At 64.4% G+C, this 57,671-nt stretch carries 46 protein-coding genes, 2 pseudogenes and 1 riboswitch; of the genes and pseudogenes, 18 read left to right on the top strand and 30 right to left on the bottom strand.

Annotated elements, in window-relative coordinates; translation table 11 throughout:
• Window positions 1-69: 69 nt before the first annotated feature.
• Together P0D80_RS35225 and P0D80_RS35220 are read right to left on the bottom strand one after the other, a co-directional pair.
• The gene (locus P0D80_RS35225) at window positions 70-1,434 is read right to left on the bottom strand and encodes a sigma-54 dependent transcriptional regulator (RefSeq protein WP_408290729.1); all 1,365 of its coding nucleotides are present in this window, start codon (window positions 1,432-1,434) and stop codon (window positions 70-72) included.
• Between the two features lie 263 nt (window positions 1,435-1,697).
• Complete coding sequence (locus P0D80_RS35220) at window positions 1,698-2,861, bottom strand: epoxide hydrolase family protein (protein WP_408180946.1); 1,164 nt, start codon at window positions 2,859-2,861, stop codon at window positions 1,698-1,700.
• A 101-nt stretch (window positions 2,862-2,962) separates the two neighbouring features.
• Between P0D80_RS35220 and P0D80_RS35215 the strand changes: the two genes are divergently transcribed.
• Window positions 2,963-3,181, top strand: coding sequence for an LrgB family protein (locus P0D80_RS35215; RefSeq protein WP_408180947.1), 219 nt, complete (start codon window positions 2,963-2,965; stop codon window positions 3,179-3,181).
• On the opposite strand, the pseudogene P0D80_RS35210 reads toward P0D80_RS35215, so the two are convergent.
• A pseudogene (locus tag P0D80_RS35210) lies at window positions 3,091-3,730 on the bottom strand (porin); the annotation flags it as partial. The gene P0D80_RS35215 and the pseudogene P0D80_RS35210 sit on opposite strands and share 91 nt — an antisense overlap.
• Window positions 3,731-3,851: 121 nt before the next feature.
• On the opposite strand from P0D80_RS35210, the gene surE reads away from it, so the two are divergent.
• Complete coding sequence (gene surE, locus P0D80_RS35205) at window positions 3,852-4,631, top strand: 5'/3'-nucleotidase SurE (RefSeq protein ID WP_408290726.1); 780 nt, start codon at window positions 3,852-3,854, stop codon at window positions 4,629-4,631.
• A 40-nt stretch (window positions 4,632-4,671) separates the two neighbouring features.
• Here surE and P0D80_RS35200 read toward each other — a convergent pair whose 3' ends face one another.
• Window positions 4,672-5,640: a DUF4148 domain-containing protein gene (locus tag P0D80_RS35200; protein ID WP_408290724.1), complete on the bottom strand. Its 969-nt coding sequence runs from the start codon at window positions 5,638-5,640 to the stop codon at window positions 4,672-4,674.
• 222 nt (window positions 5,641-5,862) lie between these two features.
• Window positions 5,863-6,762, bottom strand: coding sequence for a DMT family transporter (locus P0D80_RS35195; RefSeq protein WP_408290722.1), 900 nt, complete (start codon window positions 6,760-6,762; stop codon window positions 5,863-5,865).
• Between the two features lie 347 nt (window positions 6,763-7,109).
• On the opposite strand from P0D80_RS35195, the gene P0D80_RS35190 reads away from it, so the two are divergent.
• The 3 genes from P0D80_RS35190 to P0D80_RS35180 all read left to right on the top strand — a co-directional run bounded on the left by P0D80_RS35190 (window position 7,110) and on the right by P0D80_RS35180 (window position 12,015).
• A complete protein-coding gene (locus tag P0D80_RS35190) occupies window positions 7,110-9,416 on the top strand; it encodes a PA14 domain-containing protein (protein WP_408290720.1) in 2,307 nt (768 codons plus the stop codon).
• 213 nt (window positions 9,417-9,629) lie between these two features.
• A complete protein-coding gene (treA, locus tag P0D80_RS35185) occupies window positions 9,630-11,303 on the top strand; it encodes an alpha,alpha-trehalase TreA (protein WP_408290718.1) in 1,674 nt (557 codons plus the stop codon).
• Window positions 11,304-11,427: 124 nt separating this feature from the next.
• A complete protein-coding gene (locus P0D80_RS35180; protein ID WP_408180953.1) occupies window positions 11,428-12,015 on the top strand; it encodes an alpha-ketoglutarate-dependent dioxygenase AlkB family protein in 588 nt (195 codons plus the stop codon).
• Between the two features lie 15 nt (window positions 12,016-12,030).
• On the opposite strand, the gene P0D80_RS35175 is transcribed toward P0D80_RS35180, so the two are convergent.
• The 5 genes from P0D80_RS35175 to P0D80_RS35155 form a co-directional block, all read right to left on the bottom strand.
• Window positions 12,031-12,750, bottom strand: a complete 720-nt coding sequence (locus P0D80_RS35175; RefSeq protein ID WP_408290716.1) for a carbonic anhydrase — start codon at window positions 12,748-12,750, stop codon at window positions 12,031-12,033.
• Between the two features lie 118 nt (window positions 12,751-12,868).
• Window positions 12,869-13,504: a carbonic anhydrase gene (locus tag P0D80_RS35170; protein WP_132377318.1), complete on the bottom strand. Its 636-nt coding sequence runs from the start codon at window positions 13,502-13,504 to the stop codon at window positions 12,869-12,871.
• 352 nt (window positions 13,505-13,856) lie between these two features.
• Window positions 13,857-14,165 (bottom strand): DUF4148 domain-containing protein, encoded by a 309-nt coding sequence (locus tag P0D80_RS35165; protein WP_408290713.1) that lies wholly within the window; start codon window positions 14,163-14,165, stop codon window positions 13,857-13,859.
• Window positions 14,166-14,309: 144 nt separating this feature from the next.
• On the bottom strand, window positions 14,310-15,461 hold the full coding sequence (locus tag P0D80_RS35160; RefSeq protein ID WP_408290711.1) for a porin: 1,152 nt from the start codon (window positions 15,459-15,461) through the stop codon (window positions 14,310-14,312).
• A 295-nt stretch (window positions 15,462-15,756) separates the two neighbouring features.
• A complete protein-coding gene (locus tag P0D80_RS35155; RefSeq protein WP_132377321.1) occupies window positions 15,757-16,023 on the bottom strand; it encodes a DUF1488 family protein in 267 nt (88 codons plus the stop codon).
• 215 nt (window positions 16,024-16,238) lie between these two features.
• On the opposite strand from P0D80_RS35155, the gene P0D80_RS35150 reads away from it, so the two are divergent.
• Window positions 16,239-17,732: an MDR family MFS transporter gene (locus tag P0D80_RS35150; RefSeq protein ID WP_408290708.1), complete on the top strand. Its 1,494-nt coding sequence runs from the start codon at window positions 16,239-16,241 to the stop codon at window positions 17,730-17,732.
• Window positions 17,733-17,807: 75 nt separating this feature from the next.
• On the opposite strand, the gene P0D80_RS35145 is transcribed toward P0D80_RS35150, so the two are convergent.
• Window positions 17,808-18,932: an alpha/beta hydrolase family protein gene (locus P0D80_RS35145; RefSeq protein WP_408290706.1), complete on the bottom strand. Its 1,125-nt coding sequence runs from the start codon at window positions 18,930-18,932 to the stop codon at window positions 17,808-17,810.
• 2 nt (window positions 18,933-18,934) lie between these two features.
• On the bottom strand, window positions 18,935-19,828 hold the full coding sequence (locus tag P0D80_RS35140) for an AraC family transcriptional regulator (protein ID WP_408290704.1): 894 nt from the start codon (window positions 19,826-19,828) through the stop codon (window positions 18,935-18,937).
• A 67-nt stretch (window positions 19,829-19,895) separates the two neighbouring features.
• Here P0D80_RS35140 and P0D80_RS35135 point away from each other — a divergent pair.
• Window positions 19,896-20,114, top strand: a pseudogene (locus tag P0D80_RS35135) (polyamine ABC transporter substrate-binding protein); the annotation flags it as partial.
• Between the two features lie 27 nt (window positions 20,115-20,141).
• Here the strand turns inward: P0D80_RS35135 and P0D80_RS35130 are convergent.
• Window positions 20,142-21,074, bottom strand: coding sequence for a LysR family transcriptional regulator (locus tag P0D80_RS35130; protein ID WP_408290702.1), 933 nt, complete (start codon window positions 21,072-21,074; stop codon window positions 20,142-20,144).
• A gap of 135 nt (window positions 21,075-21,209) precedes the next feature.
• Here P0D80_RS35130 and metE point away from each other — a divergent pair, with 135 nt between their 5' ends.
• Window positions 21,210-23,504 (top strand): 5-methyltetrahydropteroyltriglutamate--homocysteine S-methyltransferase, encoded by a 2,295-nt coding sequence (gene metE / locus P0D80_RS35125; RefSeq protein WP_408290700.1) that lies wholly within the window; start codon window positions 21,210-21,212, stop codon window positions 23,502-23,504.
• Between the two features lie 84 nt (window positions 23,505-23,588).
• Here the strand turns inward: metE and cobM are convergent, their stop codons facing one another.
• Genes cobM through cbiE form a run of 4 tightly spaced genes read right to left on the bottom strand, consistent with a single transcriptional unit; the run spans window position 23,589 to window position 27,601 of the window.
• A complete protein-coding gene (gene cobM, locus P0D80_RS35120; RefSeq protein WP_408290698.1) occupies window positions 23,589-24,314 on the bottom strand; it encodes a precorrin-4 C(11)-methyltransferase in 726 nt (241 codons plus the stop codon).
• Window positions 24,315-24,360: 46 nt separating this feature from the next.
• The gene (locus P0D80_RS35115; protein WP_408290696.1) at window positions 24,361-25,083 is read right to left on the bottom strand and encodes a cobalt-precorrin-6A reductase; all 723 of its coding nucleotides are present in this window, start codon (window positions 25,081-25,083) and stop codon (window positions 24,361-24,363) included.
• Window positions 25,080-26,177 (bottom strand): cobalt-precorrin-5B (C(1))-methyltransferase, encoded by a 1,098-nt coding sequence (locus P0D80_RS35110; RefSeq protein ID WP_132377329.1) that lies wholly within the window; start codon window positions 26,175-26,177, stop codon window positions 25,080-25,082. The genes P0D80_RS35115 and P0D80_RS35110 overlap by 4 nt, the downstream gene beginning before the upstream one ends.
• A complete protein-coding gene (gene cbiE / locus P0D80_RS35105) occupies window positions 26,177-27,601 on the bottom strand; it encodes a precorrin-6y C5,15-methyltransferase (decarboxylating) subunit CbiE (RefSeq protein ID WP_408290694.1) in 1,425 nt (474 codons plus the stop codon). Before cbiE ends, P0D80_RS35110 begins: the two co-directional genes overlap by 1 nt.
• 84 nt (window positions 27,602-27,685) lie before the next feature.
• A riboswitch (cobalamin riboswitch) is annotated at window positions 27,686-27,864 on the top strand.
• 84 nt (window positions 27,865-27,948) lie between these two features.
• Here cbiE and cobG point away from each other — a divergent pair.
• The 4 genes from cobG to cobJ are packed head-to-tail and all read left to right on the top strand — an operon-like array spanning window position 27,949 to window position 32,616.
• Window positions 27,949-29,565: a precorrin-3B synthase gene (gene cobG / locus P0D80_RS35100; protein ID WP_408290692.1), complete on the top strand. Its 1,617-nt coding sequence runs from the start codon at window positions 27,949-27,951 to the stop codon at window positions 29,563-29,565.
• A complete protein-coding gene (locus P0D80_RS35095) occupies window positions 29,558-30,184 on the top strand; it encodes a precorrin-8X methylmutase (protein ID WP_408180968.1) in 627 nt (208 codons plus the stop codon). Before cobG ends, P0D80_RS35095 begins: the two co-directional genes overlap by 8 nt.
• The gene (locus P0D80_RS35090) at window positions 30,185-30,916 is read left to right on the top strand and encodes a precorrin-2 C(20)-methyltransferase (protein ID WP_168790346.1); all 732 of its coding nucleotides are present in this window, start codon (window positions 30,185-30,187) and stop codon (window positions 30,914-30,916) included.
• Window positions 30,904-32,616 carry a precorrin-3B C(17)-methyltransferase gene (gene cobJ, locus P0D80_RS35085; RefSeq protein WP_408290689.1) on the top strand — a complete coding sequence of 571 codons (1,713 nt, stop codon included), beginning with the start codon at window positions 30,904-30,906 and terminating at the stop codon, window positions 32,614-32,616. Before P0D80_RS35090 ends, cobJ begins: the two co-directional genes overlap by 13 nt.
• 15 nt (window positions 32,617-32,631) lie before the next feature.
• Here cobJ and P0D80_RS35080 read toward each other — a convergent pair whose 3' ends face one another.
• The 5 genes from P0D80_RS35080 to P0D80_RS35060 all read right to left on the bottom strand — a co-directional run bounded on the left by P0D80_RS35080 (window position 32,632) and on the right by P0D80_RS35060 (window position 38,248).
• Window positions 32,632-33,243 carry a hypothetical protein gene (locus tag P0D80_RS35080; RefSeq protein WP_408180971.1) on the bottom strand — a complete coding sequence of 204 codons (612 nt, stop codon included), beginning with the start codon at window positions 33,241-33,243 and terminating at the stop codon, window positions 32,632-32,634.
• Window positions 33,240-33,722, bottom strand: a complete 483-nt coding sequence (locus P0D80_RS35075) for a DUF2778 domain-containing protein (RefSeq protein WP_408290687.1) — start codon at window positions 33,720-33,722, stop codon at window positions 33,240-33,242. The genes P0D80_RS35080 and P0D80_RS35075 overlap by 4 nt, the downstream gene beginning before the upstream one ends.
• A gap of 19 nt (window positions 33,723-33,741) precedes the next feature.
• Complete coding sequence (locus tag P0D80_RS35070; protein ID WP_408290685.1) at window positions 33,742-34,218, bottom strand: Hcp family type VI secretion system effector; 477 nt, start codon at window positions 34,216-34,218, stop codon at window positions 33,742-33,744.
• A gap of 266 nt (window positions 34,219-34,484) precedes the next feature.
• On the bottom strand, window positions 34,485-37,109 hold the full coding sequence (locus tag P0D80_RS35065; RefSeq protein WP_408290683.1) for an AAA family ATPase: 2,625 nt from the start codon (window positions 37,107-37,109) through the stop codon (window positions 34,485-34,487).
• Window positions 37,106-38,248: a metallophosphoesterase family protein gene (locus P0D80_RS35060; RefSeq protein ID WP_408290681.1), complete on the bottom strand. Its 1,143-nt coding sequence runs from the start codon at window positions 38,246-38,248 to the stop codon at window positions 37,106-37,108. The genes P0D80_RS35065 and P0D80_RS35060 overlap by 4 nt, the downstream gene beginning before the upstream one ends.
• Window positions 38,249-38,464: 216 nt before the next feature.
• Between P0D80_RS35060 and P0D80_RS35055 the strand changes: the two genes are divergently transcribed.
• The 4 genes from P0D80_RS35055 to P0D80_RS35040 all read left to right on the top strand — a co-directional run bounded on the left by P0D80_RS35055 (window position 38,465) and on the right by P0D80_RS35040 (window position 43,964).
• A complete protein-coding gene (locus P0D80_RS35055) occupies window positions 38,465-39,745 on the top strand; it encodes a DUF445 domain-containing protein (RefSeq protein ID WP_408290679.1) in 1,281 nt (426 codons plus the stop codon).
• A gap of 136 nt (window positions 39,746-39,881) precedes the next feature.
• Window positions 39,882-41,834 carry an AI-2E family transporter gene (locus P0D80_RS35050; protein WP_408180977.1) on the top strand — a complete coding sequence of 651 codons (1,953 nt, stop codon included), beginning with the start codon at window positions 39,882-39,884 and terminating at the stop codon, window positions 41,832-41,834.
• 161 nt (window positions 41,835-41,995) lie between these two features.
• Window positions 41,996-43,753, top strand: coding sequence for an FAD-dependent oxidoreductase (locus tag P0D80_RS35045; RefSeq protein WP_408290676.1), 1,758 nt, complete (start codon window positions 41,996-41,998; stop codon window positions 43,751-43,753).
• Between the two features lie 19 nt (window positions 43,754-43,772).
• Window positions 43,773-43,964, top strand: coding sequence for a hypothetical protein (locus P0D80_RS35040; protein WP_132377342.1), 192 nt, complete (start codon window positions 43,773-43,775; stop codon window positions 43,962-43,964).
• Between the two features lie 56 nt (window positions 43,965-44,020).
• Here the strand turns inward: P0D80_RS35040 and P0D80_RS35035 are convergent, their stop codons facing one another.
• The 3 genes from P0D80_RS35035 to P0D80_RS35025 all read right to left on the bottom strand — a co-directional run bounded on the left by P0D80_RS35035 (window position 44,021) and on the right by P0D80_RS35025 (window position 47,148).
• Window positions 44,021-45,004 (bottom strand): 2-dehydropantoate 2-reductase, encoded by a 984-nt coding sequence (locus P0D80_RS35035; protein WP_408290674.1) that lies wholly within the window; start codon window positions 45,002-45,004, stop codon window positions 44,021-44,023.
• Between the two features lie 4 nt (window positions 45,005-45,008).
• Entirely contained in the window at window positions 45,009-45,800 is a 792-nt protein-coding gene (locus P0D80_RS35030; protein ID WP_132377344.1) for a class II aldolase/adducin family protein, read from the bottom strand.
• A gap of 148 nt (window positions 45,801-45,948) precedes the next feature.
• On the bottom strand, window positions 45,949-47,148 hold the full coding sequence (locus tag P0D80_RS35025) for an amino acid aminotransferase (protein WP_408290671.1): 1,200 nt from the start codon (window positions 47,146-47,148) through the stop codon (window positions 45,949-45,951).
• Between the two features lie 282 nt (window positions 47,149-47,430).
• Between P0D80_RS35025 and P0D80_RS35020 the strand changes: the two genes are divergently transcribed.
• Window positions 47,431-48,372, top strand: coding sequence for a LysR family transcriptional regulator (locus tag P0D80_RS35020; protein WP_132377346.1), 942 nt, complete (start codon window positions 47,431-47,433; stop codon window positions 48,370-48,372).
• Between the two features lie 24 nt (window positions 48,373-48,396).
• Here the strand turns inward: P0D80_RS35020 and P0D80_RS35015 are convergent, their stop codons facing one another.
• The 5 genes from P0D80_RS35015 to P0D80_RS34995 form a co-directional block, all read right to left on the bottom strand.
• A complete protein-coding gene (locus P0D80_RS35015) occupies window positions 48,397-49,215 on the bottom strand; it encodes a helix-turn-helix transcriptional regulator (RefSeq protein ID WP_408290668.1) in 819 nt (272 codons plus the stop codon).
• 274 nt (window positions 49,216-49,489) lie between these two features.
• On the bottom strand, window positions 49,490-50,617 hold the full coding sequence (locus tag P0D80_RS35010; RefSeq protein WP_408290666.1) for a hybrid sensor histidine kinase/response regulator: 1,128 nt from the start codon (window positions 50,615-50,617) through the stop codon (window positions 49,490-49,492).
• A 9-nt stretch (window positions 50,618-50,626) separates the two neighbouring features.
• Window positions 50,627-51,253 carry a chemotaxis protein CheB gene (locus tag P0D80_RS35005; protein WP_408290664.1) on the bottom strand — a complete coding sequence of 209 codons (627 nt, stop codon included), beginning with the start codon at window positions 51,251-51,253 and terminating at the stop codon, window positions 50,627-50,629.
• A gap of 10 nt (window positions 51,254-51,263) precedes the next feature.
• On the bottom strand, window positions 51,264-52,109 hold the full coding sequence (locus tag P0D80_RS35000) for a CheR family methyltransferase (protein ID WP_408180985.1): 846 nt from the start codon (window positions 52,107-52,109) through the stop codon (window positions 51,264-51,266).
• An 18-nt stretch (window positions 52,110-52,127) separates the two neighbouring features.
• Window positions 52,128-55,703, bottom strand: coding sequence for a response regulator (locus P0D80_RS34995; RefSeq protein ID WP_408290662.1), 3,576 nt, complete (start codon window positions 55,701-55,703; stop codon window positions 52,128-52,130).
• Between the two features lie 263 nt (window positions 55,704-55,966).
• Here P0D80_RS34995 and treF point away from each other — a divergent pair.
• A partial coding sequence (gene treF, locus P0D80_RS34990; RefSeq protein ID WP_408290660.1) for an alpha,alpha-trehalase TreF occupies window positions 55,967-57,671 on the top strand: 1,705 nt, incomplete at its 3' end.

Raw genomic sequence — 57,671 nt, 5'->3', positions numbered from 1 at the left:
TGTGCTGACGATTGGCAGACACGTCATTTGCGTACCCGGGCGCTCGCAACTTTACGACAGACGACAGCGTTATTCCGCCGCATCCGGTTCATCTCCGTACCGCATGCCATGCGATGTGAGCAGACGGTAGAGCGTAGTGCGTGAGATGCTGAGTTCGCGCGCGGCATCGCCGGGGCGGCCGCGATGGCGCAGCAGTGCGAGTTCGATCGCCTGCCGCTCGGCGGTTTCGCGTGCCTGAGCGAGCGTCACGGGTACGGCCGTGGTATAGCTCGATAGTTCCAGGTCGTCCGCCGTAATGGTGCGTGCCTCCGACATCACGATGGCGCGCCGAACCCGGTTGATCAGTTCCCGCACGTTGCCAGGCCAGTCATAGCGATGCATCGCCGTGATCGCGTCCGGTGCAAAGCCGTAGACGCGGCGGGTCGCGTCCTTGCGGTAACGGTCGAGCGTGTATAGCGCGAGCAATTCGATGTCCTTGCCGCGCGCGCGTAGCGGCGGCTCGTCGATCCTCAGTACGCACAGGCGGTGGTACAGGTCCGCGCGAAAGCAGCCGTCTTCGATCGCCGCTTCCATATCCACATGAGTTGCGGAGATGATGCGTACGTCGACATCGATCGAGCCACTGCCGCCCAAACGATTGATGGTGCTCTCCTGCAGAAACCGCAGCAGGCTCGACTGACTCTCGAACGGCAGATCGCCGATTTCGTCGAGAAACAGCGTGCCGCCATTCGCCGCTTCGACGCGACCGACCCGGCGTTGATTCGCGCCGGTGAATGCGCCGCGCTCGTAGCCGAACAACTCGGACTGCAACAACTGCGCCGGAATCGCGCCGCAATTGATGGCGACGAACGGTGCGTCACGGCGCGGCGAACGCGCGTGGATCGCCGCCGCGGTCAGTTCCTTGCCGGTGCCGGATTCGCCGGAGATGAAAACCGGCGCGTTGTTGGTCGCAACTTTGCGGATCGAGCGGTACAACGCGAACATCGCGTCGCACGTGCCGATCATCTCGCCTTCAGCGGTGGACGTGTCGACAAAGGCCGGCTCGCCGAGCGAAATCATGCCGCAAGCGTGGCCCACGGTGTCGACGATCCGCTCATTCGCAGCGGGGAGCGTCACGTAGTCGAAACAGTAGTCGCGCACCAACCGGCGTGTGCTTGCGTCGTCGAGGTGTGGGGCGGCCGCCATCGCCACCCAGCCGATGTTCGGCATGGCGAGACACGCTTGCAGCGCGGCAAGCTGACGTGGTTCGAACACGCTCGACAGATCGACGAGACCGCCGGCCAGCGCGCCGTCATGCGCGATTTGCCGAACCTCGCGCACCGAGCCGATGACCTCGACGTCCCACTCGCGTTCCCGAAAGCTCGCCAGCAATCCTGGCACGGGATCGCGTGTGAGATAGATGACGCGCCGCGTAATGGCCTTCGTTTTCTGCATCGTCTTTTTTGCTTGTCCCTCAGCACCTGCCCTGAACCGTATGGCGAAGAGCGCGTCGCCGCTTGTTGTGCGGGTGATCCGTGCCACCGCCCAATCATACGTGCTGACACGAAGCTGAAAACACGGCCTGACCAAATTTAATGGTTGATCGAGATGACGAACAATGCAATGTCTTGTCTCATGGCGACACGCGGACTCGCGGACTCGCCGAGCTTCGCGCCGTCGACTAGATTCCCGACGCCAAACGTCGCGGCCGCGTTGAACTAGCGCCGCGGTTGCCGCAGCGGCCGAAAGAACTGGCGAATTTCGGCGGCGAGCAGATCGGGCTTTTCCATCGCGGCAAAATGTCCACCGGACGGCATGTCGGTCCATTGCAAGACATCAAAGGTTCTTTCGAGCCAACTGCGCGGCGGGTGATTGATCTCCTTCGGGAAGTGCGCGAAGCCGACGGGTGGCGCGACGCGTTGTCCTTCGGCAAAACGCATCGGTTGCAAGCGGTTTTCCCAGTACATCTGGATCGCTGGGCCAATGCACTGCGTGTACCAGTAGAGCGAAATGTTGGTGAGCAGTTCGTCTTTCGAAAACACACGCTCCACGTCGCCTTCGCAATCGCTCCACGCCCGAAATTTCTCGCCGATCCATGCAGCCAATCCCACCGGCGAATCGTTGAGCGACGCCGCGAGCGTCTGCGGCTTGGTGGTGTGCATGTGCGCATAACCGCCTTCGAGCGCGGCCCACTCGTTCTTCTCCCGCAGGAAATTTTCCTCGGCCGGCGTGAGCGGTTTCTGCGCCGCGCCGATGGCCGGCTCATACGAGCTCGGCAGGAAGTTGAGATGAATGCCGTCCACGGCTTGCGGATGCCGCGCGGCGAGCGCGATCGACACACCGGCGCCGAGGTCGCCGCCTTGCGCGCCGAAGCGCTCATAACCTAGGCCTTGCATCAGCGAGGCCCACAGATCCGCCACCTGAAACGCGGACATGCCGGGCTGCGCGGGCGCCTGCGAAAACGCGAAGCCAGGCAGCGACGGCACGACGACATCGAACGCATCGGCAGGATCGCCACCGGATGCGGCCGGGTCGCACAAGCGGTCCAGCAAAGCGTGGAACTCGAAGAACGATCCGGGCCAGCCATGCGTGATCACGAGCGGATAAGGCGCCGGGCCTACGCCACGCCGATGGACGAAATGCACGCGCTGCCCCTGTACATCGGCGAGAAATTGCGGCTGCTGATTCAAGCCGCGCTCGGCCGCGCGCCAGTCGAAATGTTCGGCCCAATACGACGCCAACTCGCGCAGCCACGCGGAATCGGCGCCCTGTTGCCAGGCCGGCGACGGCGTCGCCGGTGCCCAGCGGGTCGCGCGAATACGGCGGCGAAGATCATCGATATCGTGATCGGCAATTGCAATCTGAAACGGTTGTGTCTGCATGGCAACTTGTCCGGTACGGGGTGTTGGTTGACGTGCGCAGCTACCTCTAACAGCAAAGTCCACGCTCAGCTCAGGCAGCGAACAAGCACGAGGCAATCTGCATGGTACACAACGGCGCATTTTCTGTTCCGCGTTCTGAAGACCGCCATGCTTCAAGCGCTCGCTGCGCTGCCCGCTGCTGCGCATCGCATCAAACGATAGCGTCGCTCGCACCCAGATCGGCGACCACGCCGATCGCGATGGCGGTCGCTTCCGAGATCGGCGGCATTCCATCCTTGACCGCCGTGCTCGTCATTTCGACCGTGTATTCGGCGCCGTAGTTGACGCCCGCGCCATAGGTGCGTTGACGTGCCGCGTTGAAGGTGGAGTCGCCGCTCGCGACCGCGCCGCTGCTGTTGGTGCTCGAACCGCCGCCGTTCATCTGCAGGTAGCCTGCCGCGACCGCGACCTTCAGGCCGCCGAACACATACGATGCGCCGATGCTATACGCGCGACTGTCCGCGAAGCTGCCCGCCGCATTCGAGAAGCCATACAGCGCGCCGACCTTGAAGCCGCCGTAATCGACGCTCTGGAACTTGACGGCGTTGTTGATAAGCACCGAGTCGTTCAGGTTGTCGTTGTCGTACGGATGCGAGGCGAGCGTGCCGCCGTTTTGCGTGCCGTTCAGCGCGAGCGGGCCGAGATAGTCGACCACGCTGTCGTACTGGCGGCCGAGCGTGACCGCGCCGTACTGGTCGTTCGACAGGCCGACGAATGCCTAGCGGCCGAACTCGCGGCTGTTCTGGCCCAGCTTGCCAGTCGAGGTTGAAGCCGTTTTCGAGGACGAAGATCGCCTTCAGTCCGCTGCCCGGATCTTCCGAACCGCGCAGCGCGCAAAGCAAATTGATTCCGGTCGGAAAGGCGCTGTCCTGATTGCATCGAGGCAAGCGAGAGCCGATGACAGGATAATGAGGCCTCCCTTCCCTTACCCACCGAGAGGAGTTTGCCGCGATGTCTGCCTATGAATCCAAAGTGCCGCGCGTACTGTTGACGAACGACGACGGTATCGACGCGCCCGGCCTCGCCGTGCTCGAAGCCGTTGCCGCCGAGCTCGCGCACGAAGTCTGGGTGGTCGCGCCCGAGCACGATCAGAGCGGCACGTCGCATTCCATCAGCCTGCATTCGCCGCTGCGCGTGAGCCGCCAGGGCGAGCGGCGTTTCGGCGTGGCCGGCACGCCCGGCGATTGCGTCGTGATGGGCGTGCGCCACCTGATGCGCGACACGCCGCCCACGCTGATTCTTTCCGGCATCAATCGCGGCGGCAACCTCGGCGTGGAAACGATGTTTTCGGGCACCGTCGGCGCCGCCATGACGGGCCTGTTGCTCGGCTTGCCGTCGTTCGCGCTGAGCCAGACTTTCAGCAACCGCGACAACGTGCGCTGGGACACCGCGCGTGCGCTCGCGCCGGGCGTGATCCGCCAGTTGCTCGCCATCGAGCGTGCCGCGCCCACCTGTCTGAACATCAACTTTCCCAATGTCGATGCGGCGCTTGCCGGTCCGCTCACGCCGACCCGCCAGGGCGTTGGACTCGTCGAAGATATCGACGTGTTGCCGCAAGTCGATCCGCGCGGCATGGCCTATTACTGGTTGCGCTTTCAACGCGGCACACGCGCGAACGATCCCGATAGCGAAACAGCCGTGGTGGCTTCGGGGCGCGTGTCAGTCACGCCGCTCGCCTTCGATCGCACCGACGAACCTACCTTCGCGCGGCTCGCGGCTTCGCTGAGTTAAGCCTCTGGTCAGCCTTTGCCGATCGCCAGTTTGCGCAGCCTCACGGACGCGGCGCGCCGGTGAGGCTCGGCGCCCCGCCTGGCCCCGCGGGATCGGGATTGCCGAACGCGGGAAGGCCGCCGGTCTCCCGGGCGCGGGCGAGCTCCGCGCGCACCTGCGAGCGTGTCTTCGGGCCGTCGTCCGTTTTCACCCCCGTGGCGGCGGACGGCGTGGACTGAACCAACGGCGGTGACGGCAGCGTGGCTTGCGTGGTCAGGTCGGCTTGCGGCAGCGCTGGCACTATTGATACCGCTGGCGGTTTTTGCTCCCGCTGTTGGACCGGCGGTGCCGGCACGCCGACGGGCGCGCTGCTCGTGCTCTGCATCACCTTGAGCCCGGTCTGAATCGACGCCGGTTGACTTGCCATAGCAGGTCCACCGGTAGCTGGCGTTCTCACGTCCGGCACGCTATTGCTGTCGAGGCGTGCCACCAGCTTGTCCAACGCCGCCTGACTCTTTGCATAACTCGATGAACGGTTCGTATGCTCGCGGCCCGCAAGGCGGCCCTCACGCGACCGCGCATGTTTCGTCGAAGACATCCGTGCTGGCTTCGCGGCAGGTTGCGGCGTCTTCTCGACTTGCGCCGCGTTCACTGCACGCTGCTCGTTATCCGTGCGCGTCTGCACTTCCTTTTGCAGCGCGCGAACCTGATCGTCATCCTGATGGGCCGAATGGACCGCGTCCAATTGCGCCTGTGCGGCGGCAAGATCGTTGCCTTGCAGGCTATTGCGCGCCGCCTGCAGGCTGCCGGCCATCGCACTGCTCGAATCGCTGCGAGCGGTGACCGGACCGGATATGACCGCACCGCTGATGGTGTCGCCGCGCGTGCGGTAAGCCGGCGTGTCACCGCGCGCCGAGCCGAATTCGTCCGTCGACGTCCAGGGTTTGCTGGCGTGCGAAACATACGCGGCGATTGCAACAGCACTGACGACGAGGCCCGTGAGAACGATCTTCCTGGGTTCGCTATGCATGACGTCTCCCCCTTCCAGCCGTGGTACGTGCGCGTCTGCGGAATCAAGTCACGTACGATGTCGCACGCGAACTGGATGCGCCCATTTTCTATTTATATTCTTCAGGCGTCGAATCGTCCGATTGTGCCTGCCTCGTTGGCCGAAAAAGCCAGCTTCGAGGCACGCTTTCCGTTGGCGACTATTTGGAACTGCGAAGCAGTGCCGGGAGCGCAGCGCGCACGCCTAGACAAGCGGCCCCTCTTCCTGCTTCCCACGCATCGCAACGGCAATCGAACTGCCGACAATCAACGCAATGCCGAGCAGCGACATGGCGCCGATCGTCTCGCCCCATGCCACATAGCCGAACAGTGCCGCCCACACGATGCTCGTGTAGTTGTACGGCGCGAGCGCGCCGGCGTCGGCCTGGCGAAACGCCATGGTCATCAGCAATTGTCCGGCGGTGGCGAAGCCACCCAGCAACGCCATCACCGCGAGCGCCTGGAGCGAAGGCGTGCGCCATGCGAAAAACAGCGACGCGCCGGCGACGATCGTGCCGATCACCGTGAAATACAGCACCGTGGTGCCCGAATCGTCGGAAGCGCGAATGCGCTTGATCTGAATGATCGATAGCGCGCCGAAGAAGGCGCTCGACATCAGCAGGACGGGACCGAGCCAGCTCGAATGCGAGCCGTCGGGGCGCACCACGAACAGCACGCCGACAAAGCCGACTGCCGCGGCCACGGCGTCGCGCGGCTTCAGCGCCTCCTTCAGCAACAGCGGCGCGAGCACGATCACCAGCAAAGTTTCCGAGTAGACGATCGCCACCGCTTCGCTAAGCGGCATGTACGGCAAACCGGCGAAGAAGAGACCCGAGGCGCCGAGCAACGTCAGCGCGCGAATGGTCTGCCCGCGCACGTCCATATGCCTGATCCGCTCGACGATCGGCTTGCCGCGCAGGCACACCGCCACGGCGGGCAGCAGGCCAAACAGCATGCGGAAGAACGTCACCTCGTTAGCCGGATAAGCGAGCGCCACGGATTTGGCGAGCGCATCGACCAGCGCGAAACAGAACATCGACACGAGGATCAGCGCAACGCTGCGCAAGGGCGCGGCGCTCGTGCGGACAGCGGTGATGGGCGGCATGGAGTGTCCTGGGAGCGAGCAAAACGACGCTTCGCCCCGGTTTTGCGTGCCGGCTACGCGGCTCGCAATGTTGGAAAAACGGATTATGCCTGCGGCTCCGTGAAGGATCGACGGGCGCGCAAGACATTGACCCGGTCCGCCTCGCATTCGCCACCGGTCTCCACTTCGCCTAGCGCGATCTTTGCCGTTCAACAATTCGGGGTAAGTACGGATACAGGTCCGTCAAACTAATAATATTATTCATATCGATTTCCATATTCATAAGGCTACGACGCACTGTCTTTGGCCCTATGCAGAATTAATAATAATTATGACCATCAATTAAGCGGGGACATCAGGAGATACAGGTGCGCAATTACCTTGTGCTTGCGGCGCTCGCCATGCTGGGCGCTTGCGGTGGCAATGACGGTTCGCCGAACGCGTCAGCGTCGGCGGACAAGCAGGTGGCCGCAGTCGATTCCTCTGCCGCTTCGGCAGCTTTGGCGGCCTCGGCGGCCGACACGGCTAACGTCGAAAGCGAATTCAAGGCCGCGAAGGCCATTCCGGTCGGCATGAAGACGACGACCCCGCCGCTCGTGATCGCCGACCCCACGCTCAACCTTCCGCCCTACACACCGCCGGCGCCGCCCGCGCCGGTCTCCACTACCACCCTTTCGTTCGGCGACTTCACGAACTACCTCGCGCCGGGATCGACCCAGGGCTGGGCGCCGGGCGCCAACAATTCCACCATCACCATTCCCGCGCCGGCCACCAACGGCACCGGCGCGGGCGACAAAACAGTGGCGCTCGCCAGCACCTACGCGAGCGCGTCGTATGAAGCGGACGTGACGGTCAGCGCGCCGGTCGGCAGCGGCGCCGCGAACGCGGGCTTTATCGTGCGCGTCACAAACCCGACGGCCGGCGGCCCCGACAGCCTGACCGGCTACTTCATCGGCCTCGATACGGGTACGCATTCGTTGGTGGTCGGCCGTCAGAACAACAGTTGGACCAACTTCATCTCGTATCCGGTCAGCACGATCGTCGGCGGCAGCACGCACCATCTGAAGGTCACGACGAGCGGCACGGCCATCACCGTCGACCTCGACCAGCAGCGCGTGATCAGCGTGAACGACGCCACCAACGCCCTGCCCGCCGCCTTCCAGTCGGGCAGCTTCGGGTTGCGGCGCTTCGGCGTCGGCGCGACCTTCAGCAACATCACGATCCGCACGTATCCGACCGTGACATCGCCGAGCTACGATTTCTCGAAGGTGGTCGGCGCGGTCTACACGCCTTCCAACGCGGTGAACGCGATCGACTTCTGGGAGAACTACGATCCGGAGATCGTCAATCGCGAACTGACGTATGCGCAGACCTACGGCATGAACACGATCGCGGTCTATCTGCATTACCTGGTGTGGGCAAACGATCGTGTGGCATTCCTGAGCAAGTTCGAGAACCTGCTGAAAATCGCCGCGCGCCACGGCATCAAGGTCTCGCCGATCTTCTACGACGACTGCTGGAACCCGACGCCGCAGTTCGGCCCGCAGCCGGCGCCGGTCTGGGGCGTGCACAACAGCCGGTGGGTGCAGTCGCCGGGTACGCCGGTGGAACAGGCGTATTTCCAGCCGACCGCGTCCAATTCCGCCATCACGTATAAGGCGAGTCTCGCGAGCTACATCACCGACTTCGTCGCGCCACACCGCAAGGATCCGCGCATCATTTTCTGGGAGACGATGAACGAACCCGGCTGCAGCGGCAATGGTGCATTGCAGGAAACCCGCGCGGCGCTGATGAACGATGCACGCATCGCCATCCTGAACGCGGGCGCGACGCAGCCGATCAACGCGCCGCAAGTGCAGGAAGACGAAGGCACGTACTTCTCCGACTTCTATGCGTTCCATCCGTATGGCAACCCGTACACGGGTCCGGTGAACGGCAGCAATGTCAGCGCGCTGAATTCCGAAACGCTGCAGCGCGGCTTCCCCGGCACCACGGGTCAAACCATGCCGGGCATCGTGTCGAACTACGGCGGCACGACGGGGTTCATCGTGTGGGAGCTGATGATCGGCCGCACCAACACGCGCTTCCACTGGGGCCAGGTGCCGGGCGCGCCCGCCACGATCGAACCGGCGACGCCCTTCCAGGGGACGATCTATCCGGACGGCCATCCGTGGCAGACCTCGGAGACGCAGGCGCTGACAGGTGGCTTCAACGTGAAGCTGCCGGTGCTGCAAGTCGGGTACTACAACGATCCGACGTTCGCGAGCGCGCCCGTCAAGACTTCGATTACGCCGTTGATCGACTTCGATCTGAACACCGAGCGCGGCACCGATTCGCCTGACGCCTCCGCGGGCATCAACGCGACTCACTACGGTGTGCGCTGGACCGGGGCGATCCAGGCGGCGCAGGACGGCCTCTATACGTTCTCGATCGACAGCGACAACGTTGCGCGCCTGTGGATCAACGGCGTGAAGATCATCGACAAAAAGACCTCGACGCAATCCACCGTAAGCGGCAAGACCTGGCTCGCCGCGAAGCAACGCGCGTCGATCAAGGTCGAGTATGTGCACGGCACCGGTGCGGCCAGCATGCATCTGCTGTGGTCGAACCCGGCGGCGAGCAATCCGAACACGCTGCGGATCGTGCCGTCCGATTCGCTCGTGACGTCGAACTAGAGGAAGTCGAACTCAGCGGGCCGGCAGCAAAAGTAAAACCGCCGGCGCGGCTGGTTGTGCAGTGCAGCGGCATGCGCATCTCGCGCATGCCGTTTCCATAGCCGTTTGTAACGCCCTGTAATTTGTGCGATGCTAGCCACGCCCTGGTCATCCCAAGAAGAAACCGTGGGCGCGAGGCAGACCAATCCTGTTGCCCATTCCTCTGGAGGAGACATGATTGAGTCATCGCAATTGCGCAGCTTCGGGCGCGCCGACATCGCATCTCGCACCTCTTTCCGCACCACTGAATCCATCAGGCTGCACCGCATAGCGGCCGCTTCAAGCTTCGTTTTCCTGATCAGTCTCGCCGGCGTCTGCCACGCCGACACCCAGGTCGGCGGCACGCTTCCGCCCGCGCCCGACAAACTCTACGGCGACCTCTTCGTGGCCGTGCAAACCGCGCAGATCTATCCGGACCAGAAGACCTTCGTCGATGCAACGCCGAACGCCGATCCCGCCACGATCGTGCAGTTGTACGAGCAACAGAAGAACACTGCCGGTTTTTCGCTGGCGAACTTCGTCAACCAGTACTTCACGCCGCCGAGCGAGCCGGTCATCACGCCGCCCGCCAACCAGACGCTGCGTGAACACATCAACTGGCTATGGCCCGCACTGACCCGCACCACCACGAGCGCGCCACCCAACAGCTCGTTGATCCCGTTGCCGAAACCGTATGTGGTGCCGGGCGGCCGGTTCCGCGAAGGCTACTACTGGGATACCTATTTCACGATGCTGGGGCTGCAGGAATCGGGCAACGAAAATCTCGTCGACGACATGCTCGACAACTTCGCCTACGAGATCAAAACCTTCGGCCACATTCCAAACGGCAATCGCACGTACTACCTCGACCGTTCACAGCCGCCGTTTTTCTCGCACATGGTGGAACTCGCCGCGAAGGTGGAAGGCCACGGCGTCTACCAGAAATATCTGCCGGCGTTGCGCAAGGAATACGCGTACTGGATGCAGGGCGAGAACACCACGCAACCCGGCTCGGCCACGCGCAACGTCGTCGTGATGCCGGATCGCACGGTGCTCAACCGCTACTGGGATGAGCTCGACACGCCGCGCGACGAATCGTATCTGGAGGACATCCAGACCGCGAAACAGGCGAGCGGCCGCAATCCGAACGACGTCTACCGCGAATTGCGGGCGACCGCCGAAAGCGGCTGGGATTTCAGCTCGCGCTGGTTCGGCGACAACATGACGCTCGCGACGGTGCGCACCACGTCGATCATTCCGGTCGACCTGAACAGCCTGATGTTCCACCTCGAGATCACCATCGCCAAGGGTTGCGGCGAGACGCGGGATTTCCGCTGCGTCGGCGAATTCGCGCAACGCGCCGCGAAGCGTGCGCTCGGCATCAACCGCTATCTGTGGAATCCCAACGGCTATTACGGCGACTATGACTGGCAGCTCGCCAAACCGCGCGACAACAAGACCGCGGCGATGGTGTTTCCGCTGTTCGTCGGCGCGGCGTGGCCGGATCGCGCGCTGAAGACGGCGAAACAGGTGCAGTCGACCTTGCTGCAACCCGGCGGCCTCGTCACGACGACCTACAACACGACGCAGCAATGGGACGCGCCGAACGGCTGGGCGCCGCTGCACTGGGCGGCGATTCAGGGCTTGAAGCGTTATGGCCAGGACGCGCTCGCGCAACAGATCGGCACGCGCTTTCTCACCGACGTCAAAGGCGTCTATGCGTCCGATCAGAAACTGGTCGAGAAATACGTGGTGGAAGGCGCGGGAACTGGCGGCGGCGGCGGTGGCGAATATCCGTTGCAGGATGGCTTCGGCTGGACCAATGGCGTGACGCTCAAGCTGCTCGACCTGTATAGCCCAGGCGAGTGAAGCTGCACGAAGGGCGGTCGTGCGGTCGTGGCAGGTCATGAATACTGTATAAAAACACAGTATAATGATTTGCCCGAGCCGCCCTTCGTTTTCTGACCGGCGGCGCCCAGCCCACGTCGGAATCATGGTGTCCCAGCAAGCCCTCTTCGCGCCCGAGCCCGTCGCTCTCCTCCATGACGAGGAAGGCGGCATCCGCTATCTACCCGAGTCGATCCCGGCCGACACGGCCCAGGCGTGGTTCGAGGCGGCGCTGCGCAATGTCGGCTGGCTCAGTCAGCAGCGCATGATGTACGAGCGCGAGGTCGCCGTGCCGCGTCTGCTCGCCACCTTCGCGCGCGAAGCAGACGATCTGCCCGCGCCGTTGGGCGAAGCATTCGAAGCCGTGCGCGCGCTCGTGGGCGCGCCGTTCAATCGCGTTGGTCTCAATCTCTATCGCGACGGCAGCGACAGCGTCGCGCTTCACAGCGACAAGACAGAGAAGCTGGTGCCCGCCCAGCCGATTGCCATCGTCTCGCTCGGCGCGACCCGGCGCATGTCGATCCGGCCCAAGGCTGGCGCCGGTGCCGGACGAATCGTGCATGTCGAACTGGAGCCCGGCAGTTGTCTTGTCATGAGCTACGCGTCGCAATTTACCCATGAGCACGGCATTCCCAAACTTGCGGGCATGACGGAGCCGCGCATCAGCCTCGCGTTTCGCTGCTTCAGCGGCTGACGAGCGAGAAGCGCGTCAGAGCAGCGTGACCTTGCCCGTCGCCAGATCGTAAACGCCGCCGACAATCTTGACCCTGCCGCTCTTCACGTATGGCCCGATGAGCGGTCTGGATACGATCAGCCGGTTGGTATTCAACTTGACGTTTTCGATCGTGGCTTGCTCGACGAGATCCTCGCCGTGGCCCACTTTCGCCATTTGCACGGCGGGTTTGAGCGCGCGGACCAGTTCCGGCAGATGGCCGGGCAAACGCGTTCCGTCCTTCAGCGCCTTGACCGTGGCGGTTACCGCGCCACACTGCGTGTGCGCGAGCACCATGATAAGCGGCACGCCGAGAATCTCGACGCCATACTCGAGGCTCGCGAGAATATCGTCGTTGACGAAATTGCCTGCCACGCGCACCACGAACAGATCGCCCGGACCCTGATCGAAGGCGAGCTCCGGCGCGACCCGCGAATCCGCGCAGCCGACGATGGCGGCAATCGGATACTGCGCCGAGACACGCGCCGCGCGGTCAGCGGAATAGTCCTTGTTTGAAGGGGTATTCGCGGCGTAGCGGGCGTTGCCCTGCATCAGGCGGTCGAGCGCTTCAGCAGGTGGAATCGAATTCGGCGCATTGCCGGACGCGGGCTGCGCCGCCACGGCAACGTGCCGCGACAAACCCGCCAGCGTGATCGACGACGCACCCGCCAGCAGCAGATTGCGCCGCATGGGGGAAGACAGATGACGGCCCCACATGGCTCGCCTCCTATGTCATGAGCAACGCCCCAGCGGTGCCGTTCGAACGGGCATGAGCCGTGAAAGTTGGTCGCTCACGCGACGCCTCATCGTGCGCCTCTCACGTTCAAACATCAAGCTAGACGGCGTAAATGTCCGGGTTGTCCGCCAGCGGCAAAAACTTGCCGGTAGGTCCGTCGAGCGCGAGCATCGCACCGCTTTCGATATCGAAGATCCAGCCGTGCAGCCGTAGCGTTTTGTTCGCGAGCCCGACTGCGACCGACGGATGCGTGCGAATGTTCGCAAGTTGCGCAATCACGTTGTCTTTGACCAGGGCTTCGAGACACTCCGCGTCCGAATGGTAAGTGCGTGATGCGTTGATGGCCTTGGCCGCATCCGCGTGACGCAGCCAACCCGCCACCGCCGGCAGATGGTCGAGGTTTTTGCACGTCGAGATCGCCGTCATCGCGCCGCAATTCGAGTGGCCGCAAATCACGATATCGCGAACACCCAATACGGCCACCGCGTACTCGACGGTCGCCGACACGCCGCCCGGCTCCGGACCATAAGACGGCACGATGTTGCCCGCATTGCGGATCACGAACAGCGAACCCGGCTCGGTCTGCGTCAGCAGCTCCGGCACGACACGGCTGTCCGAGCACGTCACGAAAAGCGTACTGGGACTTTGCGCCATCGACAAACGCTTGAACAATGCGCTCTGCTGCGGAAAGACTTCTCGTTGAAAGCGGATGAAGCCTTCGATGATTTCCTGCACGGTTGTTCTCCAGATAAATCAAAGAATGAGCCTGCGGTGCCCGCGACAATACGAAAGCCGGGAGCACGCAGGCGATCTATTCGCGCGACTATACCGCAGCCGCAACCACGAACTCGACGAACCTGCAGGCGCGAGCAGCAACGGGGCGCCTTCATCACGACATCTTCATGCCTAATTGAAGCGCAACAAAAAAAGCCCCGGCTGTTACCAGCCGGGGCCAACTCTCTCGCTCGCACACCGGAAACCGTGCGTGCATGACTACTTTACCGATACCGACGAAGCCTATCTATACGCCGCGCTGGAAGAGTCCTTTCCAACGTGGCCCAACACACACTGCGTCGGGCCAGTCGAATCAACGGCTATACATTGCGTTCCAGTCCGCTGCGGACACAGCCGGGCGGCCGCTTTGCGACGAACCCACCACGCTGCCGCCATAACCGCTGGTCTCGCCGTTGCGCGCGGCGACGCGCGCTTGCGCGGCCTGAATCGCTTCCGGATAACGCGTCTGATCGCCGTCGCCGACGTGATAGCCGGCCTGCTGCAGTTGAACCAGTTCCGCGCGCACCTGCTCGCGCGTGATGCGGGAATTCGATTGGGCGAATACGGTGGCCGAAGCAGCCAGCGATGCAACGATAACGACGGCCTTGAGCAGGGACTTCATGATGGAAACACCTCCGGGAATTGATGGTCAGCGGCACTTCGAATCACTCTCCGTGCAACCAGTGAACTCAATATAGGCGCCGATTCCTCAGAGAATAATGGCCGCCCGTCGAAGGGATTGTTCCTGAATCTGGAGAAATCACGCTTAGAAGCGCGTGCGGATCCCCACCGTGCCGACCACCTGATTGCCCGTCGACGACGCACCGCCCGCCGTGTTGATAAACGCGGTGTAGCCCTTGCCGCTCACGTGCTGGTACATCGCTTCGGCATACACGTCGGTGCGCAGCGACAGCGCATAGACGGCCTGCAGGTTCACCTGATTCCATTTCGGATCGGAGCCGAAGCTCGACGTGCCGCTCACATGCGCGTTCGTATACGTGTAGGCCGCGCCGAGACTCAGCGCCGGCGTCACGCTGTACTTGCCGTTCACCTCGTAGTTGTCGAAGCGCATCGAACCATGCGTGGCGCCGAACGACGCGGTGTTCTGGAACTGGCTATGCGTATAGACGAAGCCGGCCGTCACAGGACCGAAGCCATAGCTCAACGCGGCGCCGGCAGTGCGTTGCACATCGGCGCCGAGCTGGAAGCCGCCCGTGCCGTTGGCCGCGGATTCGCCGAGATCGACCGCGCCGGCCGTATTGGTAGTCGAGTTCGAACCGTTGATCTGCAAATAGCCTGCAGCCGCCTTGAACGGACCGTTGGCATAGCTCACGCCGGCGCTATAGGCACGATTGACCGCAAAGTCCGTGTTGTTCGAAAACGCATACATCCCGCCGAACTTCAGACCGGCATAATTCGCGCTCGTGTATTTCACGGCGTTGCTCATGCGCACCGAGTGGTTCAGATTGTCGTTGTCGAACGGATGCGCGAACCCGGTATCGCCGAAGGTGCCCGCCGTGCCCGAAAGCGGCGCGACGAAGTCGACCAGCGAGTCGTACTGGCGGCCGAGCGTGAACATGCCGTACTGTTTGCTGCCCAAGCCGACGAATGCCTGACGGCCGAACAGCCGGTTATTCTGGCCGAGCTTGCCGTTCTGCACGTTGTAGCCGTTCTCCAGCACGAAGATCGCCTGCATTCCGCCGCCGAGATCCTCGGCGCCGCGCAAGCCGAAGCGGCTGCCGTTGATGTTGCCGCTCGTCGCCTGAACCAGCGCACCCTGCGAGTTGCCCTTCTTCACGTTGTTGGTGTACATCACGCCGGCGTCGATGAGGCCGTACAGCGTGACCGAACTTTGCGCATGCGCGGTGGCGGCGGCGAGTCCTGCGAACGCCGCGACCGCGGCGGAAATCTTTTTCACGTCAATGCTCCTGCGTAGCTGAAATGTCAGGTTGAACAGCGACGCGAGTATAGAAACGCGGGCATCGGAAACGAATGCCCGTGGCCTGGAGCAGTCCTTTATGGAATCTGGAAGAATCGGTCATCTAAACGCAGCAATCGCGATGCGCTGCGCTTTGACGAGGTGTTTTTGAAGGTAAAGACGCGCGGCGATGGGTGTGCGCGGCGTGAACGGGTTGCGTGTGAACAACAACCGTCGAGTGGCTTGCGAGCCCGGCGCGCGCGCCGGACTCATCGTCAATCAGAAACCGGGCCGCTCAGGCCCTGTTGAAATCGCCAGTCTCGAGTTCCACGGACTGTCCCCCGTTTTTTTCGAGGACCCGGCGTGTAGCGTTTTCAATCCGCGTGCGATTCGCCTCGAAGGTATTGACAAGGTTGTGGGCCGATGGGCCGTCGTTGCCGAAATGGTCGTTCAGCGCATCCAGCGACACGCTACACCAGACGTCGGCCCCGTCGACATTGGCTTCGAAGGCGACGCGTGCCGCTGCTACGACTTCACGGCGTCCGGTGAATTCGATCCTCATGATGACCCTCCATTTGTCGAAAGAAAGCTTCGAACGCGCAAACGCTGTGCCAAGGCGGCGTGGTCCGCAAGGCCGCCCAGGGTCAGCGCACATTCTCAGCAGGGTGCATACTCGACACCGGCCGTCCTCGTACGGTCGTGCTGATGCGTCACGGTGTGCCCGCTTATGGCCACGCCGCCCGACGTGCCTTATATCCTAATACTAACTCCTGGCCCATGTCCCGCAACCCGCAATCGTCGCGTCCTCTCGTCATTGCCGCCGTGATGGCGTCCATGGCGATGGTCGCCATCGAAGCCACCATCGTTTCCACCGCCATGCCTCAGATCGTCGCGCAACTCGGCGATCTGCATCTGTATAGCTGGGTCTTCTCGTCGTTCCTGCTCACCCAGACCGCGATGACCGTGGTCTTCGGCAAACTCGCCGACCTGTATGGCCGCAAGCCGATCGTGCTGGCAGGCATCGCGATCTTTCTGATCGGCTCTGTACTGGCCGGCTTTGCCTGGTCGATGCCGGCGATGATCGCGTTCCGTCTGATTCAGGGCGTCGGCGCGGGCGCGATCCAGCCGGTCACGCTGACCATCGTCGCCGACCTCTATCCCGCGCGCGAACGCGGCAAGGTGCAAGGCTATCTCGCGAGCGTCTGGGCCATTTCCGCAGTGGTGGGTCCGATGGTCGGCGGCTTCATCATCCACAACATGTCGTGGGCCTGGATCTTCTGGATGAACGTGCCGATCGGACTCGCCTCCGCGGCCGGCTTCATTGCGTTCCTGCGCGAATCGGAACGGCATGCGCGCCCTTCGATCGATTTCGGCGGCGCGGCGCTGTTCATGGCGGCAATCGCCGCGCTCATGATGGCGCTCACTTACGCCGGCGACGACCAGGTCGCGCAAGCCTCGATGGCGGGCGGAGCCTTCGTGCTGTGCGTGCTGCTGTTCGTGTGGCAGGAGCGCCGCGCGGCTGAACCGATGATCTCCTTCGCGCTGTGGAGCCGCCGGCCGATCGCCGCCTGCAACGGCTCGACCTTGCTGTCCGGCATGATCCTGATGGGCGCCACCACGTTCCTGCCAATGTACGTGCAGGGCGTGCTGCATCGCTCGCCGGTGATCGCCGGCCTCGCGTTGACGATGATGATGGTGGGCTGGCCGACCGGCGCCACGTTCGCAGCGAAGTCGTTTCATCGCCTCGGCTTGCGGCGCATTCTGATCGGCGGCAGCACGTTCATTCCGCTCGGCGCGGTGCTGCTGCTGTTCCTGTCGCCCGGCGGCTCGCCGCTCGTCGCCGCGTTCGGTTCGCTCATCATGGGCTTCGGCATGGGCACGTCGAGCGTCAGTTCGCTGGTGCTGATTCAGGAGATCGTCGGCATGGGCGAGCGCGGCAGCGCCACCGCGTCGAACCTCTTCTCGCGTAATCTCGGCAGCACGTTGGGCGCGACGCTGTTCGGCGCGGTGCTCAACTTCGGGCTCAGTCATTCGAATGGCGCGGCCGCGGTCACCTCGGATCAGTTGAGGGCGCTGCTGCAGAATCAGGCCGTCAATCTCGGCGAGAGCGACATGATCCGCGCGGTACTGCATCAGTCGCTGCACCTCACGTTCATCTCGCTCTTCGTCATCGCGATCTTCGTGGTCGCGCTGCTGTTGTTCGTGCCGTCGATCAGCATCGGGGCGGAGAAGAAGATGCCGCTCGAGGCGTTGTCGCCGCTAGAGGATTGACATGCGTGGTGAGCACGGCGCCGCACTGCGCGCTGCCACGCTCGGTTCGATAGCGCGGCGGCGCTGTTGCTAGCGTCAGCGCGCGGGCAACGTCGCTGCGAAAAAGCGGACCGCCCGATCAGCAGCCAGCGCATGCACCGCATCACGATCGACGCCCGGCCCGTCCTCGCAGATGCCCGCGAGATGCGCGACCACATCGGCGAGACACGTATCCAGGAATGTGTAGTGCGACGCGCCCGGCACCATCTCGACATGCGCTTTGGGCATCAAGCCCGCGATGCGGTGAATGTTGGTGGCCACGGGCGCGGTGACGTCGGCCTCGCCCGCGAGCAGCGAGACTGGAATCGTCACGTCGGCGAACGTGGCGCTGTCGAAGGCTTCACCGAGCGCGGGCGCAATGGCGAACACGGCTTTAACGCGTGGATCGCGATACGATGCGCCGGACCGTGCGCGCGACGCCTTGGTTTCCGGCGAAAGATCGTCGAGCGTCAAGGGCGCCGCGCCCGATGCGTCGCTGATCCGCGCCGCTTCTGGTGGATGGCAGATGGCGTCGGCCTGGGGTGACGTGCAGAAGCGCTCGAACGCCTGCAGATTGGTCCGCGCGCCCGCCAGTTCGAGCACCGTGTAACCGCCCAGCGAGAACCCCACCGCGCCGATCCGCTCGCGGTCCACATGCGGGCCGAGCATCGGATCGGCGAGCACGCCGTCGAGCACTTCGCTCGCGTCGGTGGCGCGCTCCCACCAGAGCATGAAGCCGTCGCGGGTCAGCGGCGCCGCAGCGGTGTTACCCGGATGATTGGCGCCCGCCACGATATAGCCTTGCGCGGCGAGCGCCGCGGCCAGCCAGTCGAGACTGTCCGTGGTGCCGCCCGTGCCGTGCGAGAGCACCAGCAACGGGTAGCTTGTGCGCGCGGTGGAGAGCGGCGCATCGTCGGCGGCTGCGTGGCCGTGAAAGATCGGATGACCGGGCGCGCCGATCTCGCGCGGCGTCTGCGGCACCGACGTATCGACCGGATACCAGATGCGCGTCACCAGCGCCTCGGTCTTCGCCCCACGCCAATTGCGGGCCACGGCGGGATGAAACACCCGCGTCGTCTCGCCCACATGCAAGTCGGCCTGATCCGCCGACGCGGCACCCGCCCAGCACAACGCCGCCGCACACGCCAGCCTGGCGATGACGGCACAGCTCACACGAAACATGGTCAGTCCTTGCGGATTGGAATCATCAGGTCGGTCACGCACGTCTGCTGCAAACCGGCGACCAGCGGACTGCGATACAACTCGAGCGCGGGACGCCGGTCGCGCAGAAAGCCGCTTTGCGGCAGCCAGCCGCCGTACAGTGCGCGAAAGGTCGGCGAGATCAGCGCATACGGGCCGATCAGCCGATGCACCGCATACAGTCCGCCTTCGAGCCGCAAGGGTTCGACGGCGGCGTCCATCTCGACGGCCACGGCATGCGGCCCCGCGACAATCGCCGCGCGATAGCTGAAGCTGTCCTTTACCGCGGGATCGCGCACGCAGATGCCCACGCGCTGATCCATCGCCGCGTTTTCGTCGCAATGCAGCATCGTCATGAGCGAGCGAAAGGTCTGGCCGATGGTCGCAACCGGCCCGTCATGCCGAAGACTGAGCACGTCGAACGGCGCGATCTCCGTGAGTTCGACGGCAGGCAACGCCGGAGGCGGGGCGTTGTTCCGTGACGCGGCGAGCGGTGCGTCCGCCGACCTGCCCGTGTATGGCGCCGCCAGACGTTTCTGGCGCGCCTTGAACTCGCTCGGTGAAACACCGGTGAAGCCGCGAAACGCCCGCGCGAAGGCCTGCGGGCTGTTGTAGCCGGCATCGTGCGCGACCGTGGTGACCGACGCGGCGGCATCGGTCAACCGTTGCGCCGCTTGCGCAAGCCGCAGGCGTTGCACGGTCTCCACGACGCTCTCGCCCGTCAGCGCGCGGTAGACGCGATGAAAATGAAACGGCGACAGATGCGCCACCGCGGCGAGGCTCTCCAGCGTGTGGTGCGCGCCGGGTTCGAGCAGAATCGCCTCGACCACGCGGGCGATCCGTCGGCGGTAGTCACGTTCGGTGCTGGGCTTCATCATGGCGCTAGGATAGCGGCGTCGCTGCCGCAAGACGGTGCAGAGCTTGCGAAATTTTAGGCGGCGCGTGATCGAGCGCCCCGAAGTGCACGCCGACATTACCAACACCGTGTTCTACCCGAGCGCGGATGCCGCCGCGCGCAAATTCGTGCGGCCGGAAATTCTCAACGACCCGACCGTGTATCCGCCTGAGCCCGTGCTGAAAACGTTGTTTCTGCTCAAGCCCTTGCCCGCGCAGATCAAGCGTCTGGAAGGCCGCTTGTGGGCGCAGCTGAAATCGGGTTCGTGATGTACCGCTGAAGTGACCGGGCGGCCGTCAGGCCGCCTGGCCTTCCGCCGTGAGCAACTCGATGCCGTCGAGTTGCGCCGCGCAGGTATCGCGCACGATCGTGACGAAATCATCGAAATAAGGCCGGCTCGCGAAGCCTTTCGCGGCCACCGCGTACAGCTCGCTCCACAGTCCCTGTGTGCCGACGCGTTTGGCCAGCACGTAATCGTGGTCGACGTAATTTTTCACGCCCCAGTTCGGCAGCGCCGCGATCCCGCGGCGGCTCGCCACCAGTTGCATGATGGCGATGGTCAGCTCCGCCGTGCGCCGTTCGAGTTTGATACCGGCCGGCTCCAGCACCTGGCGAATCAGATCGATGCGCGCCTCGGGCACCGGATAGGTAATCAACGTCTCGTCGCGCAGATCGTCCGACACCACCCGGCGCTTGTTGCGCAGCCGATGCTCGTTGGCCATCACCACCAGAATCTCGAAGCGGAATAGCGGCGCGATATGCAGGCTGCGCCGCGTGGCCGGTTTCGAGCCGATCACCACATCGGCCTTGCCGTCGCTCAGCAAGCGCAACGGGTCAGCGTGGAAGCCGGCGACCAGATCCACTTCGACTTCCGGCCAGCGCCGGCGGAACTCGTCCATCACCGGCATCAGCCAGTCGAAGCAGGTATGGCATTCCAGCACGATGCGCAACTCGCCGCGCGTGTCGCCCTTCAGACGCACGAGATCGCGCTCCGCCGCACTCACCGCCGCGATCGTCTCGCGGCCGAGCGCTAGCAGCCGCTCGCCGGCAGCGGTAAAGCGCAAGCCCTGTTTGGTGCGCTCGAACAGCGACACCTCGTAGTGCGCCTCGATATCGCGAATCTGATGTGACAGCGCCGACTGGCTCAGATGCACGCGCTCAGCGGCCGCCACCAGCTTGCCCGAATCGGCAATGGCAATCAGCGAACGCAAGTGGCGAAGCTCAAGCATGGGACGGCTCCGCGTTAAACGAATCAGGTTGGATATGAATCTGGCTCATACATTGGTGAAAACATGTCGCTTGATGAATCATAGCGTGACTTTCACACTGGGCGCCAATTCACACAACGAACAACAGGACTTCACATGGCCCGCACGCATATTCCCGGCTTTCCTCGCATCGGCGCGCAGCGCGAACTGAAATTCGCGCAGGAATCGTTCTGGCGCGGCGAATCCGACGAACAGTATCTGCGTGGCGTCGCGCGCGAACTGCGCGCCCGTCATTGGCAATTGCAGCAGGATGCCAGGCTGGATTTCGTCACCGCCGGCGACTTCGCCTACTACGACCAGATGCTCAATCTGAGCGCGTTGCTCGGCGCATTGCCGCGGCGTTTCGGCTTCGATCCGAAGGCGCTGTCGCTCGCCCAGTACTACGAGCTCGCGCGCGGCAACGCCGCGCAACCGGCGATGGAAATGACCAAATGGTTCGACACGAACTACCACTACCTCGTCCCCGAACTGGGCCCGCAGACGAGTTTCGACGGCGGCGTCGAGTGGCTGTTCGAGGAGATCGATGAAGCGCTCGCGCTGAATTTGCCGGTCAAGCCGGTGCTGATCGGCCCGATCACTTACCTGTGGCTGTCGAAGAGCCATGTCGCCGGTTTCGACCGCTTGTCGTTGCTGCCGAAGCTCGTGATCCGCTACAGCCGTCTGCTGGACAAGCTCAAGCAGCGCGGCATCGAATGGGTGCAGTTGGACGAGCCGGCCTTGTGCGTCGATCTGCCCGCTGAATGGCTCGACGCGTTTTCCGCCGCGTATGACGTGCTCGGCGCGTCGGGTGTGAAAGTGCTGCTGGCCACGTACTTCGAAAGCGCCGCGGAGCACGCGCCGCGTGTGGCCGCGCTGCCGGTCGCCGGCGTGCATCTCGACCTGGTGCGCGCCCCGCAGCAACTCGACGCGTGGCGCGCGGCCTTGCCCGCGCACGCGGTGTTGTCGGCCGGTGTGATCGATGGCCGCAATATCTGGCGCGCGGATCTCGGCGAGATCGTCGAATCGTTGCAGGCATTGCATGCGGAATTTGGCGAACGGCTGTGGGTTTCGTCGTCGTGCTCGTTGCTGCATGTGCCGGTCTCGCTCGACGCGGAAAAGAAACTCGACGCCGATCTGAAATCCTGGCTCGCCTTCGCCACCGAGAAGCTCGACGAAGTCGCCACGCTCGCCCTCGCCTTGCGCGATCCCGCGGCAGCCGAAGCCACACTCGCCGCCACTGACCGCGCGCTAGAAGCGCGCCGCCACTCCAGCGCGGTGGTCAACGCGCTCGTGCAAAAACGCGTGGCCGCGGTGAGCAGTGCGATGGCCGACCGGCAAAGCCCGTTTGCCGAACGCAATCGTCTGCAGCGCGAAGCGCTCGGTCTGCCGCTCCTGCCGACCACCACGATCGGCTCGTTCCCGCAAACGCCGGCGATCCGCCAGGCGCGTGCCGCTTACAAACGCGGCGAACTGCGCGCGCTCGACTATCTGCAGCGCATGCGCGCCGAGATCGAGATCGCCGTTCGCAAACAGGAAGAGTTAGGTCTCGATGTGCTGGTGCATGGCGAAGCCGAACGCAACGACATGGTCGAATATTTCGGCGAACAGTTGTGGGGCTATGCGTTCACGGAAAACGGCTGGGTGCAGAGCTACGGCTCGCGCTGCGTGAAACCGCCGATCATCTACGGCGATGTCTACCGTCCCGAACCGATGACGGTCGAGACCACGCGTTACGCGCAGTCGCTCACGCAGCGTCTGATGAAAGGCATGCTGACCGGCCCGGTGACGATGCTGCAATGGTCGTTCGTGCGTGACGACCAGCCGCGCTCGAGCACCGCACTGCAACTCGCGCTCGCGATCCGCGACGAAGTCGTGGATCTGGAAAAGGCCGGCATTCGCATCATCCAGATCGACGAACCGGCTTTCCGCGAAGGCTTGCCGTTGCGTCGAGCCGATTGGGCCGCCTATCTGGAATGGGCCACGCGTGTGTTCCGCATTTCCGCAGCGGGCGTCGCCGATCAAACGCAGATTCATACGCATATGTGCTATTCGGAGTTCAACGACATACTGCCGTCGATCGCCGCCATGGATGCCGACGTCATCACCATCGAAACCTCGCGCTCGGCGATGGAACTGCTCGACGGCTTCGGCGCCTTCGCGTATCCGAACGAAATCGGCCCGGGTGTCTACGATATCCACTCGCCGCGCGTGCCGGACGCGCAAGCCATGCAACGTCTGCTGGAACGCGCGTGCGAAGTGATTCCGGCCGAACGCCTGTGGGTCAATCCGGATTGCGGGCTGAAGACGCGCGGCTGGCCGGAAACGGAAGCGGCGCTGACGAATATGGTTCGGGCCGCCAAGGCATTGCGTGCGAAGCTGGCGGCGAGGCAGCCGGATGCATTGACGGCGTAAGAGGATCAGCCGTTGATCTGGCGTTGGTCGCCCATCCGTGCGTTGTTTCGTGTCGCGCGGATGGGTTTTTTCACGTAGACAGGTTCAGTCTTTCGCGTACAGCGTCGAGTCCGCGAAGCCTTCCGCGGCGAGCACCTGTCCGACCAGAATCAACGCGGTCCGCTCGATGGATGTCGACTGCACCCTGCTGACGATGTCGTCGAGCGTGCCGGTGATCTTCTCCTCGTCCGGCCAGCTCGCGCGATAGATCACAGCGATCGGACACGCGCCGCCGTAATGCGGCCGCAATTCGTCGACGATGCGCGCAAGGTGCCGCACGCCGAGGTGAATCGCCATCGTCGCGCGATGGCGGGCGAGGTCGGCCAGTTGTTCGCCTTCGGGCATGCTGGTTTTGCTCGCGAAGCGCGTGAGGATCAGCGTCTGCGAAACGTCGGGCAGCGTGAGTTCGCAACCGAGCGCCGCCGCGCTTGCCGCCGTGGCGGTGACGCCCGGCACGATCTCGTAAGGAATCTTCAGTTCGCGCAGTCTGCGAATCTGTTCACCGATCGCGCCGTACAACGACGGATCGCCGGAATGCACGCGCGCCACATCCTGGCCTTTGGCATACGCCGCCGCGAGCAACGCGATGATCTGATCGAGGTCGAGCTCGGCGGTGTTGACGACCTGCTGCGCCACGTGACCTTCGAGCACCGCGGCCGGCACGAGCGAACCCGCGTACAGGATCACCGGACAGCTGCGCACGAGGCGCTGCCCTTTCACCGTGATCAGTTCCGGGTCGCCAGGACCCGCACCGATAAAAAACACCGTCATTCACTACTCCATGATTCGTTGAGGCCGCATGGCATGCATGCACGATTCAGGCTGCGGCTTGCAGCGCGTCGAGCAGATCTGAAACGCTTTCGAATTCCCGCTCCGCCGCCGGCAACTCAGGTCGGCGCAGCATCACAACTGGCAAACCGCGTTCACGCGCGACTTCGAGTTTCGCCTCGGTTGCGTTGCCGCCACTGTTTTTACTGACGACCACGTCGAATGCTTGCAGCGCGAACAACGCGCGCTCGCCTTCGAGCGTGAACGGACCACGCGCCGCGAGTATCCGCGCACGCGGTGTGTCTGCGTGTGCTTCGAGACAACGCACGATCCAGAACTGATGCGGGGGAATCTCGTCGAGATGCGCGAGCGGCTCGCGGCCGAGCGTGAAGAGCGGCTTTCTGAACGGCGCGAGCGCATCCGTGAGCTCGTTCCAGTTGCCGACCATGCGCCAGTCGTCGCCGGCTTGCGGCTGCCAGGCCGGGCGGCGGAGCGCCCAATACGGCACGCGCATGGCGCGGCTCGCCTGCGCCGCATTCGCGCTGATCTGCGCGGCATAGGGATGTGTCGCGTCGATCACGAGACCAATGCCTTCGCTTTCGATGTAGCGTGCCATGCCTTCGCTGCCGCCGAAGCCGCCCACGCGCACCGTGCACGCCAGATCGTCCGGCACCTTGCCGAGGCCGGCGAGACTATACACGTGATCAGCGCCGAGTTGCCGCGCGATCCGCAGCGCGTCGCCGGTGCCGCCGAGCAGCAGAATCCGCTTCATTGCGCGGCTCCGATCAGCAAGCCCTGGCGGTCGATCGCGAACATTTCGACGTTGACCTGCGGCGGCACGATCTCGCGCGCCACCGCCAGCGCATGCCGGCAGACGATATCGCCGAGCGGCACCTGCTGCGCGCGCGCCAGCGCAACCGCCTGCTGACTTGTGTTGGCCGCGCGGATCGCAGCCTGAAGCGCGTCGTCGGCACCCTGTTCGGCGGCCCATTGCGCGAGCCGTTCGAGGTCGATGCTCGAATTGCGGCTATGCAGGTCGAGATGCCCCGCCGCCAGCTTGCTGAGCTTGCCGAAGCCGCCGCACACGCTCAGGCGCTCGACGGGCGCACGCTTCATATGCTTGAGCACCGCGCCGACGAAGTCGCCCATTTCGATCAATGCGATATCCGGCAGGCCGTAATGCGCGCGCATTGCGTCCTCGCTCGCGTTGCCGGTGCAGGCGGCGAGATGCGTGTAGCCGTTCGCGCGCGCGACGTCGATACCCTGATGGATCGACGCGATATACGCCGAGCAGGAGAAAGGCCGCACGATACCGGTCGTGCCGAGAATCGACAACCCGCCGAGAATGCCGAGGCGCGGGTTCATCGTTTTCAGCGCGAGCGCTTCGCCGCCTTCCACACCGATCGTCACTTCGAAGCCGCCACCATACGCATGCTCCGCCGCGAGTTCGGCGAGATGCTCGGTCATCATTCTGCGCGGCACCGGGTTGATGGCGGGTTCGCCGACCGGCAGCGTCAATCCCGCACGCGTCACCGTGCCGACGCCCGGCCCCGCGCGAAATATCACGCCCGGTTCGGCGACGAGGCGCACGCGAGCGAAGACGACCGCGCCGTGCGTGACGTCGGGATCGTCGCCGGCGTCCTTGACGGTGCCGGCTTCGGCGCCGCCGCTGCCGTTGTCGATCAGGCGGCAGAACACCAGCGGCATTGGCACATGCTGGCCCTTCGGCAACACGATCTCCGCGACCTCGCTGACGACACCCGCGAGCAACAGACGCGCCGCCGCCAGCGACGTCGCGGTGGCGCAACTGCCGGTCGTGTAGCCGCTACGCAGCGGCGCGGGGTGTTCGGGCGTTTCTTCGCGCATCAGGGTTTTTGCGGTGAGTCGGTGTTGGTGGTGCTTGTGCCTTTCGTCGCTTTCGCTTCGTTCGTGACACTCGTGGAGCTCACGGCGTTCGTGGCACTCTTGGCGTTCGCGTCGTTCTTGGCGTTCGTGCCGGTCTTAACGTTGGTAGCGTTCGTGAAACTCTCGGCAGTCGCGGCGTCAATCGCGTTAGCGGTTCCAGCGGCGTTCACGTCCCCGCCCCCGACCGGCTTCGTCACCTCCAACAGCGTAATCGGCAACGCCTGCCGCCACGTATCGAAACCGCCGAGCGGTTGCGCATCCGCCAACGCGATCCGCGTCAACGTCCCGCCATGCCGCTCGCGCCATGCCACCAACGCCGCCTCGCCTTGCAACGTGACCGCATTGGCGACCAGCCGGCCGCCTTCGCGCAGCCTGGCCCAGCAAGCCTCCAGCACGCCCGGCGCCGTCGCGCCGCCGCCGATGAACACGGCGTCCGGCACCGGCAACCCCTGCAGCGCTTCAGGCGCGCGGCCCGCTACGAGTTGCAGTCCCGGCACGCCCAACGCGTCGCGATTGTGTTCGATAAAGCGTTGCCGCTCCGCGTGTCCTTCAATAGCGATCGCGCGGCAGGTGGCATGCGCGCGCATCCATTCGATGCCGATCGAGCCGCTGCCCGCGCCCACGTCCCACAGCAATTCGCCCGGCGTCGGCGCGAGGCGCGCGAGCGTGATCGCGCGCACGTCCCGCTTGGTCAACTGGCCGTCGTGGCGAAAGGCGTCGTCGGGCAAACCGCAGGTCAGCGGCAGACGCGGCGCGCCTTCAGTGGCACGGCAGTCGAGCGCGATCAGGTTCAGCGCGGCCACCTCGGCCGCGGACCACTGATCCGCGCGGCCGTCGATGCGCCGTTCCAACTCGCCGCCCAGGTGTTCCAGCACGCTCATGCGGGTCGCCCCGAAACCGCGTGCATTCAGTAGTTCCGCGAGCGCCGCGGGCGTGCGGCCGTCCGCGCTCAGCACGAACAGGCGCGCGCCGTCGTGCAGATGCGCGTTCAGCGTGGGCAACGGCCGGCCCACTAGCGACACCGTCGCGACGTCCTGCAACGGCCAGCCGAGGCGCGCGGCCGCGAGCGACAACGACGAGGGCGCGGGCAGCACCCGCAACTCCCCCGCCGGCAATTGCCGCGCGAGCGTCGCGCCGACGCCGAACAGCATCGGGTCGCCGCTCGCCAGCACGCACACGGCGCCACCGCGCTCGGCGAGCAGCGGCGCGAGATCGAACGGACGCGGCCACGCGGCACGGCGCGCGGCGAGGCGCGCGGGCAGCATCGCCAGATGGCGTTCGCCGCCGTACACCACTGATGCTTCCAGCAAAGCACGCCGCGCGGGCCTTCCCAAACCGGCGAAGCCGTCGTCACCTATGCCCACCACCGTCAGCCACGCCGGCATGCATCCGTCCTCATTCTGTGTCTTCAAATAATGCGCTGTGCCACGCCGATCAAAGCGTCCAGCCTCGTTGTGCTGTTCGAAAAAAGGCATAATACAGCCGCCGGTGCCCTTCGGGGCCGAAGAGGGAACACAGTGCCGCTGTGGCTGCCCCCGCAACTGTATGCAGCGAGTCCGCCTGCGCTCCGCGCCACTGGTTCGACCGGGAAGGCCGCGGCGGACCACGACCTGCCAGCCAGGAGACCTGCCGGCGAGACTGTTCGTGCCAGCCAACATCGGGCGGGGTGTACCGATGCCGCAGCAATGCCCGCCTCGCGGCTTGCTCGGGCCGTCGCGCGACGCTAAACCCGGTGTCCGTCTTGAATCAAGCTTCGCCTTCCACCGTTTTGTCCGACGCGGCTCTCACGCTGCGGCCCTCGGCGTGTCCGGGGCTGCTGCGCATCGTCGCCGCGCGCGACGGCGGGATTTGCCGGATCAAGTTGCCCGGCGGTGAGTTGAGCGCGGCGCAGGCTCGGGCGATCGCGCAGGCCAGCGCGCGGTACGCGGCCGGGGTGATCGGGCTGACCAATCGGGCGAATGTGCAGGTGCGTGGGGTGAAGCACGGTGACGAGGCGGCGTTGATTGCGGCTTTGGTCGATGCGGGTCTCGGGCCGATGCCGGCGACCGGCGCGGGGAACGCTGCGGATAGGACGGTGGCGGATAACGCTGTGGAGACGGGGATAGCGGACGCCGTGGATGCGGAAGGCGAGAACGCGACGGATGCAACCATCGCGAACGCAGTGAATACGGAAGCTGAGAGCGAGAGCGCTGCGGACGCACTCGCCGCAACCGCAACCGCAGCCGCAGCCGCAGCCGACGACGTGCGCAACGTAATGATCAGCCCCGCTGCCGGACGCGATCCGTACGCACTGTTCGACACGCGCCCGCTGTGCGCCGAGTTGCTCACGATGCTACAAAGCGAAGCGCGTTTCGCGGCGCTATCGCCGAAATTCGCGCTGCTGCTGGACGGCGGCGAGCGGCTCGCGAGAGTGGATCATCCGCATGACGTGTGGCTGGCGGCATCGCAAGAGGCGGATGGCGTGCGGTTCGTGTTCGGGTTGGCGGGTTGTCCGCCTGTTAGCGAGTCTGCTGGCCCTTTAGCACACAACGAGCGCATCGCACCGGACAAGCCCCACGCAGACGGCACAGGCGCATTAGCCGCGATACTTCCATCGCAAGTCACCGCACTAGTCCGCGCGCTGCTCCTCACATTCCTCGACCTCGCTGCCGCCGACGCCACGCGCATGCGCCATCTGCTAGCCGCGCATTCCGTCGATGCGTTACTGCATCACGCTCAGCGATATCTCGACTTCCCGCTGACGCAAAACGCGAAGCTGGCCAAGTGGCATCGCGTTGCACCAGCCGACGCCAGACTCCGCCTCGGCGCCCACGCTCAACGCGTGCCCGAAACCTGGCACGTCGGCGGCCAGCCGTCGCTCGGACGCCTCGACGCCGATACCCTTAACGGCCTCGCGACACTTTCGCAACAACACGGCAACGGCACGCTTCGCCTAACACCCTGGCAAAGCGTGCTGCTACCCGACATCGCCACGCATACCGTTCCGGCTGTGCTGTCCGCCCTAAACACGCTCGGTCTCGCCTGCGATCCCGCGCAAGCCATCACGCGCCTGATCGCGTGCGCGGGATCAACCGGCTGCGCGAAGGGCCTCGCCGACACCAAATCCGACGCGCTGCGCCTCGCGGCCCGCCTGCCTGCGGACGTCGACGTGCATCTGAGCGGCTGCTCGCGCTCGTGCGCCGCCGCGCATTGCGCACCGTACACGCTGCTCGGAGCCGCGCCCGGCCTCTATGACCTTTATCGACGCGACGGCCAGCCCGGTTTCGGCCAGTGCGTCGCGCGCCAACTGACAATCGGCCAGGCCGCCGACATGCTCGAACGCCTCGCCCGGAGTGACACCGATGCTTGATTACATTCGCGACGGTCAGGAGATCTATCGCCAATCCTTCGCGACGATTCGCGCGGAGGCCGACTTGTCGCGCATTCCCGCCGACCTCGAGAAACTCGCGGTGCGCGTGATCCACGCGTGCGGCATGGTCGACGTGATCGACGATCTGCAATCGTCCGCAGGCGCGGGCGCAGCGGGCCGCGCGGCGCTCGCGCAAGGCGCGCCGATCCTGTGCGATGCCGGCATGGTCGCGCAAGGCATCACGCGTGCGCGGCTGCCGGCGCACAACGAAGTCATCTGTACGCTCGCGCATCCGGACGTGCCGTCGCTCGCACGCGAACTCGGCAATACACGCTCGGCGGCGGCGCTCGAATTGTGGCGGCCACATCTGGGGGGCAGCGTCGTGGTGATCGGCAATGCGCCGACCGCCCTCTTTCATCTGCTCGATATGCTCGACGCCGGTGCGCCCAAACCCGCGCTGATTCTCGGCTTTCCAGTGGGTTTTGTCGGCGCGGCCGAATCCAAAGCCATGCTCGCGGACGACAGCCGCGGCGTGCCCTACGTGGTGGTGCATGGCCGGCGCGGCGGCAGCGCGATGGCGGCAGCCGCGGTGAACGCGCTGGCCACGGAGGTCGAATAAATGACGGCGCAAGGACGTTTGTTCGGACTCGGCGTCGGCCCCGGCGACCCGGAACTCATCACACTGAAAGCGCTGCGTTTGCTGAAGGCGTCGCCGGTGGTCGCGTACTTCGTCGCCAAGGGCAAGAAAGGCAACGCGTTCAGCATCATCGAGGCGCACTTGCACGACGCGCAGCAGCATCTGCCGCTGGTGTATCCCGTCACGACGGAGGCGCTCGAACCGCCGCTTTCGTATGAAGCGATCATCGCCGACTTCTACGACACCGCCGCGGAGGTCGTCGCCGCTCACCTCGATGCGGGCCGCGACGTCGCGGTGATCTGCGAGGGCGATCCGTTCTTCTACGGCTCGTACATGTATCTGCACGACCGCCTTGCGGCGCGCTACGAAAGCGAAGTGGTGCCCGGCGTCTGCTCGATGCTCGGCGGCGCCGCCGTGCTCGGCGCGCCGCTGGTGTATCGCAACCAGAGCCTGTCGGTGCTCTCGGGCGTGTTGCCGGAAGACGAACTGCGCCGGCGTCTCGCCGATGCCGACGCCGCCGTCGTGATGAAACTCGGCCGCAACTTCGACAAGGTGCGGCGCGTGCTCGGCGAACTCGGTCTCGCGGACCGCGCGCTCTACGTCGAACGCGCAACGATGGGCAATCAACGCATCGTGCCGCTCGCCGAAGTGGATCCGATGGCGTCGCCGTATTTCTCGTTGCTCGTGGTGCCGGGGGAAAAATGGCAAGGATAAGCGCGCCCGCGATCGTGATTCTCGGCACGGGCGCGTTGGCGACGGCGCGGCGCATTCAGGCGTTGTATGCCGGCAGCCAGGTGCATGCGTTGCAAGGACGCGTCGAAGCGGACGTGTCGTATAACGAACTCGGCGCGCATCTGCGGGAACTGTATGCGCGCGGCACGCCGATCGTCGCGTTGTGCGCGACAGGGATCGTGATTCGTTGCCTCGCGCCATCGTTGTCGAACAAGGGCGTCGAGCCGCCGGTGCTGGCCGCTGCCGAAGACGGCAGCGCGGTCGTGCCGCTGCTCGGCGGTCTCGCCGGCGTCAACCTGATGGCGCGCGAAATTGCCGCGATGCTGGCCGTGCCGGCCGCCATCACGACGAGCGGCGAATTGCGTTTCGGCACCTGCGTGCTCAATCCGCCCGACGGCTATACGCTCGCCGACATCGGCCAAGGCAAGCGCTTCGTGTCGGACCTTCTGGCCGGCGAAAGCACGCGCATCGAAGGCGAAGCGCCGTGGCTCGACGACACGCAACTACCCCGCTCCGCCTCGGCGCGTCTTGCGATTCGCGTGACGCCGCGAGCATGGGACGGACGCGAGGATGAACTGGTGATTCATCCTCGCAGCGTGGTCGCGGCGGTGACGGGCGTGGATGGCGACATCGTGGCGCGCGTGCGCGAGGCACTGGACTCGCATGGTCTCGCGCCGCTGTCGCTCGCGGCCTTGCTGGCATCCTCTGATCGCATGGCGGACCCGGCACTTGCCGAAGCCGCGGCGAACCTGGACGTGCCCTTGTGTTTCGCGCTGGCACGCCCCGAAGATGGCGAGCCGCCTGCCAACCTGCTGCACGCCGCGCTGCGCATTCCCTATGAGACGTTGCACAACGATGCAGTTGCAGGCGTCGCGCTGGCGTTGGCGCCGCTCGCCATCGATGCGGACACGATCGGCCGCAAGCGTGGCCGCCTGACCGTGATCGGTCTCGGGCCCGGCAGCGCCGATCTGATGGTGCCGGCCGCTCGCACGGCGCTCAACGTTGCCACCGATATTCTCGGCTACGACACCTACGTAAAGATGGCCGGCCCGTTGCGCGCCGACCAGCGCGTTCACGGCACGGACAATCGCGAGGAAATGCAACGCGCGCGGCATGCGTTCGAACTGGCGAGCGAGGGACGCGCGGTGGTCATGGTGTCCTCGGGCGATCCGGGGGTGTTCGCGATGGCGGCGGCGGCACTCGAAGCGCTGGAGTCGTCGGATAACGCGGATTGGGCGGCGGTCGAACTAAAGATCGTGCCTGGTGTATCGGCGGCGATGGCAACGGCGGCGCAAGCAGGTGCGCCGTTGGGTCACGACTTCTGCATGCTGTCGCTGTCCGACAATCTGAAGCCTTGGACGATTATCGAAAAGCGTCTGAGGCATGCCGCCGAAGCGGATCTGGTGATGGCGTTCTATAACCCGATTTCGCGCGCACGGCCATGGCAACTGGATAAAGCGCTGGACATCGTACGGGAGTATCGTGCGGCGCAAACTCAGGTTGTGCTGGGCCGAGACATCGGTCGACCCGGCAGCACGCTGAGGACGATCACGCTAGGCGAACTGCGCTCGTCCGATGTGGATATGCGGACGATGGTGATCGTGGGGTCGTCGACGACGCGGCGGTTTGGCAACGCGGCCGAAGGTCGTGAGTGGGTTTATACGCCTCGGTGGTATGAGTGAGTGGGCAGGCGGTGGTTATGGTGTTTTTCTGTGTATGAACCGGCGCGTAGCGATACAGCACGAAATAAGAAGCACGCCGACGCATAGCGTTGCTATCGCCCAATAAAGGTTGACGGCGAAGTACGTCAAATCGTCGTCGATATCGGAACCATCGCTTTGCCCCTTGAATGATTGATACGATTTTATAAACGCTTTGACAGGAACGGGGATGTCGACAGTGTATTTAGTGAACAGGAGCGAAACGTACCAGCCAAGATCGCAACTGACCACGAATGCGAGTAAAGACATGACAAGCATGACAAAAAAAGGCAGTCTGGGAATTGCTTGACCGTTTTTTCTTGCCATGAAATAGCGAGACAACCACCGTTTGACTCCGGCCAGTCCCAACGCAAACAGCAATGTAGCAATCAGCCAGTAGAGCAGCAACGCGAGCACTTCCATATCGATAGGATTTGCGAGATAGTCGGCGCGAGTGTAGTGCAACCAGAAACTGATAAACGCTTCCACACTGTCCGGCGTCTCGATAAGAACGAAGTCAACAAGATATGTTGACCGCCACCCTTCCACTGCCGATATCAATATCAAAGCGATGTAAGCCGAAAAATCGATTGCGAATCGCTTGTTCATATCACATCAACAGTTCCATAAGCTCGCAAAGCTGTCCCTGGCACAGGCACGGTCTGTCCTCGCAAACGTATGAATGTCTGAAGTCGATCGAATTCGTATTGACGCTCAACCGTGATGCATCCGTGACTCAGCCCGAGCCGCCCGACCGGATGCAACCGGAAGTTGCCGCGCTTGATGCCATTAACGTTGGTCGTGTCCCCAGTCGCTGGATTCCAGAGCATGAACCATTTTTGACGGTCGGTGGAACTGAAGCCGTGCGCATCCCACCAATCGTAAAGAAAACCTATGTACCCGCCTGACTGGCGGTCGACGAGATAATAGGTCCCTTTCGGAATCGGCCCAACGTTTTCCACGGCCGTGTCATCAGGGTTATCTCTGCCATGACCAGTTCCCGAGAAGGCGGCAACAGACGCGGTCCCCTCGCACGAAAAAACAGAGTCTGCTTTCCCATTAAGAACAAAAGTACATTTAACCGGCATCTCCTCTTCCCCCGCCCGGTCACTTCGTAATGTTGTTCTTGATATACAGTGTCGCGGTCACCGCACCGCCGCTTCCTCCTTGGGCGTTTTGCACGAAGTACTCATGCTTCATCGTAGAAAAAGACAGATGAACATCTTCGTGGCACTCGTCGCCGCCGCCGATCGGCTCGACCTGAGTAATGACCACGTCGTACATCGTGATCATCAGGTATTCGAACGGCACTCCCCCGGCCTTGCGCACGGTCAGTTTCACCTGGTCAATATGCTTGCCGGTGAAGCAATATCTGGCCAGATTCGGACTCGCACGGTCCAGCTTGTGCGTGAACTCCAGATCTGAAACGGTGGCCTTGCCCGCGCCACCGCCGGAGCCCGACATCATGGTTGCATCCTGTGAAACCTTCCAGCGCCAACCGATTACGTCGATTTCGTTCAGATGCGAGGCGTCCTGCGATTCGCCGTCGCAGCCGTTAATCTTGATGAACGTGTCTTGAGCCATTGACCACCCCCGTGACATTTGCGACTGTTCAGACGGTCGTCACGCGGACAGGCATAAGCATTCGACACAAGCAGATTTGACTACTGTTGGCAAAAGGCGCAGACCGCAGCGAAGACTCGAATCAGTAGTGTCGGGGGAAATGACGACTGACGGAGATGCGATCTTTCTGCAAATGTGCGTGGATTTACGCAAATTCATCGGCCGCATGCCACGATTCATGCGGTCTGGCTAGTTCATCCCGACACCGTGCTCGCCTGGCCCGGCGCCTAAGCCGCCACCTTCAGATCCTCAATCGACCGCTGCCTCACGCCGAGATCGTCCCACAGCTCCGGGTGGCACGTGAACACCAGGATCTGATGCCGCGTGGCCGCGTCGATCAGCGCGCGCTTGATCGCATCGCGCCGCGCGGCATCGGTATGCACGGCGGCATCGTCGAGCATGAGCAAGGTCGGCCGGCCCGACGCCTTCAGCAGATCCGCATACGCGAGCCGAGTCAGAATGCCGAGTTGTTCGCGCGTACCGAAGCTCAGCGCATCGAGCGTGTCCGCGCGGCCGAAGCGGTCCAGCGTGGCGGGACTCAGATCGTCGCCGAGCGCGATCGTCGACTGCGGAAAAATCCGCTTCAGATAATGCCCCAGCCGTTCGGTCAACGGCGCGCGCAATTGCGCCACCGCGGCATCGCGTTCGTCGACCAGCACTTCGTCGAGCAGACTCAACGCGCTCGCGCGCAAGCCGAGTTCATCCTTGCGCCGCGTGGCCTGCTCGACCTTGGCCTCGACCGCCGCCAGACGCTCGCCGAGACCGGACGCGCCGACCGTCTCCAGTTGACTGCGCAATCCCGCGATCTTCACTTGCCGATCGTTCTGCTCGCCGCGCGCAAGTTCCGCCGACGCGCGATAGCGCTTCGCCTCAGCCGCCGGATCGTCGAGGCGCGCTGCTTCCAGTTCGCGCTCGCGCCCTTCGCGCTGCTTGCGCAATGCCTCGACCTGCACGCGTTGCTCGACGATTTTCGTCTGCCACTGCGCGCGATTGCGGCGGAACGCTTCGTCGTTCAACTGCGCTTCCTTGCGCTGCAACTGAGCCGCGAGTGATTCCTCATTCGCCATGCCGGTCGATTTTTTATCGGCCGCCTGGGTCAGCACTTTGCGCGCGGCCTCCAACGCGTCGCGCGCGATCTCGGCGTTGCGGCGCGCTTCGTCGAGCGGCGGCGCAGCCGACACGTCGGGCAGACCCGCGAGCCGCTCGTTGGCGGCCTGCATGCGCGCCGCGGCCGTTGCCGACGCCGCGCGCAACACCTCGATGCCTTGCGGCGCGTGCACGTCGAGAATCTTCGCCTGGCTTTTCTGCTGCGCGACCGCAGCCTTCCAACGCTCGTGCCTCGACTCGCCCTCGGCGAGCGAGGCGACGCCAAGCGCTTGCAACAATTGCGCATGCTGGGCTTCGAGCGACGCGAGTTCGGCCAAGCGCGCCGGCAGATCGGAGACGCCCGGAATCACCTGCAAGTCGCCTAACGTGCCGAGACTGATCCGCTTCTCCTCGTCCAGACGCAGCACGCCTGCGCCGCTCAGCGGCTCATCGTTGACCGTGATCGCGCCGTTCAACCGGTATTCGATGCGCGTCATCGCGGCTTCGGTGCGGGCGCGCAGCACGCTCAACTCGCTGCCGAGCGAGGCAAGCCGCTTCAGTTTCGCCTCGTCGATTTCGAGTGTGGCCGCCTCGCGCGCGGCTTCGAGCACGGCGTCGTTCGCTTTGCTGGCGGCGGCGATCGATGCTTCGAGCCGCTCGCTCTCAGCGCGATAGAGTCCGATCTGGCTACGCAGATCGGACGCGGTCACTGCCGCGTTGGCCAGTTCGAGCGCGCGGCTGGCATCGGCGAAAGCCTGCTCGAATTGCGTCACGCTGGAGACTGCCTGCCCGTGCTCAGCCTGGACCGCCGCCACGCTCGCCCGCAGTGCGTCGAGTTGCTGGCGCTCGCGCGCGACGGCCGCTTCCAGTTCGAGCGCGTTCTGCTCCTGTTGCAACGGCAGCGCCAGTTCGGCTTCGCTCGCCTTCAGCGACTGCTCAAGTCCTTGCAGGCTGCCCTCGAGTTGCACGACGGCATCGGCGCGTAACTGCGCCTGCAACGCCTTCTGCTCGTGAAGCTCCCACGGACGCTTGCGCTGGGTATCGTCGAAAGCTTGCTGCTGCGCGGCGAGACTCGCAATGCTCGCCTCGAACTGTTGACGCTGCTGTTCAAGATCCCCACGCTCTTCGATCAACCTGGCCAGCGCCTGCTCCGCCTCGGCCAGCGGCCCAGTCGACTTCTGCGTGCGCGCGGTGAGCAGTTGCCGAAGCTCACGCTGCACGGCGGCGATCAGCGCATCTTCGCCCGCCGATTCGCGGCTGCCCGAGAGTTGCGACAGCGCATCGCGCAGATACTGCGCCGCGTGACCGGTGGAATCGCGCATCTCCTGCGTGCTGCCTTGCTGCACCCACAACAAACCGGGAACGCCCGCGTTCTCGGCCTTCAACGGCCCACGCGCGGCGCGTGAAAAACCGAGTAAAGCCGCGAGCCTGTCTTCGGCTTCATCTTCGCCGAACGCGCTCTGGCCGATCTTCAGCTCGCAGCGCTGCCGCGTGACGAACTGCTTCGACAATCGGCACGCCGTGCCGTCCAGATCGAAACTCACTTCGACCGACGGCTGTCCGCTCGCCTTGCCCCACGGCAACAGGTCTTTCAGATGCGAGGCCTTGTAGCGCTCCAGAAACACGGCGCGTACGGCTTCGGCAATGGTGCTCTTGCCGGCCTCGTTCGGACCGACAAAGAGATTCAACCCAGGCTGCAGATCGTCGATGACGAGCTTGCCGGTGAACTGCTTGAATTCCTGAATCGCAATACTTTGCAGCTTCATGCGGACCTCGCTTCGCGCGGCAATTCACGTTGAAAACGCGCCAGAAGCAGCAATGCCTCGGCCGCGCGCTTGACCTCTTGCGGGTCGGACTGCGGGTCTTCCTGCAAGCCACGCAGACGCGCCACCACCTTAGCGAGGTAGCCGCTTTGCGCGCCGAGTTCGGCGAGGTCGTCGTCGGTGGGCAGCACTTGCAGGCCGCTCAGGTCGACGCGCAAGGCCCGCACGCGGGCTCGCGCTTCTTCCACCGCGACGTGAAGCGCTTCGGCGTCGGCCAGCGCGGCCGTGCCTTCGACCGTCACGCGCAGCACGTCGTGGCTGCCCAGCGTGGCGAGGCGCGCCTTCAGCGTATCCACATCGGTCGGCACGGCGATGGTTTCGTCCCAGCGATGCCATTGATATTGACCGACCCGCACCGGCTCGACCACCGGCGACGCGCCCGGCTCGCTCAGCGTGACGTCGAGCATGAAACCGGGATCGTTGGCGCGGAAGCGGTCCTGCTCGTGCGTGCCGGCATACCAGATGCGCTCATCGACACGCAGATGGCCGTGCCAGTCGCCGAGCGCCAGATAGTCCAGACGCGCACTCGCGGCACGCGACGGTGCGAGCGGATTCGACGAGTCGATGCCTTCCTGCAGAATCCCACTCACGCTGCCGTGCGCGAGCCCGATGCGGTGATAGCCGGGCGGCGTCTCCGTCGTATCGAAGAAACCGGTGGTGTCGTCATACGTGATGCGTTGCGTGAGCGGCGCGCATAGCAGCGCGCAGCGGCACTCGTCCAGCAGCACCACGCCGGGTTCGAGCACCAGGCGCACATTCGGCGCGACGCAGTTCAGGCGCTGCGCGCGGGTCCACACGCTCTCGACGAGCGCGGCGTCGTGATTACCCGGCAGCATGATCCACGGCCCGGTGAAGGCTTGCAGCGCGCCGAACAGACGGCGGATCACCGTGTCCGAGACCGTTTGCAGATCGAATACGTCGCCGGCCACGAGCACCGCGTCGACCTTGCGCGCGGCGGCTTCTCCGGCGATCCGGCGCACGGTCTCGAAACGCGCCTCGGCAAGATGCGCCGCTTCGTCCGGCTCGAACTGGCCGAATTGCGTGCCGATCTGCCAGTCCGCGGTGTGCAGAAACCTGATCACTGTGCCTCCCTTCCATTCAATTGCAATCTGCCTCGCCGGGCAAGGCGGTGCAGTCTAACCGCAGATGTTACCGTGCCCACGCGGCAAAGCTAGCCCTTGACGGCCAGCGCGGCGTGGCCCATGCGCTGACGAGCGGCGCTACACTCGCGTTTCCGGACGCGCGAGCCAAGCGCTCCACATTATTTCAATCGACCTCGACCCGCTGCCCTACCGCCGATGAACAAAGCAATCGAACTGAAGAAGGCCAAGCGCACGCCGTTACTGCTGTTGCTCGCCGCCGCCTGCGTTTTCGTGGTGACCGCGTTCATGCCGCGCGGCATCTGGGTGGACGGCATCAAGGCGATCGCCGAGGCCGCGATGGTGGGCGCACTCGCCGACTGGTTCGCGGTGGTCGCCCTGTTTCGCCGCGTGCCGATCCCGATCGTCTCCGCGCACACCGCGATCATTCCGAGGAACAAGCACAAGATCGCCGACAACCTCGCGGTGTTCGTGCAGGACAAGTTTCTGGATGTGCCTTCGCTAGTCGGCCTGATCCAGAAGCACGATCCGGCGCGCAGCATCACCGGCTGGCTGACGCAGCCGGCCAACACCGCGCGTTTGGGCGACTACGTCGTCAAGCTCACCAGCGGCATTCTGGAATTGACCGACGACGTGCGTATCCAGGTCTTCATCAAGGACGCGCTGCGCGACGTGCTGGCCAAGGTGGATCTGTCGCAATCGATGGGCGCGATTCTCGACACGCTCACCAAAGACGGCCGTCATCAGGAACTGCTCGACGCCGGCATCGAACAGGTGGTGGCGCTGCTGCGCGAACCGCATGCGCGCGAGTTCATCGCCGAACGGATCGTCGACTGGGTGAAAAGCGAGTACCCAACGATCGAAAAGATTCTGCCTTCGGCATGGCTCGGCGAGAAAGGCGCCGAAGCCATCGCCAAGGCAGTGAACCGCATGCTCGAACAGATCAGCGAGAACCCCACCCATCAGTTGCGCCAGAAGTTCGACGACGCCGCGCACAAGCTGATCGTCAAGCTCAAAACCGATCCCGCGTTCCTGCAAAAAGGCGAGGAGCTGAAGCGCTATCTGGTGGAAGGCGACGCGCTCAGTTCGTATGTGAAAGACATGTGGGGCGAATTGCGCGCGTGGCTCAAGCGCGATCTGCAAAGCAGCGACTCGGCGCTGCATGCACGCGTGGTGGCGATGGGCCAATGGGTCGGCCGCGAACTCGTGCACGATCCGGCGTTGCGCCAGTCGCTCAATGACCACCTTGAGGAAGCCGCACGCGCGATGGCGCCGGACTTCGCGCAGTTCCTGACGCGCCATATCAGCGACACCGTCAAGAACTGGGACTCGCACGAGATGTCACGGCAGATCGAACTGAACATTGGTAAGGATCTGCAATACATCCGCATCAACGGGACGATTGTCGGCGGCTTTATCGGCCTGCTGCTGTATGCGAGCTCGCAATTGCTCGGCTTGCTGCGTCTGCACATGGGCTGAGCAATAGGCCGTCCTGCGTCAAAGCGCCTACAATCCGGGCATATGAATTGCTCATGCGTATGGCCCGGACTCCCTCAATGTGTCCGCGAGCGGCGAGCATAAGAACGACAGCGCGTCTCAATCGGAAAGTGTGCTCATGAAAATATCCTTACCGCCGCACGGGCGGCCAAACCGCGTTTACCCGCCGGGCACGCCCAGTCTGCATGGCCTCGCGTCGGTGATTACCGGCGTGGTGGTGGTGTGCGGGTTGTACTTCGGCCGCGCGGTGTTGATCCCGATCACGCTCTCGGTGTTGCTCAGCTTCCTGCTCGCTCCGCTCGTGCAGATGTTGCGGCGTTTCCATATGGGGCAACTGCCGTCGATCTTCATCGCCGTGTTGTTCGCATTGGCCAGCCTGCTCGCGGTGGGTGCGCTGATCGGTGCGCAACTGGTGCAACTCGCGGCCGATCTGCCGCAGTATCAGGAGGCGATCGAGCAGAAAATCGAAACGGTCCAGGAGAAAACCGTCGGCCGCGCCGATTCGCTGATGAGCCGCGCCGCCGTCGCCTTGCAGCGCGTGGCCCCGCCCAAGCCGAACCCGCCGCGGCCCACCGGACGCGCCGCGCGCAATGCGCCCGCCGTGCCGCAGCAGGTCGAAGTGCACGAGCCGTCGCCCACGCCGATGCAACTCGCGCAACGCGCGTTGTCGCCGGCCATCGCGCCGATTGAAACGACCTTTATCGTGCTGGTCGTGACGATTTTCATCCTGCTGCAACGCGAAGATTTACGCGACCGTTTGATCAGTCTGTTCGGCTCGCGCGATCTGCACCGCACCACCACCGCGATCAACGACGCCGCCGTGCGCCTCTCCCGCTACTTCGTCGCGCAACTCGGTGTGAATCTGAGCGCGGGCGGCGTAATCGCTATCGGTCTGGCCATCATCGGCGTGCCGGGTGCGCTGCTGTTCGGGGTGATCGCCGCGTTGCTGCGCTTCGTGCCGTATATCGGCATCTGGATCGCCGCGATTCTTGCCGTGTTCCTCGCGGCCGCGATTCAGCCGCAATGGACCATGGCGGTCTATACGCTGATCCTGTTCATCGTCGTCGATGTGGTGGCCGGGCAGATCGCCGAGCCGCTGCTGTATGGCCACCGCTCCGGCCTGTCGCCGCTCGCGGTGGTGGTGGCGGCGATTTTCTGGAGCTGGCTGTGGGGGCCGGTCGGCCTCGTGCTGTCGACGCCGCTCACGTTGTGCGTGGTCACGCTGGGCCGCTACGCCGACCGCCTGAACTTTCTCACGGTGCTGCTGGGCGATCAGCCCGCGCTCACGCCCGCGCAGAACTTCTATCAGCGGCTGCTCGCGGACGATCCGCACGAGGCCATCGTGCAGGCGGAGCGCCTGTTGCGCGAGATGTCGCTGATCGACTACTACGACAAGGTCGCGCTCGAAGGCCTCAAGCTCGCCCGCAACGACGCGATGCGCGGCGTGCTGATGCCGGACCAGTTGCAGCGTATCAACGACGCGCTGGTGGACATCGTCGAAAACCTGGAAATCGCGGACGGCTTGCCGGACCGCCTCGCGCGCAGCGAACCCGCCGACACCGCGAGCGCGCTGCTCGCTTCGGCCTCGGCCGATCTTTCCGAGCGCCACGATAGCCACATTTCAGCGCAGCCACAGATGCGCCGTGAAACCGAAAAAACGTCCGTGCTGTGCGTACCCGGACGCGGTTCGTTCGACGAAGTCACCACCGCGATCGCCGTGCAGTTGCTCGGCCGCCAGGGCCTCGCGCCGATGATGGCCACGCACTCGGGCTATCGCAGCGCACGCGCCGACGAACCGAGCTTCAAGGACGCGCCGATCATCTGCATCGTCTCGCTCGATGCGCCGGAATCGCCGCCGTATCTGCGCAACATGCTGCGGCGCACGCGCGAATGGCGGCCGCGGGCGACGCTGGTGGTCGGCGTCGGCGGCGCGCCGGAAGGCGGGCCGGAGGCGGGCGCAACCGGCGCTTCGCACGCGGCCCCCACCTTCCGCGCGATGATCGAGGAATGCCAGGCGGCCTCGAGCCTGCAGCATGCGCGCCAGCCATCGCATGTGGGCGGAGCGGACTGAGAGCCTGCTTCGCCGCCACGGCCTTGCCCCGCTCTTTGTACCCAAAATGAGGACAGCCGCACCCGCGCCCTCCTTCATACTTCGTTATCGATTCGCACCGCCTTGAAGAGCTAACCAGCCCCGGCGGGCAATTCCCGGCATCGAAGATCCAGGAGACACGCATGAGCCGCCCCTTCAAACCCTATCCGTTTTCGCCTCGTTACTATGAGGGCGTGGTGCCATCGCTCGTCGACGGGCGCGACCCGCTCAGGCGGTCCGTGGCGATCGTCGGCGGCGGGCCGGTCGGCATGACGCTGGCGCTCGCGCTGGCTCGCCAGGGCGTGCGCTCGGTGCTGATCGAAGCCGACGACGGCGTGTGCACCGGCAGCCGCGCGATCTGCATCTCGCGGCGCAGTCTGGAGATATTCAAGCGACTCGGCGTCGTGCAAGGCTTCCTGCAAAAAGGCTTGCCGTGGACGGGCGGCCGCAGCTTCTACCGCGACACCGAAGTGTTCCGCTTCGCCATGCATCAGGACGACGAGCAATCGCTGCCGCCGATGATCAACATCGCGCAATACCAGATCGAACAGTTGCTGCTCGACGAGGTGGAACGGCATGCCGATCTGATCGAGATCCGCTGGCAGACGCGCGTGACCGGCATCGAACAGCACGCGGCGGAAGGCAGCCGCGGGAACCTGGAAAGCACGGGCGAGGCGACGCTCGGGCTGCGCACCGGCGACACGGCATGGCAGATGCACGCCGACTGGGTGGTCGCCTGCGACGGCGGCCGCAGCACGATCCGCGAGGCGCTCGGCCTCAAGCTCACCGGCACCACATATGAAGGCCGCTACGTGATCGTGGACATCGAACTGGACAGCGCACGCGCCACCGAGCGTCTCGCGTATTTCGATCCGCCCTCCAACCCCGGCTCGACGGTGCTGGTGCACAAGCAGCCCGACAACGTCTGGCGCATCGACTATCAGCTTCGCGACGACGAAGATCCGGAAGCCGCCGTGCAGCCCGAGAACGTCATGCCGCGCGTGCAGAGCGTGCTCGATTCCATGGGCGAAACCGGCGCATGGTCGCCGATCTGGATCACCGTCTACAAGGCCAACGCGCTAACGCTCGGACGCTACCGGCACGGCCCGGTGCTGTTCGCGGGCGACGCCGCGCATCTCGTGCCGATTTTCGGCGTGCGCGGCGCCAATTCCGGTATCGACGACGCGGACAACCTCGGCTGGAAACTGGCCTGCGTGGTGAACGGCGTGGCATCGCCGCGACTGCTCGACAGTTACAGCGACGAGCGCGTGTTCGCGGCACGCGAGAACCTGAGCTACGGCATGAAGAGCACGGAGTTCATGGCGCCGCCCTCATTCGCCTTCGATCTGATGCGCCAGGCGGTGCTCGGCCTCGCCGAGCATCACGCGGCTGTGCGTCCGCTGATCAATCCTCGGCAGACACATGCGATTGCCTATGTGAAGTCGCCACTCAACGAAGCCGCGGGCGACGTGGCCGATGCTTTCAAGCAAGGCCCGGCGCCTGGCATGGTGTTGCCGGAATGCAGGCTCAAACGTATGGACGACGGCGTGGTCGTCGATATTCATCTGACGGATCTGCTCGGGCCTTGCTTCACCGCGCTGTGCTTCGGTCCAAACGCGAACGCGAACGACGACTCCGCGCAAGACACAGCGTGGCAGCCATTGCAAACCACGCTGGCCGAACAAGGGATTCCGTTCACAGCCGTCACGCTGGTCAGGAACGACACGCAAAACGCTACGAGCTCAAACGTGATCGACCACACCGGCCGTCTGCACGACATGCTCGACGCCACGCCCGGCACCGTCTATCTGATCCGCCCCGACGGCCACGTACTCGCCCGCTGGCGGGACGGCAGCGCCGCGGCCACGCAGCGCGCCATCAGCACGGCACTGACGATTTAACAAAAAGGAGACCCACCTCATGACCGATAGCGATCTCGATCTCGTCTACACGACGCTCTGCAAGACCCTCACGAACGAGGGCGAAGCTCAGGCACCGTTGTATCTGGCCCGGCTCGCGATGCTGTGTCTGACCGAACTCGACAACCCGCGGCGCGCGTTGTCGTTGATCGAAGCGGCACGGCTGCCGGCTTCGACCGCGGTGACGGCATAAGGCGTAAAAAAAACCGCCGCGCCTCATGGCACGGCGGCTTTTCCTCGAGGCTGGTGTCACTGCTTCGGATACAAACCCAGCGTGCTCGCGTGCAGACGCGCGAGACCGAGCAACGCATCCGTGTACGGCGTAGCGACGCCTGTCAGTTGTCCCAGTTCGCGCACCGCGGCCACCAGCGCGTCGAGTTCGACCGCTTTACCCGCTTGCACGTCCTGCAGCATCGAGGTTTTCATCGCGCCGAGTTTCAGTGTGACCTCGTGGCGATCCGCCGGCTCCTGGTCGATCGGAATGCCGAAGCGCGCGCCGATTTCCTTTGCCTCCAGCATGATGCTCGTCACGAAGTTGCGCGCCAGCTCGTCGCTGAGAATCCGGTCGGTGGTCGCGCCGGTGATGGCGCTGATCGGATTCATCGTCATATTGCCCCACAGCTTGTACCAGACGTCGCGCTGGATCTGCGCCGACACCGACGCATTGAAGCCCGCCGCCGCAAGCGTGGCCATGAGCGCCGCGACACGCTCGCTCGACTGCCCCGACGCTTCGCCGATAATCAGCCCATTGCCCTGATGATGGCGGATCACGCCCGGCGCTTCGACCAGACAACTGGCGTGCACCACGCAGCCCACCGTCTGCGCAGACGGAATCGCGGCGGCAATCGCGCCGTCGGGATCGATCGATTTCAGGCGCCTGCCGGCGAAGTCCGCGCCGAGCCCGTCGCAGAACCACCATGGCACGCCGTTCATCGCGGTCAATACGATCGTTTGCGCGCCAAGCAGCGGCGCGATCTGCGCGGCCACCGACGCCATCGCCGGTCCCTTGACGGCGACCACGACGAGATCCTGCACGCCGAGGTCCGCGGGCTTGTCGCTCGCCATCACCTTCACGGCATGCGTCACGCCGCCATCGATCAGACGCAGGCCGTGCTCGCGCAGCGCGTTCAGCGTCCCGCCGCGCGCCACCACGCTCACGTCATGGCCGGCCTGCGCGAGCTTCACACCCATCCAGCCGCCGATCGCGCCTGCGCCGTAGATAGCTACTTTCATCGTTTCAATCCTTGTAACTGGCGTCGATGCGGTCCACTCGCCGCACCAACGCATCGAACACGTCCTGCCCCGCGCCGTGACGCGGATCGAACTGCAGCGCGTCGCGCGAGCAGCGAATCGCAACGTCTTCCGGCACCGGCCGTGCGCGGCCCATCGCGAATGTCGCCATCTGGATTTCGCAGGCGCGGTTGAGCGTCCACAGGACCGCGAAAGTTTGCGGCAAGGTGTGGCCCCACGCAAGCAGGCCATGATTGCGCAAGATCACCGCCTGCCTGTCACCGATGTGCTTCAGGAGGCGCGGACCTTCTTCGGCGTGAACCGTGATGCCCTCGAAGTCGTGATACGCAATGCGGTCGTGCAATTGTGCGCTGTAGAAATTGGTCTGCTGCAGACCGTCTTCCAGACAGGCCACGGCGACGCCCGCCGTGGTATGCGTGTGCATCACGCAGTGCGCGTCGGGCAAGCCTTCGTGAATCGCCGCATGCACGACGAAGCCGGCCGGATTCACCGGATACGGCGAGTGATCGAGCACGCGTCCCTGTGCATCGATCTTCACGAGGTTGCTCGCGGTCACTTCGCTGTAGTGCAGCCCGAACGGGTTGATCAGGAACTGCCGCTCGCCGCCGCTCACGCTGGCGGGGACGCGCAGCGTGATGTGGTTATAGATCATCTCGGTCCAGCCGAGCATGTCGAAGATCCGATAGCACGCCGCAAGCTGCACGCGTGCATGCCATTCGTCCGGATGCATCGAGTGGGCCTTCGGCGCGCTCGGCGCTTGTATGTCGAGGGTGGTCATTTGGGTCTCCCTTGTCGACCAGAGTTGGCGCTTTAGCGCCTTACTCTGGTCCCATGCAAAGCGGTCGACCAGAGTTGGCGCTTTAGCGCCAACTCCAATCCCATGCAAGATCGTTGCTGTTATCGTTCTCTTGATCGAAAAAACGCGCTTATGCGCCCGACACCACGGCCGCGATCGACGCCGCCACATACTCCGCATTGCGTTCGTTCAGACCGGCCACGCACATGCGCCCGGAGCGCAGCACATACACCGCGTATTCGCTGCGCAGGCGTTCCACCTGGCTTTCGCTCAAACCCGTATAGGTGAACATGCCGCGCTGCGCGACATAGCGCGCGCGCATCACTTCGTCCACACGGCCCGCGAGTCCGGCGTGAATCGTTCCGCGCATGGCGAGAATCCGCTCGCGCATGGTGGCGAGCTCCGCTTCCCACGAAGCGCGCAACGACGCATCCGCGAGCACGTTGGCGACGAGCCGCGCGCCGTGCGTCGGCGGATTGCTGTAGTTCGCGCGCACCGTCGACATCAATTGACCGAGCACGCGGCCGGCCTCTTCCGCGCTCTTGCAAACCACGCTCAACGCGCCGACGCGCTCGCCGTACAGCGAGAAATTCTTCGAGAACGAATTCGCGGCGATCAACGGAATGCCCGCGTCGGCCAGCAGACGCACGCAGGCGGCGTCTTCTTCCAGACCGGCTCCGAAACCCTGATAAGCCATATCGACGAAAGCGATCAGCTTGCGGCGCTGTAAGACCGGCACCAGCTCGGCCCATTGCGCCGGGCTCAGATCGACGCCGGTCGGGTTGTGGCAGCACGCGTGCAGCAGCACGACGCTCTGTTCAGGCAAGCGGCCGATCGTCTCGATCATGTCGGCGAAACGCAAGCCGCCGGTGTGTTCGTCGTAATACGGGTAGGTGTTGACCGTCAGCCCCGCGCCTTCGAACACGACGCGATGGTTTTCCCAGCTCGGATCGCTGATCCAGATCTGCGAGCTGGGGAAATAGCGCTTCAGGAAATCGGCGCCGACCTTGAGCGCGCCCGAGCCGCCGATGGTTTGCAGCGTCGCGATCCGGCCCGCCTTGCGCGCCTCGCTGTCCGCGCCGAATACCAGCGCCTGCGCCGCGTCGCGATAGAGCGGCAGGCCGGCCATCGGCAGATACGAGCGCGGGCCGATCGAATCGAGCAGCGCGGTTTCGGCGCGGCGCACGGCGTCCATCACCGGCAGCTTGCCGGCGTCGTCGAAATAGATGCCGATGCTCAGATTGACCTTGTTGGTGCGCGGGTCGAGTTGAAAGTCTTCGTTCAGGCTCAGAATCGGGTCGCCTGGGTAAGCGGGAATGTGGTCGAACATGGCAATTCCTTGAATGCGGCCGCGCTGCGGCCTTGGTGTGACGCTTGGTGTGGCGTAACGACAGCCCGGCGTGAACCGGCTTGCGTGCCGGCCTGGCTCAGACGGCAATCAACTTGCAGGACCGGAGTAAGCACGAAAGCGCCAACTCTGGTCGACAGAGCGAGACCGAAGTCTAAGCGGGTTTGGCTGGGTGCGTCGATTAGGAGAAGTCTCCGCGCATGGCGCACGGCGCACAATCAATCGATTTTTCACGATTCGTTAGTTTTTCTTTAGAATCGCCGAATGCCACTCACGCGCGTCACCATCCGTCAGTTCGAAGCGTTTCTCGCCATCGTCGATTTGCATAGCATCGGCGCGGCGGCGGACCGGCTCGGCCTGACTTCGTCGGCTGTCAGCCAGTTGCTGGCCGATCTGGAAACGGAACTCGGCTTTCGTCTGTTCGACCGAACCACGCGGCGCGTGAATCTGTCGAGCGCGGGGCAGGATTTTCTATCGTCGGCGGAATCGGTGCTGCGCCACGTGCGCGCCGCCGCGCAATCCGCCGACGATATCCGCAACCGCGCCGCGGGCATCGTGCGGATCGGCGCGCCGCTGGTGCTGGCGGCGACCGCGCTGCCCGCGGCCATCGCCGAATATGCGCGCGACAAGCCGAAGGTGGTCGTGCGCATTTGCGACACCGTGGTCGAGCAACTGGTGGAACGCGTGGAAAGCGGCGACGTGGACCTCGCGATCGGACCCGACCGGCAAAGCGGCACACGCGTGCGATGCGACCCGGCGTTCGCGAGCCCGTGGGTGATGTGGTGCGCGCCGAGCCATCCGTTGAACGCGCGCCGCCGCGTGCTGTGGCCGCATTTGCGCGAGGTGCCGATCGTCGCCACCGGCCGCGACCACGAACGCGCGGTCGGTCAAATGCTGGCCAATCTGCCGGCGGAGGCGCGCATCATTCCGGTGGACGTGGTGGACAACGTCACCACGGCGTTCGGCCTGGCCTCGCAAGGGCTGGCCGTTACGCTCGCGCCCGCCTATGTCGCGCCGCTGGCGCGGACCTTCGGGCTGGTAATGAAGCGCATCGTCGATCCCGAAACGATCCGCGAGGTGTGCGTGTATCGTTCCACCGAGCGCGCATTGTCGCCGCCCGCCGATGGTTTCGCGGATTTCATCATGCCGTGGCTGAAGCGCTGGGATCGCGAGACGCAGGCCGATGTGCGGCCCAAGCGTGCGTGACAGGCGACTGCTGAACGCGTCGGTTCAAGCCCGCTCGGGCACCATGCACAGCGCGAACAACTGGCGCTGGCTAGAGATGCCAAGGCGCGCGTAAGCGCGCTTTTGATAGGTGACCACACTGGCAGGCTTGACGCCCATTTGCACAGCGATTTCCGCGGCGCTGGCGCCTTCGAGCGTGCCGCGCAACACATCGAGTTCGCGCGGCGTGAGTGCCGGGCAAGCGCGTCTGACCCGCGCCAGCATCGCGGCGGCCGAACCCTGCTGATGCTGCACATTCAGCGCGTAATGACTCTTCGCCGCGTGCGCGAACAGATGCGCGAGGCCCTCGACGCGTTCCAGCTCGCCCGGCTGAAACACGCCATAGGCGCGGTCGCGATACAGATTGATCGACAGCCAGACGCTTTCCATCGGCTGCACGAGCAGCGATAGCCGGTCGGACACATTCGGCTGCGCGTAACAGGCCGCGCGATACGCTTCGTTTTCGATCTCTTCGCTTTGTTGCTGGTGCAGCACCAACGCGTCGCGCGCAGGTTTTTCATGCGGACGGCCGATAATCGCGCGATTGCCGTCGAGGGCATAAAAGTGCGTGGCGTAGCGATCGGCGACGTCGCGCAGAAAGCGGCCGCCGCGATGATCGGCGGCTGACACGGTGCGCGGCCTCGCGTCGAATTCATAGGCGAAGATGGTGCACTGCGAGACAGGCAGCGTATCGCCGACGGTTCTGAGGATGCTGGCGGCGAGCGCGTCGGCATCCGCGTGCGAGATCGACATGACGAGCTCGGTCGCGCGCGAGGTGCTGATCTGTTCGTTGCGGTGCGGTGCAGAGATGCGCCAGGAACGCATGATGAGAGTCGGGTCGCTGTGCAAGGGGTTCGGTTCGCCAAGCGTAGCACAGCGCAACGCGGGACTGTTTCCGGTGGTCTGCAAGAACGCCTACAGTTGTCCAGAACGCGTGATCTCACTGACTGAGCAAGGAGCACTGGCATCACATCGACATGCGCGGACATGCGCTATCGCAGCATCGAGATCGACGGCCTGGACATTTCCTACCGTGAAGCCGGCCCCCGTGACGCATCTCGCCCGCTGATTACCGGACCCTGCCGGTGACATCGGGCGCTTACTTGCCCGTAAACGACCCGCGCTGGAACGTCACCATTCTCGGCAACTCGATCGTAAAGATCGTCCCTATCGCTTCGTCGGAATGCACGCTGACATTGCCGCCGTGCATCCGCGCGATCTCCTGCACGATATGCAGGCCGAGCCCCAGCCCTTCGCGCGAGCGCGCACCGCTGTTGTTCGGGCCAAACGCCTTGAACAGATGCGGAAACACCTCGGCCGGAATCGTGCCGCGATTGCCGACCTTCAGACGCACGGACTCGACCGCTTCGCCATCCACCTCGACGCCGATATCGCTGCCCGGCGCGCCATGATGCAGCGCGTTGCTCACCAGATTCGACACAGCCTGCCAGACCAGGTCCGTGTCCCACGCGCCCGACGTATTGCCTCGGCTCGCGAACACGATCTGCTTGCCGTTCTCGCGCGACGCGAATTCGTCGATCACGGAACGGCACAGCGTCGCCAGTTCGATCGAGCGCGGTTGCAACGGCAGGCGCCCGCCCTGCAAACGCGCGAGATTGAGCAACTGGTCGACCATGCGCGCCATGCGCAACGAACTGTTCTTCACGCGCGCGGCCACCGTCACCGACTGTTCGTCGGCCGCCGTGCGCATCAGATATTCCGCCGACGCCAGCACCGCGCCGAGCGGCGTGCGCAAGTCGTGACTCAGCACCGCCATCAGCATCTCGTTGGCTTCGAGCATCTGCCGCGTGGTGACGAGTTGCGCCGCGAGCTGGCGCTTCTGCTGTTCGAGCTGCACGAACACATCGACCTTGGATTGCAGAATCCGCGGATCGAACGGCTTGTAGAGAAAGTCGACCGCGCCGGCTTCGTAGCCGCGGAACGTGCGCGACGCATCCTGCGCGGTTGCCGTCAGAAAGATGATCGGCACGTGCGAGGTGCGCGGGCTGCCACGCATCAGCGCGGCCAGTTCGAAGCCGTTCATGCCGGGCATGTTGACGTCGAGAATCGCCAGCGCGACTTCGTGCTTGAGCAGCAGGTCGAGCGCCGCCGTGCCCGAGTCGGCCACCAGCACGGCGAGATCCGGCCGTGCCAGCAAGGCTTCGAGCGCCGTGATGTTGTGGACGATGTCGTCGACGATCAGAATGTTCACAGGTGAGTTCGTCATGGCATCGGGTCAGAAAGAGGCCGGCAATGCGGCAAGCCGCCGGGCCATGGTTTCGGGAGTGTAAATAAAATCCGCCACGCCGCGTTCAATCGCGGCGCGCGGCATCTCGGGGGAAGCAGCGGAGTCCGGCGCCTGCACCCAGGCCGTGCCGCCGAACGCGCGCACGCGCTTCAGGCCTTGCGCGCCGTCGTCGTTGGCGCCGGAGAGCAGCAGCGCCAGCAGGCGTTCGCCATACACGGGGGCGGCCGACTCGAACAGCACGTCGATCGAGGGACGCGAAAAGCGCACGGCGGCGTCGGTCGACAGCGCGACGGTGCGGTCCACCTCCACCAGCATGTGGTAGCCCGGTGGCGCAATGTGCACGCGGCCCGGCATGATGCGTTCGCCCGCATCGGGCTCGAGCACCGGCAACGCGCAGCGATGCGCGAACGCATCCACCAGGTAGCTCGGCGGATCGGGCGGCAGGTGCGTGACGATCAAAACGGCCGGCGCGAAGTCCGCGGGCAGCGCGCCGAGCAGCACGTTCAGCACTTCGATGCCGCCCGCCGACCCGCCGATCACGACGAGCTCGTAGCCGCGCGCCGCTTCGGCGCGCGGTTCGGAATCGACGGCTGGCTGGACAGGTGAGCGTGGCATGGTGAGCGTGCTAGCGCTTCTGATAAATGCGTTCGCTCGGACGGAATTCGTCGAACGCTTCGTAATGACGGGAAAAACGCAAACTTTCCTTGCTGCCCAAGCCCAGAAAACCACGCCGCACGAGCGCGTTCTCGAACAGACCCAGCGCGCGATCCTGCAAGCCGCGATCGAAATAGATCAGCACGTTGCGGCACGACACCAGATGCGCTTCGAGAAAGACTTCGTCGGTGGACAGGCTGTGGTCGGCGAACACCACGCGCTCCTTCAGCGAGCCCGCAAAACGCGCGCCGCCATAGGCAGCATGGTAGTAGTCGGACAGCGAACGCTTGCCGCCGGCCGCCAGATAGTTCTGCGTGAAGCCCTGAATCCGGTCCAGCGCGTAGATGCCGGACTCGGCGCGCGCGAGCGCGTCCGGGTTGATGTCGGTCGCGTAGAACAGCGTGCGCTCGGTCAGGCCCTCCTCGTCGAAGAGGATTTTCAGCGACCAGAGTTCTTCGCCCGTGCTGCATCCCGCTACCCACACCTTGATCGACGGATAGGTGCGCAAGCGCGGCAGCACGTGTTCGCGCAGCGCGAGGAAATACGCCGGGTCGCGAAACATCTCGCTGACCTGGACCGTGAGGTACTGGAACAGCCGCGAAAACTCGTCGCCGTTGCGCATGATGCGGTCCTGCAACTGCGACAGTGTCTTCAGCCCGAATTCCTCGAGCGCCTGCGACAGGCGGCGCCGCAGCGACGACATCGCGTAGTGCCGGAAGTCGTGCTGATACTTGAGATACACCGCCTCCAGCAGCAGCTTCAACTCGATGTCGAAGTCGCTGATGCGTTGCGGTGCGTCGAATTCTGACTGGCTCATTCTGTTCCCGTGTTCCTGCTACCGTTGCCGCAACCAGACGCGGCACAGCGCGACCAGCTTGTCCACGTCGATCGGCTTCGAGACGTAGTCGTCCGCGCCGGCTTCGAGGCAGCGCGTGCGGTCGTTCGCCATGGCCTTTGCCGTCAGCGCGATGATCGGCAGATGAGCAAAGCGCGGATTGCGGCGAATCTCGCCCATCGCGGTCAAACCGTCCATCTCCGGCATCATGATGTCCATCAGGATCAGATGCACTTCGGGCCCGTTTTCCAGCGCTTCGAGCGCTTCGCGGCCGTTGCGCGCAATCTGCAGTTTCGCACCGAGCGGCTCCAGCACGTGCGAGAGCGCGAAAATATTGCGGACGTCGTCTTCGGCCAGCAGGATCGTGCGGCCCTCGAAGGCATTGTCGCGCTGCCGCACCGTGCGCAGCATGCGCTGCTGCTCGGGCGCGAGCGACGACTCCACGCTATGCAGGAACAGCGTCACCTCGTCGAGCAGGCGCTCGGGCGACTTCGCGCCCTTGATGATGATCGATTTCGAATAGCGGCGCAGGCGGTGCTCTTCCTCGTCGGACAGCATGCGGCCCGTGTAGACGATCACCGGCAGCGCGGCATGCGCGGTGTTCGCGGCGAGCCGTTCGAGCAGATCGTAGCCGGTGCCGTCGGGCAGCGCGAGATCGGTCACCACGCAGTCGAAGGTGAATTTGCCCAGATACTCCAGCGCCTCGGCCAAGGTTGCGACTGCAACGATCTCGGTGTTCTCGCTTTGCAGGAGCGCGCGAATGCTTTCGCGCATCGGCGCGTCGTCCTCGATCACCAGCACGCGTTTGAGGCGCTGCTGCAGACGCGCTTCGAGGCGGCGGATCGCGGCTTCCATCGTGCTGCGCGCGGTCGGCTTGAGCGTATAGCCGATGGCGCCGAGATGCAGCGCCTTGTCGGCGTGATCGGTGGCCGAGACGATGTGGATCGGGATATGACGCGTGAGCGGATCGTTCTTCAGCCATTCCAGCACGGTCAGGCCGGAACGGTCCGGCAGGCCGACGTCGAGCAGCACCGCCGCCGGGCGCATGTCGCGCACGAGGGCGAGACCGGTGGCGGCACTGCTGGCGTGGACGAAGTCGAAGTCGAGCTCGTGCGTCAGATCGCGCAGGATTTCGGCGAAGGCGAGATCGTCTTCCACCGCGACGATCAGACGGCCGGCGCGCGTGCGGTTGCCGCGGTCGTCGGCAATCGGGCCGTTGGTGGTTTCGGGCGCGTTGCCGTTGGTGAAGCCGGTAGTCAGGCCGTTGGCCGGCGTGATCACCGTGGGCTGATTACCGCCCGAAGACGGGCGCACGAGCAGCGGTTCCATCGTCGATTCGGCCGCGGCCGGCGCGCCGGCTGACGTTTGAGCCGAGGCGAAGGCCGGCGCCGGCGCAGGGTGCGCGCCCTGGCTTGCGTTCAAGGCCGCCTCTGCATCGAGCGGCAACCACAGCGTGAACACACTGCCCTTGCCGACTTCGCTGGCGACGGTGATCCGGCCGCCCAGCAAGCGCGAAAACTCGCGCGAAATCGATAAGCCCAGCCCGCTGCCGCCGTATTGACGGCTGGTGGAACCGTCGGCCTGCTGGAACGCCTCGAAGATCATGTCCAGCTTGTCCGCCGCGATGCCGATGCCGGAGTCGCGCACGTCGATACGCAGCATGTCGCCTTCGGCCGGTGCCACCGATAGCGCCACCTCGCCGCGTTCGGTGAATTTCACCGCGTTCGAGAGCAGGTTGCGCAGAATCTGCGTGACGCGCTGGCCGTCGGTGATGAAGGTATCCGGCGTGCCCGGCGAGCGGTCGAACGCGAGACGCAAATGCTTGGCGCTGGCCATCGGCCTGAACAGTTCCTCCAGCGCCTGCAGGGTTGCGTCGATCGACACCGTTTCGAGTTCGACCGTGACCTGCCCGGCTTCGACCTTCGACAGATCGAGAATGTCGTTGATCAGCACCAGCAAGTCGCTGTTGGAAGCATGAATCGTTTCCGCGTAGCGCACCTGCTCTTCCGTCAGATTGCCGGTGCGGTTCTGCTGCAGCAGCTTCGCGAGAATCAGCGAACTGTTCAGCGGCGTACGTAGTTCGTGCGACATGTTGGCAAGGAACTCTGACTTGTAGCGGCTCGACTGTTCGAGGCGCGCCGCGTTGGCCGCGAGGTCGTCCTGCGCGCGCAGCAGATCGGACTTCTGCCGCTCGAGACGTTGCGCGTATTCCTCCAGCTGCACGTTGGTCTGTTCGAGCTCGGCCTGCTGCGCCTCGAGCCGCGTTTGCGATTCCATCAGCGCGCGGCCGCGCTCTTCGAGTCCTTCATTGGAGACGCGCAATTCCTCCTGCTGCACCTGCAGTTCTTCGTTCAACTGCTGCGTTTCGGCCAGCGCGTCCTGCAGACGCTCGCGATACAACGCGGCTTCGACGAAGTCGCCCATGCCCTTGGCGATCAGTTCCATGAACTCCTGGTCACGCGCGGTCAACTCGCGCATGAAGCCCAGTTCGACGACGCCATTGACCTCGCCGTCGTTTTCGATCGGCATGACGAGCAGGTTCTTCGGCGCGCTGCTGCCGGTCGCGGAGACCACTTGCACGTAATTCGCCGGCAAGTCGCGCAAGATCAGCGTGCGGCGCGCGAGAGCCGCCTGGCCGATCAGCGTCTCGCCTTCGGCAAAATTGCGCGCGCTGGCCTGCTCGCTTTCGCGGCTGAAACCGTATGTCGCGATGCGCCGTAGCGCGCCGTGCTGCCTGTCGCGCACGTAGAGCGCGGCCACGGCGGCGTCCAGATATTGCGCGAGAAAGTCGAGCATCGCACGGCCCACCAGCGGCGAGGTCGCCTGACCGACCACCTTTTCCGCAAGCAGGCGCTGCCCCGAGCGCAACCACACTTGCCCTTGCAGCATCTCGGTCTGTTCGGCCTGCTGGCGCAGCGCGCCGTCATACGTGGTCGACAAGCCCATCAGTTCGCGCCGGCCCATCCACGCGAGCAGGCCGCTCACGCTCAGGCTGAACAGCAGGAACACGCTCACCAGCGTGGTGGTGACTCGGCGCGTCGCTTCACTGCGCTCCTGACGCAAGCGCAACTCGACGTCGAGAAACTCAGCAAATTCACGGCGCGTTTCATCGAATTCGGTCTTGCCGCGACCGCTCGCCAAGGCGTCCTCGAAATTCTGATTCCGACGGCGTGCGTCGATCATCTCTTCAGCGAAACGGCTCCAGCGTTGCTGAATGGCCTCGATCTGCTTGAGCTTCTCGACTTGCGGCGGGTTGTCGGCGACCATCTCCTGCAAGGCCTCGATCTGCGTCTTGAAGCGCGGGCCGCCGGCTTCATAAGGCGCGAGGAAGCTCTCGTCGCCCGTGATCAGGAAGCCTCGCATCGAGGTCTCGCGGTCGACCGCGAGGCGCAGCATTTCATTGGCCTGGCCGATCACGCGCTCGGAATGCTCGGCCCAGTTCATGGTCGAGACCAGGTAGGCAATCAGTCCAACGAAGACGGCCATCGTGACCAGGCCGACACCCAGAGGCAAGGCAATGTTGCGGCGAATGATGCTGCGAAAACGATTCTGGTCGACGGCCTGAGATGCGGTCATTTTTTCTGTCTTCGGCTTGGCGAATCGAGTCGATTCGGAATATTTTTCGGGTATTTCGTGTGATTCATTTTGTCGCGATGCGACGCGCGTAATCATACAGGATGGGGGTTGTTTTTGAGGCGCGTGTCAGCGGTTCAGGCTTGCTGGACGGGCCTGTTGCCGACTCACGCAACTTTGCGCCGCTCACGCGGGTCAATCGTGCGAGGAATGCAAATCCGCTCTCTTCGATCAACCGATCGCCGTCCACTCTCTTCCGGTAGCCGATGCCTTCTCACGCCCTCACCGATTTCTCCCGCGCGCCCTTGCGTATCGCCCTCGCCGCCGCGTTCATCTGGCATGCCTCGTTGAGCGGCGCGGCGCAGGTTGCCGAGCCGCCCTCGGCACACGGCAGCATCGTGGCCGCCACCGTGCACGTCGAGGCGCCCACGGAAGCTTCGCCGGTCGTGCCCATCCCGCCGTCCGAGCAATATCCGACGCTCTATCTTGATGTGCAGCTCGCGCATCTCTATCCCGACAGCAAAACTTTCGCGGACATGGTGCCGCTTTCGGCGCCCGCGCAGATCGCGGCTGCGTATAGCACCGCCAGGCAACAGCCCAACTTCAATCTCGCCGACTTCGTGAAGCACAATTTCACGCTGCCCACGCGCACGGCGAAGGTCTATGTGTCCGATCCGAATCAGGACGTGGTGGGCCATATCGATACACTCTGGAACGTGCTGCGCCGCGAGCCGGATGCGACCGCAAGCCCATGGTCCTCGCTGCTGCCGCTGCCGTACGCGTATATCGTGCCGGGCGACCGCTTCGATGAGATCTATTACTGGGACTCGTACTTCATCATGCGCGGCCTCGAACAGAGCGGACAGCATGCGCTGGTCGTCGACGAACTGAAGAACTTCGCAACCCTGATCGACCGCTACGGCCATATTCCGAACGGCAATCGCACCTACTACCTGAGCCGCTCGCAGCCGCCGTTCTTCGCGCAGATGGTGCGGCTCGTCGCCGAAAAGGATGGCGACGCCGTCTACGCGCAGTATCTGCCCGAGTTGCAGCGCGAGTACGCCTACTGGATGGACGGCAGCGATGGCCTGGCCGCCGGCCACGCCAACCGGCATGTGGTGCGCATGCCTGACGGCACGTTGCTCAACCGCTATTGGGACGAACGCGCCACGCCGCGCGACGAGTCGTATCGCGAAGATGTCCTCACCGCGCAGCAGACCCCACAACGGGATTCCGCGGATCTCTGGCGCAATCTGCGCGCCGGCGGCGAAACCGGCTGGGATTTCAGCTCGCGCTGGTTCGCGGACGGCAAGACGCTCGCTACCGTGGAGGTGACTTCACTCGTGCCCGTCGATCTGAATTGCCTGCTCGCCGATCTTGAGCGCACGCTGGCCAAGGCTTATCGTCTGCGCGGCGACGTCACGCATGCGGAAAATATGGAGCAGCGCGCCGCCTCGCGCGCCGAAGCCATTCGCCGCTTGCTGTGGGACCCGCAATTGCAGGCATTCGGCGACTACGACTTCGTGCATCACACGCTCACGCACAGGCTCACTGCCGCGACGGTCTATCCGTTGTATACGGGGATAGCCAGCCGTCAGCAGGCGAAAACGGTCGCCGCTACGTTGCAGCGCGAATTGCTGCGCCCGGGCGGACTCGCCACCACGCAGGCGGCGACGGGCCAGCAGTGGGACGCGCCGAACGGCTGGGCGCCATTGCAGTACCTGGCGGTGATCGGCTTGCGGCGCTACAGCGAAGCGGCGCTTGCGCAAACCATCGCCACGCGCTGGATCAAGACCAATGTGTCGTACTACCAGCACACCGGCAAGCTCGTCGAGAAATACGATATCGACGCGGCCACGCCCGGCGTTTCGGCGGGTGGTGGCGAGTATCCGCTGCAGGATGGTTTCGGTTGGACCAATGGCGTGCTGCGCGCGTTGCTCGTGCTGTATCCGCAGACGGTGCAGGCCTCGC

Source organism: Paraburkholderia sp. RL17-373-BIF-A (genome assembly GCF_046030175.1).
Lineage (GTDB): Bacteria > Pseudomonadota > Gammaproteobacteria > Burkholderiales > Burkholderiaceae > Paraburkholderia.
The sequence above is the reverse complement of the archived record's forward strand: the minus strand, read 5'-3'. Positions and strand labels throughout refer to the sequence as shown.

Excerpts from the sequence above, each read along its gene's own strand:
- P0D80_RS35225 (WP_408290729.1), bottom strand. The coding sequence starts at position 1,434 with ATGCAGAAAACGAAGGCCATTACGCGGCGCGTCATCTATCTCACACGC.
- P0D80_RS35220 (WP_408180946.1), bottom strand. The coding sequence starts at position 2,861 with ATGCAGACACAACCGTTTCAGATTGCAATTGCCGATCACGATATCGAT.
- P0D80_RS35215 (WP_408180947.1), top strand. The coding sequence starts at position 2,963 with ATGGTACACAACGGCGCATTTTCTGTTCCGCGTTCTGAAGACCGCCAT.
- surE (WP_408290726.1), top strand. The coding sequence starts at position 3,852 with ATGTCTGCCTATGAATCCAAAGTGCCGCGCGTACTGTTGACGAACGAC.
- P0D80_RS35200 (WP_408290724.1), bottom strand. The coding sequence starts at position 5,640 with ATGCATAGCGAACCCAGGAAGATCGTTCTCACGGGCCTCGTCGTCAGT.
- P0D80_RS35195 (WP_408290722.1), bottom strand. The coding sequence starts at position 6,762 with ATGCCGCCCATCACCGCTGTCCGCACGAGCGCCGCGCCCTTGCGCAGC.
- treA (WP_408290718.1), top strand. The coding sequence starts at position 9,630 with ATGATTGAGTCATCGCAATTGCGCAGCTTCGGGCGCGCCGACATCGCA.
- P0D80_RS35180 (WP_408180953.1), top strand. The coding sequence starts at position 11,428 with ATGGTGTCCCAGCAAGCCCTCTTCGCGCCCGAGCCCGTCGCTCTCCTC.
- P0D80_RS35175 (WP_408290716.1), bottom strand. The coding sequence starts at position 12,750 with ATGTGGGGCCGTCATCTGTCTTCCCCCATGCGGCGCAATCTGCTGCTG.
- P0D80_RS35165 (WP_408290713.1), bottom strand. The coding sequence starts at position 14,165 with ATGAAGTCCCTGCTCAAGGCCGTCGTTATCGTTGCATCGCTGGCTGCT.
- P0D80_RS35155 (WP_132377321.1), bottom strand. The coding sequence starts at position 16,023 with ATGAGGATCGAATTCACCGGACGCCGTGAAGTCGTAGCAGCGGCACGC.
- P0D80_RS35150 (WP_408290708.1), top strand. The coding sequence starts at position 16,239 with ATGTCCCGCAACCCGCAATCGTCGCGTCCTCTCGTCATTGCCGCCGTG.
- P0D80_RS35145 (WP_408290706.1), bottom strand. The coding sequence starts at position 18,932 with ATGTTTCGTGTGAGCTGTGCCGTCATCGCCAGGCTGGCGTGTGCGGCG.
- P0D80_RS35140 (WP_408290704.1), bottom strand. The coding sequence starts at position 19,828 with ATGATGAAGCCCAGCACCGAACGTGACTACCGCCGACGGATCGCCCGC.
- P0D80_RS35130 (WP_408290702.1), bottom strand. The coding sequence starts at position 21,074 with ATGCTTGAGCTTCGCCACTTGCGTTCGCTGATTGCCATTGCCGATTCG.
- metE (WP_408290700.1), top strand. The coding sequence starts at position 21,210 with ATGGCCCGCACGCATATTCCCGGCTTTCCTCGCATCGGCGCGCAGCGC.
- cobM (WP_408290698.1), bottom strand. The coding sequence starts at position 24,314 with ATGACGGTGTTTTTTATCGGTGCGGGTCCTGGCGACCCGGAACTGATC.
- P0D80_RS35115 (WP_408290696.1), bottom strand. The coding sequence starts at position 25,083 with ATGAAGCGGATTCTGCTGCTCGGCGGCACCGGCGACGCGCTGCGGATC.
- P0D80_RS35110 (WP_132377329.1), bottom strand. The coding sequence starts at position 26,177 with ATGCGCGAAGAAACGCCCGAACACCCCGCGCCGCTGCGTAGCGGCTAC.
- cbiE (WP_408290694.1), bottom strand. The coding sequence starts at position 27,601 with ATGCCGGCGTGGCTGACGGTGGTGGGCATAGGTGACGACGGCTTCGCC.
- P0D80_RS35095 (WP_408180968.1), top strand. The coding sequence starts at position 29,558 with ATGCTTGATTACATTCGCGACGGTCAGGAGATCTATCGCCAATCCTTC.
- P0D80_RS35090 (WP_168790346.1), top strand. The coding sequence starts at position 30,185 with ATGACGGCGCAAGGACGTTTGTTCGGACTCGGCGTCGGCCCCGGCGAC.
- cobJ (WP_408290689.1), top strand. The coding sequence starts at position 30,904 with ATGGCAAGGATAAGCGCGCCCGCGATCGTGATTCTCGGCACGGGCGCG.
- P0D80_RS35080 (WP_408180971.1), bottom strand. The coding sequence starts at position 33,243 with ATGAACAAGCGATTCGCAATCGATTTTTCGGCTTACATCGCTTTGATA.
- P0D80_RS35075 (WP_408290687.1), bottom strand. The coding sequence starts at position 33,722 with ATGCCGGTTAAATGTACTTTTGTTCTTAATGGGAAAGCAGACTCTGTT.
- P0D80_RS35070 (WP_408290685.1), bottom strand. The coding sequence starts at position 34,218 with ATGGCTCAAGACACGTTCATCAAGATTAACGGCTGCGACGGCGAATCG.
- P0D80_RS35065 (WP_408290683.1), bottom strand. The coding sequence starts at position 37,109 with ATGAAGCTGCAAAGTATTGCGATTCAGGAATTCAAGCAGTTCACCGGC.
- P0D80_RS35055 (WP_408290679.1), top strand. The coding sequence starts at position 38,465 with ATGAACAAAGCAATCGAACTGAAGAAGGCCAAGCGCACGCCGTTACTG.
- P0D80_RS35050 (WP_408180977.1), top strand. The coding sequence starts at position 39,882 with ATGAAAATATCCTTACCGCCGCACGGGCGGCCAAACCGCGTTTACCCG.
- P0D80_RS35045 (WP_408290676.1), top strand. The coding sequence starts at position 41,996 with ATGAGCCGCCCCTTCAAACCCTATCCGTTTTCGCCTCGTTACTATGAG.
- P0D80_RS35040 (WP_132377342.1), top strand. The coding sequence starts at position 43,773 with ATGACCGATAGCGATCTCGATCTCGTCTACACGACGCTCTGCAAGACC.
- P0D80_RS35035 (WP_408290674.1), bottom strand. The coding sequence starts at position 45,004 with ATGAAAGTAGCTATCTACGGCGCAGGCGCGATCGGCGGCTGGATGGGT.
- P0D80_RS35030 (WP_132377344.1), bottom strand. The coding sequence starts at position 45,800 with ATGACCACCCTCGACATACAAGCGCCGAGCGCGCCGAAGGCCCACTCG.
- P0D80_RS35025 (WP_408290671.1), bottom strand. The coding sequence starts at position 47,148 with ATGTTCGACCACATTCCCGCTTACCCAGGCGACCCGATTCTGAGCCTG.
- P0D80_RS35020 (WP_132377346.1), top strand. The coding sequence starts at position 47,431 with ATGCCACTCACGCGCGTCACCATCCGTCAGTTCGAAGCGTTTCTCGCC.
- P0D80_RS35015 (WP_408290668.1), bottom strand. The coding sequence starts at position 49,215 with ATGCGTTCCTGGCGCATCTCTGCACCGCACCGCAACGAACAGATCAGC.
- P0D80_RS35010 (WP_408290666.1), bottom strand. The coding sequence starts at position 50,617 with ATGACGAACTCACCTGTGAACATTCTGATCGTCGACGACATCGTCCAC.
- P0D80_RS35005 (WP_408290664.1), bottom strand. The coding sequence starts at position 51,253 with ATGCCACGCTCACCTGTCCAGCCAGCCGTCGATTCCGAACCGCGCGCC.
- P0D80_RS35000 (WP_408180985.1), bottom strand. The coding sequence starts at position 52,109 with ATGAGCCAGTCAGAATTCGACGCACCGCAACGCATCAGCGACTTCGAC.
- P0D80_RS34995 (WP_408290662.1), bottom strand. The coding sequence starts at position 55,703 with ATGACCGCATCTCAGGCCGTCGACCAGAATCGTTTTCGCAGCATCATT.